The organism is Helicobacter labetoulli (assembly GCF_003670275.1).
GTDB classification, from domain to species: domain Bacteria; phylum Campylobacterota; class Campylobacteria; order Campylobacterales; family Helicobacteraceae; genus Helicobacter_C; species Helicobacter_C labetoulli.
This window is the reverse complement of record NZ_QXJF01000016.1, coordinates 1-51,058: the sequence shown is the minus strand read 5'-3', so window position 1 is coordinate 51,058 and position 51,058 is coordinate 1. Positions and strand designations below refer to the sequence as shown.

Here is a 51,058-nt window from a genome sequence, read left to right as displayed (position 1 = left end):
CCCCCCCCCCCCCCCCCCCCCCCCCCCCCCCCCCCCCCCCCCCCCCCCCCCCCCCCCCCCCCCCCCCCCCCCCCCCAAATACCCCAATAATACGCAATTAAATCCAACTCATTTAGAATCTACTTTTTCCCACACCGCACAACATAGCGAAAGTCTTAGCACAAAATCCACAATTTATCGCTCAAAACAAGGCAAAGCCAAAGTTTCTTTAGTAAATGCAACGCCCCTAGATTTAGATTCTATCGATTCCTTTGTCTTCTACGACAAACCCTTTCTCACCTTTGAACGATTGCTTGAGACCTACTTTGCCACCGCACCAAAGGGCTTTTTAAGCTTTGTAAAGGCGATTCCTGTATGGCTTTCAACAAAGCTTTTCTTAAAAGAAACCATCGCATGAGAGCTAGAATCTTTGTATAAAAAACTCTATCCGCAAAAAAGTAAGCAAGAGATAAAAGCGTTTAAACAAAAAGTGCTAAATAATCTCTACTTTAGCGAACATCATTTAAGCCATTGTAGCTCTGCATTTTTCCCAAGCCCTTTTAGTGATGCTGGGATTCTAACCCTTGATGGCATAGGCGAGTGGGCGACTACTACCATTGCTAAGGGTGTGGATAATCACATTGAGATTTTACAAGAGCTGCATTTCCCGCATTCTCTAGGGCTTTTATACTCTGCTTTTACTTATTATCTAGGCTTTAAGGTTAATTCTGGTGAATATAAAGTAATGGGCCTAGCCCCTTATGGTGAGCCAAAATTTGTGGATATTATTAAAACGCATTTAATTGATATGAAGCCTGATGGGAGCTTTTCACTCAATATGAAGTATTTCTCTTACACCTATGGGCTAAGAATGACAAATGCCAAGTTTGATAGCCTTTTCCACGCGCAACGAAGCCCAGAATCTAAGCTAGAGCAAATCCATATGGATATAGCTGCAAGTCTGCAAGTAGTAACTGAAGAAATAATGATAGCCCTAGTTCGCACCACAGCTAGACTAAGCGGCAGTAGAAATCTCGTCTTAAGTGGTGGTGTCGCACTAAACTGCGTAGGTAATGGCAAGATTTATCAAAAGCTTATCAAAGAAGAAAAGATTTTGGATCATATTTGGATACAGCCTGCAAGTGGGGATGCGGGAAGTGCAGTGGGGTGTGCCTTAGCGTTTTACCATATAGAATGCAAACAGCCTAGAATCCGTGAAGAAAAACAAGCCGAGTGTGAAAAAGCGGATTCTAGCAATGAAACCCAAAATGTAAGTGAGCCAGCAAAGGATTCTAGGAGTTTCACCCAAAACGCAGAAAATGTGTTTTGTAGCCAAGCAGATAGGCGGCAGGATTTTTGTGATAAAAATGGGGCTTTGCAAGGCGAAGTAAGGGAGTTACCTAAAGCGGTAATGACCGAAGCTGAGCTGAAAGCAATCGCCATTTTTAGCCAAAAAGCCAACGCCAAAGATAAGCCCAACAATTCTAAGATTTTGGAACTAGAATCGGGGTTTTTCGAGCCGCACGCGGAGATAAGACTCGATGGTCTATCGCACAAGTGTGGCGATGAAATCCACGATTCTAGCCCAAAAGCTGAATTGCCCCTACAAGATTCTATGCAGGGGAGCTATTTGGGATTGTCTTACTCCAACGACGAAGTCCAAGCCACACTAGACTCCCTAAACGCAATCTATGAAAAGCATAATTTTGATGCGATTAAAACACTTACCGCCGAAACTCTAGCACAAGGCAAAGTTGTAGGTTGGCATCAAGGGCGGTGTGAGTTTGGACCTAGGGCATTGGGAGCTAGATCCATTCTAGGCGATCCACGCAATACCACAATGCAAAAGACAATGAATCTAAAGATTAAATACAGAGAATCTTTCCGCCCATTTGCCCCAAGTGTGCTGGACTTTGCCATCAATGAGTGGTTTGAGTGTGATTATATAAGTCCTTATATGCTGCTTGTAGCCCCTGTGAAAAGGGAGAAATGCTATCCACTTACCAAAGAGCAAAAAGAGCTTTTTGGCATAGAAAAGCTTAATATCGTTCGAAGCGAGATCCCAAGTGTAACGCATATTGATTATTCTGCGAGAATCCAAAGCGTGCATAAGGATACAAATCCGCGTTATTACGCTTTGATAGAAAAGTTTTATAAACTTAGCGGTGTGCCTGTGCTAGTTAATACGAGCTTTAATGTGCGGGGTGAGCCTATGGTGTGCAGCCCTTATGATTCTTATGCGTGTTTTATGGGGACAGAGATGGATATGCTAGTGATTGAAGATTTTATTCTTTATAAAGAGAAACAACCCAAAGAGCATATCGCAAAGTTTAGAGATATTAAAGACAAATATGAGCTTGATTAAGGGGAAAATGATGACAAACAATAGTGATTTACGCGTATTTTTAGGCATTTGGGCGGGGATTTTTGTAGTATTTTTGCTCTCTGGAATCTTATTGCACGACATTTATAGAATATGGGCGGTGATAGGACTTGGGATCGCCCTAGTCTTACAAGTTTATCCTAAAGCTAGTGTGTCGCTTTACATTACACAAGTTAAGCTTGGGAGTGTGATTGGTTGGTGTATTTCTCGTGCAACTTTAGTGGTGCTGTATTTTTGCGTATTTGTGCCTTTGGGGCTAGTCTTTCGCATAATAGGACGCAATGTTTTGGGTGCGAGACTTGACAAAGAAAAGGATAGTTATCTTATCTCTCGTCAAAAGCAACCTGTAAGTATGAAAAATCAATTTTAAAAATTCAAAGGAGATTCTATGTTAAAGAATAAATGGATAAAGTCTATTGTATGGATTATCGGTTCACTTGCTTTTATGGCGATTATATTGAAGGCTGATGGCGTATGTATGCGTGATTTTGGCTTTAGCATTGTGCCTTTTGCGTGGATTGGGGTGTATTTTACTTTGCTTCTATGGCTATTTGCTAGGAACATACAAAAACAAGGTGTAAAACTCATACTTATTTACACAAGTATTGTGCCGATGTGTTTGGTAGCAGGAGAGCTGTATGGATTCTATTTTACCAAGCAAGAAGCAAAAGCAGAATCTTGTAATACAAGTACAAGCGGAAGCTATGGGGTAGATTACCTCACACAAAGCCCAATCACTGGCTATAAGGGCAAACCAAACACTACTGCCACAGCACATAAAATTGACACGAGTGATAATAGCACAATATATAATATTTCATATCAAACTGATGATTTTGGTTGGCGGATCACACCTAGCAGTGATGATTCTAACAATCAATGTGTGCTATTTTTTGGCGATAGCTTTACCATAGGCGAGGGGGTAAATGGCGATGAGACACTACCATTCTATTTTGGCACAGAGCAAAAAGCTAGAATCTACAACTTCGGATTCCACGGCTATGGACCACATCAGGCTTTGGCTTTGTTTTTAAGCGGGGAAGTAGAAAAAATTACACAACATTGTCAAAGCACTATCGCTTTTTATGAGAGTTTGCCCGGACATATTAGAAGAGCTAATGGCTTTTCACAATGGGAGCGGAATAATCACGCACCGCGATTTGCCCTGCGAGATAATAAACTAGAATGGATAAACCGCCCTAGCGATTTTTCTAGCGATTCGTTAAGTCAAAAGATTCTAGCTAAAATTTATAGTAACATAGACAAAAGCCATTTGGTAAAAATCTTGCGTCCAAGCTATGTCTATGACACAATATATAATGATGTGTATTTTGCTATCATTGATAGTTTGCGACAAGAGCTCACCACGCGACTTGACGCACCTTTATATTTTATCTTATGGGACTGGCACAATCTTAGTAGCAATACTGAAAAATTAGAATCTAAAGCTATTGTAACATATCTTAACGCAAGTGGTATGCAATATTTTCTAGCTAGTCAAATGCTCCAAAACTATAAGGAAAACAGGGATTATTACGCACTTCATAAATGTGATTTACACCCAAATGCCCTTGCAAATAAGAAAATAGCCAGATACATTGCCAAAGAAATCAAATGAATCACAAAAACATCTCACACAACAAAAGGAGCAACAATGAATATCATTAAAGAATTATGGGCTTTTTTGAAAGAACGCAAGAAATTTTGGCTTTTTCCTGTGATTATTGTAATGCTATTTTTAGGTGTATTGATTGTCTTGGCAAAAGGCTCAGCTGTCGCACCATTTATTTACACAATTTTCTAGATTCTATTATTTGGCTGGGTTGTTTGAAGCCTAGCCAAACACTCTCACACTTTAAAACATTTTATATACAATCTCTCATTTGCGTAAAAATTAAACTACATATCGTATTTTTATTTTTATGTAAAAAAGTTACACTTTGGAGATTTTTTGTAATATTTTATACATTACATATTGTAATCTTATTTTTTTGTGATAGCATAAACCCAAAATCCATTAGGATTATAAAGGTAATTTTGTGAAAAGGCAAAGCAAGTTTGCTAAAGCAAATGGGTGAGCAAGAAACTCAAAAGCACCGCTTATGTGTAAGCACAGGGGGGCAGACTTGCGAAAAATACAAACGCGAAATTTGTGGAAGTATTTTTGAGTTAAAATCGTGGCTTTCAAGCGAAAAAGCAAGAAGCTTACTTAAGGTAAGTGCCGCCGCTTTTGAGCGTAGAATCCGCGATTTTAGCCAAAAAGACAAACACAAAAAGAAAGGATTAAAAATGGCAAACTTAAAACATAATAACTACACTCAAGACACACTTGCCCTGCACGCAGGATACACTTACGACACGCAACGCACAATGAGTGTGCCAATCTATCAAAACACCGCTTATTGCTTTGAGAGTTTAGAGCAAGCCGCGGCACGATTTGGACTAAAAGAGCTAGGCAATATCTACACAAGACTTACAAATCCCACGACTGATGTGCTAGGTGCGAGACTTGCAGCGGTTGAGGGTGGAATCTTTGGTGTGCCTACTTCAAGTGGCAGTGCGGCGATTTTCTATGCGGTAGCAAATTGTGCGGAAAGTGGAGATAATATCATCTTTACAAATAAAATCTATGGTGGTACGCAAACGCTTTTTACCCACACGCTGAAGCGTTTTGGTATTGAAACTAGGGTATTTGATATTGATAATATTGCTTCATTAGAATCCGTGATAGATTCTAAAACAAAGGCGATTTTTTTTGAAAGCATTTCAAACCCCATTATTTCAATCGCCGATACCACTGCCATTACCGCCATTGCTAAAAAGCATAGAATCATAAGCATTTGTGATAATACCCTGCCTACTGCCTTTTTACACAAGCCTTTTGATTTTGGCGTGGATATTTCCGTACATAGCCTTAGCAAGTATGTCAATGGGCAGGGCAGTGCGTTAGGCGGAGTGGTGATTGAGCGAGAGGGGCTAAATGAACTGCTTAGAGACAATCCCCGCTACCCTGCGTTTAACACGCCTGATGCGAGTTATCACGGGCTTGTTTATACCACACTGCCCCTGCCTTGTTTTAGCATTCGCCTTATCACTGAATGGCTTAGAAATATCGGTGCGACATTATCCCCACAATCAGCGTGGATTCTGCTTCAAGGGCTAGAAACTTTGGAGCTTCGTATTAAAAAGCATAGTCAAAACGCCCTAGAAGTGGCAAGATTCTTAGAATCTCACAGCTTAGTTAAAAGTGTGGCATATCCGGGATTAGAATCTAGCCCATATCACACCCTTTTGAAAAAATATTATGCCAATTCTCAAAGCTCTGGACTTCTTAGCTTTGAAGCACAAAGCTTTGAGGCAGCACAAAAGATTTGCAATAGCACAGAGATTTTTGCTATGGTGGTAAATATAGGCGATTCAAAGTCTTTAATCATTCACCCAGCTTCTACAACGCATTCTCAACTAAGTGAAAAAGAGCTTCAAAGTGGTGGCATTACGCCTTGCACGATTCGTCTAAGCATTGGGCTAGAATCTAGCAAAGATTTGATTGCTGATTTACAACAAGCAATACAGAGATAAAATCGTGCAGTACAGAATCTAAAAGGAGCAAAAATGCCTATTGTTATCCCAGAAGATATTCCAGCCTATTCCTTGCTTAGTCAAAAAGCCTTTATTATGGGGGCAAAAAGGGCAAAACATCAAGATATTAGGACGCTTGAAGTGCTTTTAATCAACCTTATGCCCACAAAGATTGAAACAGAAAATCAGATTCTAAGCCTACTTGCAAACTCGCCCTTGCAGGTGAAAATCACGCTTTTATCCACGCAAAGCTATATCGGCACAAACACGCCAAAAAGCCATTTAGATAGATTCTATGTCAATTTTAGCGATATTAAAGGGCGGCGGTTTGATGGAGCTGTTGTTACAGGTGCGCCCATTGAGCATTTGGAGTTTGAAAATGTAGCGTATTGGAAAGAGATACAAGCGATAATGAGCTATTTAAAAACTCATTGCACAAGCACAATGTATCTATGCTGGGGGGCGATGGCAGGGCTATATCACTTTCATAAGATTGAAAAGGTTATGTTAAATAGCAAAGTTTTTGGTGTGTTTCCCCACAAAATTGTTACGCAAGATTTGCTTTTAAATGGACTAGATTCTGTTGTGAGAATGCCCCATTCAAGGCACGCTGGGATTGATGAAAATGCGGTTAGAAATTCTAGTTTGAAAATCCTATTAGAGAGTGATCTTTGTGGCATTAGTGCATTAAAAGATGAAAAGGACTTTTATATCCTAGCTCACCCAGAATACGCTAAAGACACACTGCGTTTGGAGTATGAGCGAGATATTGCTAGGGGCTTAGAGATAGCAAAACCGCTTGATTATTTTGGAGAAGATGGAGAACCCATACTCTCTTGGAAATCAAGTGCAAGCGTGCTTTTCTCAAATTGGCTTAACTTTTCTGTGTATCAGGATACACCTTTTGTGTTATAATGCCGCCCTTTATTTTGCTTTAAGGTTGGGATTATGGCGATAAAAGTAAAGGAAATTTATGATTTATGTGAGAGTATCTCACCCTTTGATACTCAAGAATCTTGGGATAGGAGCGGTTTAAATCTCGGTAGCTTTGATGATGAGATATTCCATATTGTTGTGTGCCTTGAGCTTACTCTTGATATTGCTAAGAATCTTCAGCCACATACACTTGTTATCACACATCACCCTTTGATTTTTACTCCCCTAACGCAGATTCACACACAGAGCTATCCTAGTAATCTTATCGGCATTTTGCTGCGTAAAAATTGTGCTCTAATAAGTCTGCATACAAATTTTGATAAATCTCATCTTAATGCCTACCTCACACATAAGATTCTGCAATGGAAACATTTTAAGGCTCAAGATTTTTTTATGTATGGGGAGATTGAGCCTACAAGTTTAAAAAGCCTTGCTTTGCAAGTAGGCAAAAAGCTTCAAGCAAAAGCGGTAAGCTACACGCAAGGTGATGATATTTATGAAAATACGCAAGAATCTAGCAGTCTAGATTCCATTAAAGAAGTCTATGTTGTATGTGGGAGTGGCTGCTCCTTACTCTCACTCATTCCACAAAAGCCCCAAACCTGCCTTATAACAGGTGATATTAAGCACCACGATGCGATGATAGCCAAAAGCAATGGATTTAGCCTTATTGATATGGGACATTATGAGAGTGAAAAATATTTTGTAGAAATTTTTGAATCTATTTTGCAAAATGCAGGATATAACGCTATAATTGCCGATTGTAAAAATCCATTCTATTTTTGCTCCATTATAGACTAAAATAGACCAATCCAAACACAAGGGAATCACGATGAATAAACATTTACAAGACCTTATCCAAGTCGCTGCGTATAACATACAAATTGATGAATTAGGACCTAAAATCCAAAAAGTTCGAAGTGAGCTTGATGAGAAAATCAACCAACAAGAGCAGATTCTAAAAAATATTGAAGATCTCAACCAAGAAGCCCACGCTATAAATCTTGAAATCGCTCATCACGATAGAAATATCCAAGATGCCTCGGCAAAATTAGAGCAAATCTCCAAAAAGCAAAAAGAAGTCAAAACAGAAAAAGAAATCCGTGCCTTAGATGTAGAATCCGATATTGCCAAAGAAAATATGACACATTCAAATAGCGAGATTGAGCGACTTGAAGCATTAAGAACCACTAAAGAAGAAGAGAGAAATGCCTATGCCCCACAGCTTGAAGAGCTAAAATCTCTTATCCAAACACTTAAATCTCAAACTCAAAGCCAAGTCCAAGAAATTAAAAAAATGCAACAAGAACTCTTTGACAAAAAAGAAGCATTAAGTGCGAAAATGGATAGCAAGATTACAGGATTTTACGCCAAGATTCGCCGATGGGCAGGGAATACAAGCGTTGTGCCGGTTTTCAAACAAGCTTGTGGCGGCTGCTTTATGAAGCTCAATGATACCATTTACAATGAAATCATTAAAGGCAATGATATTATCAACTGCCCACATTGTGGAAGAATTCTCTATATCAATACACAAAATGAAGCCAAAGTCTCAAGCAAAAAAGAAGAGGCTTAGGCTAGATTCTACTTTTTAGGAATTAGCGTTGAAAGAACACATAAGCAGACAAAAGACAAGCTTTCCTCTTATGTATTTTCTCTCTTGCCTTTTGCTCTATCTTGTGGCTTTGCCACTGCTGCTTGTGAGTGCCTTTCGTGCTAAACATCGCGATTCTATCTCTGCGAGATTTTCTCCCTTCAAAGCACTAAAAAAACTAGAGCAATCCCCCAACTTTTGGTTTCACGCTTGTTCTTATGGTGAAATAAAATCTTTAGAGCCAATACTCAAAGCCCTAGATTCAAAGCCTTGCACTATTCTCATCACCACAATCACACACACAGGCTTTAATGAAGCAAAGCGTCTATATGCAAACAGGCAGGATTCTAGCTTGTGCGTTATGGTGCGTTACCTGCCTTTTGAGATTTTTCTACCCTTTTGGGCTAAATATTACAAAAATCTGCAATGCCTTGTGGTAACCGAAGCGGAATTATGGAAAATGCTTTTTTATGTCGCAAAATCAAGCAATGCTCGCACCCTACTTATTAACGCTAGAATCTCACAACGCTCCCTTGCAAGCTATCAGCGTTTTGGGTGGTTTTATCAAGGTATTTTTGCCTTGATTGATGAAGTCTTAGCACAAAGCCATATTGATAAACAGCGGCTAGAACATCTTGGGGCAAAAAATGTGGAAGCCTTTGGGAATCTCAAGATTCTAAATACCCCAACCCTTAGTGCCACTTATACAAAGCCAAATCGCCCTATCTTTTGTGCGGCAAGCACACATAAGGGCGAAGAAAAGCTGATTTTAGAAAGCTTTAAAGCCCTTTGTGCCAACACACAATCACAAGAAAACCCCCAACAAAATCCCTTGCTTCTTATCGCACCTCGCCACCCAGAGCGATTTAAAGAAGTCTATGAACTCACGCAAAGCTTTTTTCAAACAACATTTTTTTCACAGCATAAGCTTGAATCCACCGCACAAGCCATCGTGATTGACACATTAGGTGAGCTAAACAATCTCTATGCAATCAGTGATGTGGTGATTTTATGCGGAAGCTTTATGCCAAATATCGGCGGACATAATCCCCTTGAACCCGCCTTTTTCCATACAAAACTCATAAGTGGGGAGCATATTTTCAACCAATACGCCCTTTTTGAAGCGGTGCAAGACTATGTGCTAATCCCACCACAAAGCCTACAAGACACACTTTTAAGATGGCAAGAACTCCCCCAAAGCTCTATCAAATCAGATTCAAGCCACAAGCTTAATATCCTTATACAAAAGATAGAATATGCCAACTGATAAAGCCTACAAACTCTTAGCAAAATCTCAACGCATTTCTCATAATCTCGCCAAATCTCTCATTGACAAAGGGCTTGTCTCAAGCAATGGCAAGAAAATAACCATTGCGCGCTTAGAGCTCCCTCTCAATGCGACTTTTGAAGTAGCAAAGATACAAAAGCCAAAAATTATTTTTGAAGACAAGCAGATTCTCGCCCTTGATAAACCTCCCTTTATAGAATCCTATGACCTAAGCGATATGTTTGATGGCTGGAGCCTACTCCACAGACTAGATAAGCAAACAAGCGGAGTGATTTTACTCATACAAGAAAACAGCCCCTTTCATCTTAAAGCCAAAGAGGCTTTTAGAAAACAAGCCGTGTATAAAGAATATATTTGCCTACTACACGGAATCTTAGCAGATTCTATTACCATTAATAAGCCCATATCCACAATAAAAAAGGGCTTTGCCAAGTCTCGCATTGATAAAAATGGGCTGTCCGCTCACACACAGCTAACCCCCCTAAGCATTGTTGGCAAAAAGACACAAGCCCAAGCCATCATCACCACAGGTCGCACTCATCAAATCCGCGTGCATTGCCAAAGTATCAATCACCCCATCGTTGGCGACACTCTCTATGGCAACAAAAACGACAATGCCAAACGCCTTATGCTTCACGCACATAAAATCAGTCTTTTGGGCTATGAGTTTGTTTCCCTACTTCCGCAAGAATTTCACATAGGATAGGCAGAAGGAGCAATCGTGCAGTTTTTCTACTCTCACAGATTCCACTCTTCATACCATTGCCAAGCTTATTTTAGAATCTGCGAGGGCTTAGACATTACGCCCTTTGAGCTTGTGTATGAAAATGGCGGAGACTTTATGGCAAATCTCCACAATATAAAAAAGCAGTTTCTAGCCCAGCTCAACCCAAAAGAGCCTTTTTGCTTTGTGGGCAACTCTTTAGGGGCATTCTATCTTTGGCAGCTTGTGCTTTTTGCCCATAACCTAGAGATACCAACCCCACAAGCAATGATGCTTTTTAACCCCGTTTTAACGCCTCTAACCCAGCTTGAAAAATACATCAACAAACCTCAAATCAACTCCACCACACAAAAAGAATTTACACTCAACCTAGAATCTTGGCAGAGCTATGCCCACGCTTTGAAGCTCCCTCCGCCAAAGGAAGTTAAAATCTGCGTGTGTATCTCTCAAAATGATGAATTAATCAACCCTAGAATCTCACAAGCCTATTGGCAAAACTACGCACAGATTCTACTCTCACAAAGTGGGCATAGCATAGCTGACTTCAGCCCATACAAAAAGCCACTCCACACCTTGCTTAAAAGAATTTAGATTTCATTCTTTTAATACCCTAGAGTCCATAGTTGATAGAAAATGAGAGTCTTATCATTTTTACAAATGTGAGCAAGAACTTACTAGCATTACCATAGGTGAAATCTAATCTTTATTGACTAAATTTTACTCATACTCAATATGTAGCTTTGTTGTGGATTCTAAATATCTTTAAATTAAATGGATAAAAGCTTATCAAGCTCCTTTTGTAAGTCGTGTTTGGATAAAAGTGAGATTTTGGGGAATTGTGTGCGGTTAAAGGTGGCTTGGCGTTTGGCTAATTGACAGGTGTGAAAAAATAGCTCTTGTTGTAAAGATTGAAGGCTTGTGATTTTGCCCTGTAAAAACGCCACACACTCCTTTGGACCGATGGCATTTAAAGGCAGTATGCCCTCTCCATAAGATTCTAAAACCTCTTTTGTCTCTTCTACAATGCCTTGCTCTATCATCTTTTGGCTTCGCTTTAAAATATCTGCCCTTAGCTCATCTCGTGGCTTGTCTAGGGCAAAAATCTCTATGTGCAAAGGAAAGGGTGTAGGCTTATGCGTGGCAAAATACTCGCTAGGCTTTAATTGCGTAGCTTTATAGAGGCTTAGGGCTTTGTGGATTCTGTATGTATCTTGTGGGGCAATCTTGTTAGCATAGTATGTATCAATGCTATGTAAAAACGCATATTGCTCCTTCAACTCTCCTAGAGATTCTAGCCACCCCTCATAGCCTTGCAGATTTGGCATAGGGCTTAAACCTTCTATAATGCTTTTGAGAAAAAAGCTACTGCCCCCCACAATCAGCAAAGGCGTATTTGGCTTAAGCTGCAAAATACACTCGCACAAAAGCGTAAAAAAAAGCATAGCATTGCTTTTTTCACTTGGGCTTAGCACATCTAGTGCGTGGTAGCACACCTGCGTTTTTTCTAAAATCGTGGGTTTGGCGGAAGCTATATCAAAGCCCTTATAAATCCCCAAAGAATCAAGGCTAAAAATCTCACAGCCCTTTTGCAACGCTACGGAATGGGCAAGGGCAGTTTTACCACTCCCGCTTGAGCCGAGAATGGCAATGATTTTTGGCTTAGAATCTAAGGCTTTGTCTGCGAGAGAATGCAGAGCTTGAGTGAAGCGTAGATGTAAAGATTCTGCATTGGGTGGAGAATCTTGAGTTTTAGAATCTTGCGTGTGTTGTGGCACTTTTTAGACTTTTTGCTTTTTAAACTTGTAACGCATAATACGATTCTAAAAACACCTTATTTGCTTCACCATTAAAGCCCCTTAATCCTAACTTTTGCAAGGCAAGTTCAAAGACATTGACAACCCATAGGCTTTGAGATAGTGGGATAAGCCCCATTTGATTAATCCGCACAATACTCGTCTTTAGCCTATCCTGCCCCCCTGCGACATTGAGATTAAATTCTGTCTTTAGAATCTTGCGTAAATTTGCCGCATTGTTTTCATCATAAATGGTATTCATCGCTAGGGCGGGGGATTTGGGGTAGATTTTTAGCCCGATAGATTCTAGGGCTTTTTGCGTGGATAGGCTTCTAGCCTTTGTGTCTTTGTAGATTTGCTCCATTCCTGTTTTTTGTCCGCCATTTTGGGATACAAGCTCAAAATACTTCGCAAGTCCCGTAATAATTGTCGTTGGCGCTGTCCAAGCAGTTGTGTTTTTGACTTGATTTTTTAGCTCGGTTTTAAGATTAAAATAAAAGCCTACATCGCGTTCTTCAATCTTTTGTATCGCTTGGGGTGATAGCCCGATAATGCTTAAGCCCGGTGGCAGCATAAACGCCTTTTGTGAGCCGCCAATAAGGGCGTCAATATGACTTGTATCAATGGCTTCAACGCCCATTGCCGTAATGGCATCAACCACAATAATAATATTTGGATTATACTCCTTAATCGCCTTAGCTATGGCTTCTGCTGGGTGTCGTAAGCCCCCTGCAGATTCACACATTTGCATACAAAAGCAATCAATGTCTTTATCATTTTGCAAAATCTCAAGCACAGATTCTACACTCGCTGGGGTATCCCACTCGTTTATAATCTCTGTGTATGGAATCTTATGAGCCTTGGCGATTTTACCAAAGCGTTCGCCAAACTTCCCGCTATTGATACTTAACATTTTTTTAGCACTAAAAGTTAGCACACAAGCTTCCATAGCCCCGCTGCCGCTACTTGCAAGCATTAGCACTTCTTTCATTCCTAAAAGCTCTAAAAGCCCTTCTCTTGCTTTAGTAAAAATGCTTTCAAACTCTGGAGTTCTATGGTGGAGTGTAGGCTCACTCATCGCTTGACGCAAAGATTCTGGCACGGGGGTAGGACCGGGTGTAAAAAGTAATGGAGTAGATGGCAACATAGCTTTCCTTTTAACTTTGGGATTTGAAATGATGATTATACCCTTAAAGTTATAATTTATGCTTTATGAGTGGTGAGGCAGCCTTGTAATCACGCTTTGCTTTTGTATTTAGAATCTGTGAAAAATACCGCGGGTGCATTCCGCCATTGGGACGCAAGATAGCGATATTTTCCTTTGTGAAACGCTCCCCCTTAGCAATATCTTTTGTAACCCAAATGCTCCGTGCAAACATTCTTCGCTTTTTGAGTGTGCTTTTAGGCACTTGCGGATTCTTTTTGCCAAGGGCTAGGGCTGTGCTACGCACCTGCTCTACCATTGCGTGAAACTCATCTTTATCCATACTAAAGGCACTATCCACACCACCAAGGCTTTTATCAAGGATAAAATGCTTCTCAATCATACTCGCCCCCAAACTTGTAGCAATAATGGGGCAGAGACTACCAAGCGTATGATCTGAAAGTCCAACTTTGATATTGTATTTTTTGAATCTTTGCTTTAAACCTAGCATCGCTTTGATATTTGCTGAATCTAAGGGGGCGGGATACTCACTTATGCAGTGTAAAAGTGTAATGTCCTTACTCCCATATTTATGGCAGAGAGTAAGGGCAGATTCAATCTCTTTGTCCGTAGCAATGCCTGTGGAAAAAATGATAGGTTTTTTGCTCTTAGCAATAGCAGTGATTAGCTCATAGTGCATAATCTCAAAGCTTGCCACCTTATACATAGGGCATTGCAACGATTCTAAAAACTCAACGCCCTCCACAGAAAAAGGTGAGCTAAACACGATTAATCCTAAACTTCGTGCAAGAGTAAAAAGCTCTTTGTGCCACTCATAGGGAGTTTGGGCTTGTTTGTATAAATCATACAGATAGGTATTATCCCATAATGTCCCACCGCTAATGGCAAAATGCGGATTTTTAGAATCTAGCGTAAGGCAGGAGGGCGTGTAGGTTTGCAGCTTTACACCATCAGCACCACTTTTGGCAATAGCAGTGATTGAATCTTTGGCGATTTGCAAATCCTGCTGATGATTGGCACTTAGCTCGGCAATGATAAGTGGGGATTTCATACACACTCCTTATACATTAAGATGACATTGTGATATGTGCTTTTAGAATTTTTTACTTCGCGTATAAAATCGTGCAAAATCCCCTCTTGTGTATAGCCCATTTTTTTATAAAATGCTATGGCTTGGGCATTATGCTCTAATACTTCAAGGTGCAAGGTATGCAAACCTAGCTCGTTAAAGGCATAAGATTCTAAAAATGTTAGAATCTTAGCTCCCTTATATGAAAGAGTAGAATCCACATTTTTGTAGATTCCAATAAAGGCGTGGCGATGGGTGAGATTTATCCTTGTGAGCGAGCCTACACCGATATATTCATTATCTTCTTGTAAGAGCCAATATCGTTTTGTGTTGTCATTTGCAAGGTTTGCTAGAAAGGCATTGTGAGATTCTTGAGTGATACAAGTCGCATACATCCATTTAGCAATGTCTGGGTGATTTCGCATTTGCAAAACGACTTGGGACTGCGTGGGCGTGAGTGTTAGAAAAGATAGAGCATTAAGCTTTATGTGTGCTAAACTCTGCGTGGTGCTATGAGGCTTAACTAGATTCTTAATAAGCCTTAAGAGAGCGGATTCAAGCTTTGAGCCAAGGTTTAGATTTTTAAGATTTTGCTTTAGAATCTTAGGGGGATTCTCCTGCCAAGATTCTAAGGTGCTAAGGGCGGAGGGCAAATCTTTTGCGTGATAAATCACACCCTTTTTCTCCCACTGCTCTATGTGAAATGATTGATTTTGTACAGTTTGCACAATAATACTTGGGACTTTAAGCCTAAGCAATTCAAGCATACTGCCGCCTCCGGCACTTAGAGCATAATCACAAGTGGAAGCCAAGTGTAAAAACTCGCTAGGCGTGAGATTGTGATACATACTAATGAAATTTTCAAGGGGCTTTGGAATGGCGATTTTATGGGGATAGCCACCGCCTAGCACGAGATGAAAATGACACTGCCCCACAGGCACACTCATAAGTAAATCAGCGAGTAAATCAATAAATCTTTGGGAGAGATTACTCAAATCTACACCGCCAAAATTCACGAAGATTTGCTTATTTTGATTGTGGGCTGTGGGCTTGGAATCTTGTGCAGATTCTAATGGTTTAGATTCTATATGTTGGGGCAAAATCATATATTCTTCCCCACACCACAAGTGAGAATACCCCTTAAAATACGACTTAGAATCTGGCGTGGGATTGAGAATGTAGCAATCATTTGGATACACATCACGCAAAGTATCATCAAGGCAAATAAGGGCTTGGCTATGCTGAATTAAACGATGATAAAACCACTCTTGTGCCTCATAGCTATCCACAATGGCAAGTTCAAGCATTTCAGGTTGAGTGGATAACCACTCGTAATTTTTGCATATAAGCTCAATATGCGAAGGTGGAGAATCTAGCAGAGTATGCAAAGGTGGTGGGGTGTAATCGCCGCGATTATGCAAAGTGATGGCGTGGATATAAGGGAGCTTTGTCAATTTTACAAATATGGCGATGAGTTTTAAAGAGCGGTAGAAATGCCCTAGCCCATAGCCCTCCCCACTCTCGCAAAAAATATCAATACGCATTTTATACCTTTGAGATTTATTTTACATAAGATTTTAAGGGTGAGAGTAGCAAAGTTAATTCCATAATTCATTCCAAAATTATATAGGGCTAGAATCTAGCTAGATTCTAAGGCGTGGAGCTGACTTTAAGATTTTGGTATTGATGAATTTGTGTGGCTTGTGGGGATTGAGCGTATTTTATAGGGCAGAGTTGCAGTAGGCTTGGAAATATTGTTTTTCAATGTCATAAAGCTCATAGCGAATCTGCTTAAAAGTGTGAGTGTCGCCTAGATGTGGAGCAAGTTTGGCATATTCCTCCAAAACACGAGCGGATTCTTGAGCGCGTTTAAAATTAGCCATAACAAGGGCGTTGAGATTTTCTCTTAACAGCTCATCTTTGCTGCTTTGTTTAGCAACATCGCCTTGAATATCTCTATAATCAAGTAAGTCTAGTGAAGTGGTGGATTTAAGTCTATGCCGCAGTGTTTTGCACAAGGAAGAGAGTGTTTTATCATTATGAAAGTAGCGGAGCGTATCCTCTATAACGCGGATACCCTCCCTCAAACGATTGAGATTAGCATCTATAACCCTGCCAACCTCCATTTATTCCCCTTAGTCTCTGTTTGATAGACCGATAAGGGCAAGTAGATTCATAAAAATATTGTAGAAATCAAGATAGAGGCTAATTGCCGCATCTACCGGACTTGTGTAAAGCCCACGGATAATATTTTGTGTATCATACGCCACATACATACTAAAGAGAATAACCGCCGCACTTGAAATCAACACTTGAAACATAGAGCTTCCAAGGAAAAGATTCACAAGCGAGCAAACAAATACAACAATCAAAGTGATAAAAAGCATTTTGCCCATACTTGCCAAGTCTTTTCTTGTCCTAATGCCAAAAATACTCATCACACCAAAAACAATTGTCGTCATTGCAAATGCCATAGCCACAGCTCCAGCTCCTGCTTTTGCCGCTACCATAGCCACAAGTGGTGTAGCCACCAAACCTGTAAGTGTTGTGAAAACAAAAAGCATTGCAATATTTAGCCCGGGCTTTGAGCGAGAAAACATAAGCCCAAAAAGAGCTGCGATCTCAGCCACAAAGAGAATCATACGATTTTCAAAAACAAGTTGAAGATTGTAAAAGCCAATCATCGCACCAATAAAGGCAAAAAATAAACTCGCACCAAAGAAAATATAAGTCGTTTTGACAAATTTCACAAGAGCAGTATCCTGTGCCGCTGCATATTCCGCAGTTGCATTGACATTGTTTGTATAATTTCTATCATAAAGTCCCATTTTTATCTCCTTTTTTTAAGATAGAGTGGAATGATACCACATTTTGCTAACAAGGCAAAATTCTCCATTATTACAAAATTGCCACAAGCCCATATTTGCTTAAGAATGGGCTTTGAGAAGCAAGATTCTAATCTTTAAAGAGCTTAGAATCTGGATAGACAAACTTTGTAGGACGCTCAACTTGAATACTTTCTTTTGCGTCTGTGGCATACGCACGGATAGTAATATCATAATTCCCCTGCCCTAGATTCTCTCTTGTGCGGATTGTAACTATCTGCTTGACTTTCTTTCCAGCCTTGACATTAAAGGGAGCTTTTGGCGAGATAATCTCTAAGGACTTAGCGATATCTCCGCCCTTGTTATCAAGGATTTCAAAATACATTTGGTGATCAGCAGAATCCGTGTTGTGGAAAAGCATTGTGTAGTGATTATCCACAATGTGATTCTTTTTAATCTCATACAGCTCGGTGGTGCGGTTAATATCAAGGAGCATACTCTCTTTTTTGCTTCCTACAAAAAGCAATAGCACAAACACAAGAGCTAAAATCACCATATAGCCGATAGTTTTAAACCTAAATACACGCACTTTGCCATTATTATCTAATGATGCGGAGGACTTCCACATTACAAGCGAAGGGCGATTGAGTTTGCCCATTACAGATTCACACGCATCGGCACATTCAAGGCAGTTAATACACTCTAGCTGCATACCTTTTCTAATATCAATATGCGTTGGACACACACGCACACACGCATTACAATTGGTGCATTCATTGTTTGGATCTTGTTTCTTAGGAGCAAGCTCAAACTTCATTCCCTTTGCGTCATACACTGCTCCACCGCGTTTATAGTCATACACCGCCGTAATCGTGTCATCATCAAAAAGCACACTTTGAATCCGGCAATACGGACACATATAAATACAAAAATTTTCCTGTATAAAAGCAATATCAAGAATGAAAAATAGCCCAAAACCAAGCCAGAATCCAAGCAAGATTCTATGATTTAATGGATCGCTCATATAGGCGAAAAAATCACTTGGAGGCGTAAAAAAGAACATCAAATTTGCCGCTGCTACAAGACATAGCACAGAGATAATTAAAAACGCCAAAACAGCCTTAATCTTTGCCCCAAAGGTGCTTAAGTCCATTTTTTCTTGCTTATTTGAGATTCTTTTTCGCAAACCAAAAATCTTTGTCTGCAACAAATCCCTATACAAAATGCGGAAAATCGTCTGCGGACAAGCCCACCCGCACCATATACGCCCCGCAAGTGTCGTCATAAAAAAGATTCCAACAAACATAAGAATCAGCAAAAATGGCATTAAATACAGCTCCTGCATATCAAACACAACACCCATCAAATGAAGCTGCTTATGGTCAAAAGAGAGCAAGAAAAGCTGATTACCATTGATTTGGATAAAAGGAAACACAAGAAGTGCTAAAGTCGCTATGGCATAGACAATATATCGCTTTTTACGATAAGAGTGGGTGTTGTTTTGCATATATTCCTCCTTCAAAATACATCTTTGTTGTTGAATCTCGCATTGTATAACTTTTTTGACTTAAATTAAATTAAAAGCAACATTTTTTTGTAAATTCTCTTAAGAAATTGAAGAAACAAGCTTTTACATTAAAATCTTTAGACTTAATAATATTGTTTAGTTAGCCAACTCCACACTTCCCCATATATGATCAACAAGAAACCAATTCTTTAGGGCTAAAAATTGTTTTGGTGAAAATCGCGATGAATCATTTAAATATTCCTTTGGCATAATGACTATTTTATTTGGATTTTCCATTAGATATGCCGCCCACCAGCTAAATGTTGAATTAGCTATAATAGCATTCTGGCAAGACCGCATAAGCTCCATTTCTTCAACAGCATTACCTTCTGTATTACCCTCTATGAAGTCTATCGTGCAACCACTAAAATCCACATACCGCATTAAATATTCTTTACACCAACGCATATCATTGCTGAAAATAAAAATGTGTGGGTTTGTGATTTTTGATTTGAGAATCTCTAAGGCTTTTTGATAGTATGTTACACCAAGCATAACATAAAGCCCTTCGCTTTGCAGGTAATCCCCTCTTCTTATATGTAAAAACACACTTTTATTTGTGTTTTGAATTTGTTTTTTAAGCATAGCATTATCGTGGTGAAGTGGAGTTGTTAATCTAAAATCATCTTTAAGCAGAGCATACACATCATTACTATACACAAAGGACATATTTATACCATACGGAAAAGCGTAGGGCTTAAACGAACCCTCTCTATAATACTTCATTATGTGATCATCAACTATCCCCTCCTCGCCCCAAACAATATGTGCATAAAGCTCATAAAAAGGTCTATAACTCGCCCTCCTCCTAATTAGCCTAATTGCCTCGTAGCGTAGTTTATTGTAAATGAATTTAAAAGGGAACAACATATCGTGTCTAGTAAGGTATTTTGCAATTTGATTAGAATCTTGGCATAAAGGAATGCTGAGATTAAAATGCTTAATCTCTAAAAGACGAATATTTTTACCCCCCCCCCGCTAGAATCATAACCTGTCGCATCAAGTATAAGTTCATAGCCTTTTTGTTCCATTGCCTTAGCAAAAGCATAACAAAACATTTGATTCCCCAATCCACCAACCATTTTTACAATCATTTTGCATTTCCTTCAAATACTTTCAAATTCTGCAAAGTATATCACAACATTGACTACACAAATGCTATTTTATGCTAGAATCCACGCTATTATTCACAATCACAAGGACACACAATGCTACAAACAATCAATCTTTCAATGCGTTACGCGACAAAAAAGCTCTTTGAAAATGTCAATATCAAGCTAGATTCTGGCAAACGCTATGGGCTTATCGGGGCAAATGGTGCGGGGAAATCCACCTTTTTAAAAATCCTAAGTGGGCAGTATGAGGCAAGCAGTGGCGAAGTGGTGATAGAGAAGGGCTTAAAAATGGGCGTTTTAGGGCAGGATCAATACGCCTTTGAAGAGCTAAGTCTAAAAGATGCGGTGCTACTAGGCAATAAGCGATTATATGATGCCATAAAACGCAAGGAATATCTCTATGAAAATGGCGATTTGAGCGATGATACAATCAATGCCGAGCTAGGTGAGCTAGAGATGATTTGTGCTGAAGAAGATCCGATGTATGAATGCGAAGTGGTGATTGAAAAAATCTTAGAGGATTTAGGCTTTGAATCTAGCACACATAATGAATTGATGAAAACCCTAACCGGTGGGGATAAGTTTAAGATTCTGCTTGCTCAAGTGCTTTTTCCAAAGCCTGATATTTTGCTTTTAGATGAGCCGACAAACAACCTTGACTTGCACTCTATCGCGTGGCTTGAAGATAATCTCAAACGCCACGAAGGCACACTTGTAGTCATCAGCCACGATAGGCATTTTCTCAACAGCGTCTGCACGCATATTTTAGATATGGATTTTGGCTATGTGCGGGAGTTTAGCGGGAATTATGATGATTGGTATATTGCCTCAACGCTTATTGCCAAGCAGCAAGAAATGGAGCGAAACAAAAAGCTTAAAGAAAAAGAGGAGCTAGAATCCTTTATCGCGCGTTTTTCAGCTAATGCGAGTAAAGCCCGTCAAGCCACAAGCCGCCAAAAGCAGCTTGAAAAGCTTAATATTGAATCTCTAGCGGTTAGCTCTAGGCGAGATCCTAGTATAGTCTTTAAGCCCAATCGTGTGATTGGCAACGAAGCCCTAGAATGTGAAAATATCTCAAAAAGCTATGGGGATCTCTGTGTGCTACAAAATGTGAGTTTGAAAATTTTGCCCGGAGATAAAATCGCTATCATCGGGGCAAATGGTGTGGGTAAAAGCACTTTATGTAGGATTTTAGTTGAAGAGTTAAAAGCGGATTCTGGGCTAGTCAAGTGGGGGGCGACAACACAAAGGGGCTACTTCCCACAAAATGTAAGCGAAGAGATAAGTGGGGAAGAGAGCCTGTATGAATGGCTAAGGGGCTTTGATAAGAAAAAAGAAAGTGGCGAGATACGCAACGCACTAGGGCGAATGCTCTTTAGCGGTGAAGAGCAAGAAAAGCCCATAAACGCCCTAAGCGGTGGGGAAAAGCACAGAATGGTGCTAAGTAAGCTTATGCTAGAAGGGGGGAATTTCTTAGTCCTTGATGAGCCTACAAACCACCTTGATTTAGAATCTATTATCGCACTTGGCGAGGCGTTGTATAAATTTAGCGGAAATGTGATTTGTGTAAGCCACGATAGGGAGCTCATTGATGCTTATGCCAATAGAATCATTGAGCTAAAAGCGGATTCTAGCGGTGGTGGAGCAGAAATCATAGACTTCCGCGGCAGCTATGAGGAATATTTAGTATCTAAAGACAACTAGTCAAACACAATCTCTTGATAGAATCTTTTGTCAAAAACCACAGGCTTTGGGTAAAAGATTCTACACCACCACGCCGCATAAAAGTACAAAGGGCAGGTATTCTTTTTCATAGAGATGATAGATATTTTCTTTAGATGTATTGATACTAGGGCGTAAGTCAAGGGTTGTTATTCAATACCTTACTAAACTCTTTAGCAATATGATAACTCATTAAAGGTGGCACTGCATTGCCAATTTGTGCGTAAGCTGCCCCATTACTGCCACAAAAAATAAAATCATCTTCAAAGCTTTGAATCCTAGCACACTCCCTTACGCTCAATCGCCTATGCAAATTAGGGTGAGGGTGGATAACTGCCCCACCACCTCTACTGCCCCTGCCTGTAATAGTTGGGGCTGGCTTATCCCACGCTAAGATTCTATTACCCACATAGCCATTAATATTTATCTTATGCTTACTTCCTGTGTGATTAGCAATATTTTCATCATAATCTAAAGGCAAATCAAAAATCGCCTCCCTTAGCGTTTTTGGTGTTTTGACAATAGGTTTTGGAAACTCTACTTCTTGCTTTATATCAAGTCTTTGCCCGATGATAATAACTCTTTTGCGATTTTGTGCCACACCATAATCACTTGCATTTAAAATAGTATGTTTTAAGATGTAACCGCATTTTTCAAAAGTAGGCAATATTTCATTATAAAAATGCTCCCTAAAAGCTTCTCCACTTTGAATCCCTGCAACATTTTCTACTAAAAAATATTTTGGACTTTTGGCTTTCAGCACTCTTGCATATTCTAAATACAACTTATTGTAATGCGAGTTAAGATTGCGATTTTTACCATTTGCAATGGTAAAACCAAGACAAGGAAACCCACCTATTAAAATATCAGCATTTGGAATCTTATCTGTCTCAAGCGTATAAATATCTTGACATAAAATGTGATTGCCTATATTTTTTTGATAGCTTTCACACGCCTCCTTATCAATATCATTGGCAAAAACAATCTCAAAACCTGCCTGAATAAAACCTAAATCAAGCCCACCACAACCAGAAAAAAGGCTAATCACTTTGACTTTATTCACCTATATGCCTTTATATTGTGCTTCAAATTGTTTAAAAAGTGATTCTAGATTCTGCAAAGCCTTGTTTTTAGAATCCTTATCGCCATTAAAATATCTCACATAGCTTTCGTGCAACAAATAATCAAACTCATCAATAAGCCTCATCACACTTGAATTAAGATAAGAAAAATCAAGGCTTAAAGACATAGAGCATTTGTGTATTAAAATATCCCTATCAATGCGTAATGAATTACCCTCATAGCGATTCACAATACTTAAAAACTTATTTTTATCTTCACTTAAACTATGGAACAAATCTATAAGTTCTTTACCACTTAAAAAATAAAGTTGCATTCTTGTGTCATCTTTAATACTTAATAGCAAATCATCAGCATAAATAAATTCTGCCATTTTATTAAATTTCTCCCTAAAAAGCTCATAGCTTGAAAGTGTCTCAATAAGTGTAAGTAATTTTAAAAATTGCGGTTTGCTTCCTACTCCAGCACCATCGCTTGAAGTGCGTTCGCTTAAATAATTATCCACTTTTAAAGAATCAAAAAGCACCTTTTTTTCAAAACTGCCCATATTGATTTCCTTATTTTTTGCGATTAGTGTCTTAATAGAAAAAGAGTATCCATTTGCAAAAATCACATCAGCCTTTTCTCTGCGATTTGATGCTATATTGTCTTTAACATTGACAAAATAATCACTCACTTCATAACTTAGATTCTTCCTTTGCTTTGTGTCTGCAACCTGTGCATCAAACAAAATCGCTAACAAGTCCTCAAACACTCTAGCACTGGTCTTTCGTTTTGCCACTTCATTTGAGCTAATAAAATGATAAAGATAATTGTAAATATAAAGTGTGTTAAATGTATGTTTATTTTCTTGTAAATACACAAAAAAGCGATAAATATCTGCAATAGATTTTTATTTCCTTCAAAATTCCACATTGACACAAATAACCGCTTATAAACTCAATAGTTTTTAATTCTTTTAACATAGAATCTCCTTAAAGTTTTCATATCCAAATGACATCGTATTGTAACAAGCTACTTTAAACTAGAATACATAAGCCCAAAGTCCCTAGAAACGCTTGAAAAAACACTCCTTAGTCAAAAAGAAAAGACAATCCAACTCAATGAGATTTTGCAAAATCTATAAGACATTTTTACCACTCATTATGCCACTTATGCCCTACACTTTTTAACTCCCCATTTTTATCTCCCACATTTTTTGCTCCCTTAGATTCTAACGCCACTACAACGCAAAATATACTTAAGAATCCTGCATATCATTCCACGCTAAAAACCAAAAATAGGCTTAATTTTTGACTTGATTCGCTATGTGTTACCACAAAATGCTATACTCCCGCCTATGAATATACACACCACTCAAATAAGCCACGAGCTTATACAAAGCATTGCTAGTGTCTCTCTCTCGCTCTTTAGAAAGAACTTTTTTGGAATCTTCCACGGAGCCATTTCTGCACGAGTGAGTAAAAACCGCTTCCTTATCAACAAGCAACACGCCATTTTTGATAATCTCAACACAGATTCTATGATTATGCTCTATCAAAAGCAAGATTATCGCTGGAATGAAGCAAGTCTGCACGCTCCCATTCACGCTGCGATTTATGAGGGATTTTCTGAAGCAAAGTTCATCGCTTATGCGATGCCACCTTACCTTGTGTCTTACTCGCTTAAATACGACAAGCTTGAGCCTAAGGATTATTTTGGGTATAAATTTTTAGCTCCAAGTATTGATATTTTTGACCCTAAAGATTATGAAAGCTGGGCGGAGCGTGCCGATACGGATATACCGAGATATTTTAAGGAGCATTCGCATAGCTTTATGCTGATTAAGGGCTATGGCGTGTATGTCTATGCGCGAGATTTGCATACATTAGCCAAAATTATTGCCTTGATTGAAAATTCTTGTAAGATTCTGCATTACAACGCTGATTTGGGCGAGGTGTTTCAAACAAGCCCAAAATATGACATCTAAGGGATAAACGATGAAAGCCTTTGCTTCAAGTACTTTAAAGATATTTTATAAACTTTGTGAGATTCCGCATTGTAGCTTTCACACGCAGGATATGTTCTCTTTCCTTTGCTCACATCTAGAATCTTACGGCTACACATTGAGTGTAGATTCTGCTTTTAATATTTACGCCAAAAAGGGCAAACCTAGAATCTGCTTGCAAGGGCATTATGATATGGTGTGTGTTGGGGATTCTACCAAACACAAGGGTGTTACACCTATACAAAAAGATGACTTTTTATATGCTAAAGATTCTAGTCTTGGTGCGGATAATGGCATAGCTTTGGCGTGTATGTTAGCCCTGCGAGAATCTAATATTGAGCTACTTTTCACAAACGATGAAGAAGTAGGAATGATAGGGGCAAATAATCTTAGCCTAAAAATAGAATCTCCTTTGCTTTTAAACCTTGATAGCGAGGATATACACGAGATTGTGCTAGGCTGTGCTGGGGGCGTGGATATAGAATGCAGTGTAAATCTTAATGCCTTTTTGCACCCCTTAGATTCTATTTTGCCCTCCTATCCTTATATATACAAAATCACAAGTTCGGGCTTTTTGGGTGGGCATTCGGGGATTGAGATTCACAAAAATAAGGAGAATGCTTTAAGCGAGTTTGGATTCTTTTTATCAACGATTGAAGCTTATATCATCACACTTAATGGCGGGGAGAAACGCAACTCCATACCCGTGGGGCTAGAGGCGATTATTATATGTGATAAAAAGCTAGATTCTATCTTTTATACGCCAAATGGAGCTTGTTTTCATTGTGAGATTCTAGAATCTAGCAATGAAAACAACGCCTATCATAAAGAGGCGATTGTCCCCTTGCTTTGTGGAATCCATAGTGGTGTGTATGCTGGAGATAAACAAGGTGTGCTTTGCTCTTTAAATCTCTCACTCATCGCACAAAAACAAGATAAGCTAGAGATAATCCTAATGGCTCGGGCAAATACTCAAGCCCTGCTTGAGCGGACAATCAAGCGTTTGGAAGTAATGCTACCCCATCTTAATCCACATTGCTCTATGAAAACAAGCGGTTATTACGCTCCTTGGGAAAGGAGTATGCCACAAACGCACAAGGCTTTAGAGCTTTTAAACACGCTGTATGCTCGGCATAATATCACACCTCATCACACTCAAATCCACGCAGGGCTAGAATGCGGGATTCTAAAAAGGCAGATTTTAGCCCACTCAAATATCAAAGACTTTGAGATTCTATCCATTGGTCCTACTATTCACGCCCCACATAGTCGCAATGAATGCCTTGATTTAAAAGATTTTGAGATTTTTTGCGATATTTTGGAAGACTTTATCACAATGTATAAGGACGCATAAATGCAACACATCAAAGCTGGAATCATCGGCATTAGCGGATACACGGGGCTAGAACTTGCTAAAATTTTATTCAACCACCCTGTATTTAAACTTAGCTACTTTGCTAACACACAGGGAGAAAGCACCTTAGAACACACTCATACTATGCTAGATTCACTCCCCTTATCTCATCTTCCTATTCATAAGGCAAATGCACAAGAAGCTTTGGACTGCGAGATGCTATTTCTCGCTTTGCCGCATAAAAGTGCTATGGCGATGACACAAGAGATTCTCACATTAAGCAAGGCAAAAAGCAAACCTATTAAAATCGTAGATTTATCCGCTGATTACCGCTTGAGTGCGGAAAACTATGAGGCAAACTACTGCACTCATATTGATAAAGAGAATCTCAAACACGCCATCTATGGATTAGTAGAATACAACCGCCAATATATACGCAATGCCACACTTGTGGCAAATCCGGGCTGCTACCCCACCGCCACACTTTTGGGATTATTGCCTTTTGTGAGCTATTTGCAAGATTCAAATCCTGTATTTATTGATGCTAAAAGTGGTGTGAGTGGGGCAGGGAAAACTTTGAGCGAAAATACACATTTTTCACACATTAATGAGAATCTTTTTGCCTACTCGCCACTACACCATCGCCACCAAATAGAAATTGCCGAAAAATGCGTTACACTCGGGCAAAAAGAGCTAGACATTCATTTTGTCCCACACTTAAGCCCCATCACTCGCGGTATGCTAGTGAGTATTTTTGCGACTTTAAAAACCCCTTTAAGCACAAAAGAGGTAAGGGGGATTTTAGATTCTATATATGGGAGCGAATCCTTTGTGCGTGTGAGAGAAACGCCTGTGAAAATGAGCAGTGTTATAGGGAGTAATTTTTGCGATATTTTTGTTACTTGCAAAAATAATGGAATCTTCATTAACACCGCTATTGACAACCTACTGCGTGGAGCAAGCTCTCAAGCGGTGCTTAATGCAAATATTATGTGCGGATTAGATGAAACTTTAGGAATCCCGCAAATCCCCTATGGACTATTTTAGCAAAGCGATGAGAGAGGCAAAATCATTTTGGGAGAATGCCCCACAGATACATAAAGATGCGGTTTTTATCGCAGATTCACATTTTATGCCCTTGCACTTACAGCCTTTGCCAAAACAGGGTGAAATTGCCTCAAAAGCCTTGCTTGATTATTTTGCGACACTTTTGCAAAATCCCGCCCAAATGCCCAGCCAAATTTTTCTTATGGGTGATATTGCACATTTACTTTTAGGCGGGGTAGAATCTAGCCTTAAAGCACACAATGAGCTTTTAGATTCTGCGCAAAAACTTTCAGTATATAGCCAAATATGGTGGTTTGAGGGCAATCACGACTTTGGATTAAGCCATTTGCAAAAAAACACAGCTTTTGCCAAAATCCACTTTGTCCCTCGCTCACAGCAACCTCTTGCTTTCTGTTATATTGATGAAAACACTTCACACCTAGAATCTCACGAAGAGTCTAATATGTTTAAATCTAAAAATGTCCTACTCGCTCACGGGGATTTGTTTTTGAATACAAAATATGAGCTATACATCACGCTAATGCAAACAAAAATAATGCGTTTGTTTTTGACTTTGCTTGATTATGTAACTTTTGGTAATCTCTACACTTCTATTGCAAAAAAAGTAAATCATAACGCGATTAGACAAGGCAAAGCAGAGATTGAGAGCTTTGCTACAAGGCGGATTTTTGCCTACAACGCCTATCTGCAAAATGCAATCAAAAAAGCTCAAGCCCTTAAGGGGGAACAAATAGATATGATTATAGAGGGGCATTTTCACATCGGCAAAGCATATAAAGGAGATAGTTTGTATATCTCCTTGCCTTCATTTTATCTTACTAGAAGTATTTTTAGTATAGAATCCGCAACCTTTAATCAACCCAAATCTACAAAGGAGAGCTATTGAAGACAGATAAAGTCGATATTATGCGAATTGCAAGCAACGAAATGGAGCTTGTAGATTTTAGACTCTTTGAAGACAAAAATGGGGAAACCTATGAGGGAGTTTATGGCATTAATGTTGCCAAGGTGAGCGGGATTGTCGCTTACCCTGAAGAAATCTTTGAAACTCCGGGCAGCCCTGATTATATGCTTGGTGTGTTTGATTTGCGTGGGGATATTTTGCCACTTATTGATTTGACAAAATGGATGAATATCAAGCCAAAAGAAGATGCCGTGCGGGATAAAAAAGTCATTGTTACAGAATTTAACAATAAACAGCTTGGTTTTGTTGTGCACGCCACAAGGCGACTAAGACGCGTGAGCTGGGCAGATATAGAATCTGTTATGTTTAGTCTTAGCAATGATGATCAGCGTGGAAAAATCACAGGGACAACGCGTATTGAAGATGGGCGCACTTTGCTTATTTTAGACCTTGAGGGCATTATTGATGACCTTGATTTTCAAATGCCAAATGGTGGTGATAGAGTGGATATTGAGCAATTTAAACCTAAAGATAAGTTTGATGGCAGTGTGCTTATCCTTGATGATAGCTCCATTGCACGCAAACTTCTTTGCAACACACTCAGTGAAATCGGCTTTGATGTGGTTGATGCTATTGATGGAGAGGCGGGGCTAGAGCGTTTGGAGCAACTCTATGAGCGTTGGGGGGAAGATATAGCAAAACATCTTAAACTTATTATTTCAGATGTTGAGATGCCTAAGATGGATGGCTTTCACTTTGCCGCACAGGTTAAAAATGATGCGAGATTTAACAAGATTCCGCTGATTTTTAACTCTTCAATCAGTGATAAATTTGGTGCGAGTAAAGGAAAAGAGATAGGAGCGGAAGCTTATCTTGTTAAATTTGATGCAAAACTATTTTATGATGAAATCACTAGAATTTTATCAAAATAAATAGTAGAATACTTTTTTAAAATTTCGTGCGAGAGGATTCACAATGGACGATATGCAAGAGATAATGGAAGACTTCTTAGTAGAAGCTTTTGAAATGATAGAACAACTAGACCAAGATTTGGTAGAGCTTGAAAATAACCCAGAAGACCTTGATTTATTAAATAGAATCTTTAGAGTGGCTCATACTATTAAAGGATCAAGCTCATTTTTGAACTTTGATATTCTCACTCGTCTTACACACAATATGGAAGATGTGCTAAATAAAGCAAGGCGTGATGAGCTAAAAATCACACCCGATGTTATGGATGTGGTGCTACACTCCATAGACCTAATGAAAGCTCTCCTAGCGGCTATACGCGATAGTGGAACTGATGCCAATAGTGGCATTGAGATTGATGATACTGTCTCACGCTTACAGGCTATCTCAAGTGGTGGCACAGGTGGAGAGAGTGCGGATACCCCAGCTCCGGCAGTCGCTCCTGCACAATCAGCAGCTCCAAGTACTCCGGTTGATAGTAACAATCCTCTTGCTGATGAACCAGAGCTTGATTATTCAAATATGAGTGCAGAGGAAGTTGAAGCTGAGATTGAAAGACTGCTCAAAAAGCGTCAAGAAGCTGATAAACAAGCTCGTGCAGCACAAAAAGCAGGAGGTGCAGCTCCAAGTGTGCAAGCTCCAAAAGCTCCAGATTCTGCAGCTCAAGCCACGCCAAAACCTACTCCTAAACCCGCCCCAAAAGCAGCTCCCAAAAAAGCAGGAGGAGATGAGAAAGCTCCAGCAGCAAGCGTAGAGCAAACCGTGCGTGTTGATGTTAAAAGGCTTGACCATCTTATGAATCTTATTGGTGAACTTGTGCTTGGCAAAAACCGCTTGATTAAAATTTATGGTGATGTAGAAGAGCGTTATGATGGAGAAAAGTTCCTAGAAGATCTTAATCAAGTTGTTGCTTCTATTTCATCGGTTACCACAGATGTGCAGCTTGCCGTTATGAAAACGCGTATGCAGCCTGTTGGTAAAGTGTTTAATAAATTTCCTCGTATGGTGCGTGATCTTTCGCGTGAATTGGGGAAAAATATTGATCTTATCATTACAGGTGAAGAAACAGAGCTTGATAAATCAATCGTTGAAGAAATTGGCGACCCACTTATCCATATTATTCGTAACTCTTGCGACCACGGCATTGAAAAACCAGAAGACCGCTTAGCTTTAGGCAAACCAGAAACAGGAACGGTAACACTCAAAGCTTACAATGAAGGAAACCATATCGTTATTGAAATTGCCGATGATGGTAAGGGGCTAGACACACAAATGCTTAAGCAAAAAGGAATTGAAAAAGGCGTTATCAGCGAAAGAGAAGCAGATACAATGAGCGATAAAGAAGCCTTTGGCATTATCTTTAAGCCCGGATTCTCAACCGCTACTACTATTAGCAATGTCTCTGGACGCGGTGTGGGAATGGATGTTGTAAAAACAAATATAGAAAAACTCAATGGTATCATTGATATAGAATCCGAAAAGGGTGTTGGCACAACACAAAAGCTCAAGATTCCACTTACCCTTGCTATTATTCAAGCTTTACTTGTTGCAGTGCAAGAAGAATATTATGCCATTCCACTATCTTCTGTTATTGAAACGGTGCGTGTAAGTCAAGATGAAATCTATACCGTTGATGGCAAGAGTGTGCTAAGACTCCGCGATGAAGTGCTTTCAATCGTGCGTTTAGCAGACATCTTTAAGGTAGATTCTGTTTTGGAAAACACAAACGAAGTGTATGTTGTTGTCATCGGTTTAGCAGAGCAGAAAATGGGTGTGATTGTGGATTATCTCGTGGGGCAAGAGGAGGTTGTTATCAAATCTCTTGGCTATTATCTCAAAGGCACAGAAGGCATTGCGGGTGCAACCGTGCGTGGTGATGGTAAAATCACGATGATTGTTGATGTTGCGGCGATGATGGAAATGGCAAAAGAAGTAAAAGTCAATATCACAAAACTTGCTGAAGAAAATGCTGTGTCAAAAATCAAAAATTCGCCAAGTGATTATGTTGTTCTTGCTATTGATGATAGCAACACAGATAGAGCAATTATGAAAAAATGCCTTAAAACACTTGGTGTTACAGTGCTTGAAGCAGCAAATGGTTTAGAGGGGCTTGATATTGTCAAAAATGGCGACAAACAGCTTGATGCCGTGCTTGTGGATATTGAAATGCCAAAAATGGACGGCTACACTTTTGCATCTGAGGTGCGAAAATATAATAAATTTAAGAATCTTCCGCTGATTGCCGTTACAAGTAGGAATAGTAAAACAGATAGAATGCGTGGCGTAGAATCTGGTATGACAGAATACATCACCAAACCATACACACCAGAATACTTAGTCAATGTCGTCAAACGCAATATAAATCTCACAATTGAGGGAGAATAAGATGAGTGAAAACAAACTAAAAGAAGTTCTTGAAAAACAACAAAACAAAGGCGTAGGGGAAGCAGCTGCTGTGGAGGAAACGCTCCATATCATAGGCTTTATGGTTGGTAATGAAGAATTTGCGGTGCCAATCCTTAATGTGAAAGAAATCATTAAACCCATTGAATATACGCGTGTCCCTGCCGTGCCTGATTATGTGCTTGGTGTGTTTAATCTCCGCGGAACCGTGCTGCCACTTATTAATATGCGTCTTAAGTTTGGACTTCCAGCTATCAAACAAGATGGCGATACGCGATTTTTGGTTATTAGCCAAAAAGATGAAATGATAGGTTTTATGATTGATAAACTCACAGAAGCGGTGCGAATACCTGAAAGTGATATTGATCCAATTCCTGAATCTTTTAATGAGAATCAAAATCTTTTGCAGGGTATCGGTAAGCGAGAAGACCGATTGATTACTATTCTGCGTGTTGAAAACCTTCTCAAACGCACTTTTTAATGAAAATGCCATTATTAGAAGAAAAGGGTCAATACTTATGAAGCTATTTAGAATTTACGACTACAATGGCGGCTTTGTTCGAGCGAGAATCTTAGGACTTCCCCTTATCAAAAAAGGTTATATTTTAACGCTTCTTTTTATGGGATTGCCCATCGCACAAAGGAAGACATATTTTACACAAGTAACGGGGGGGGGGGATAATATATGATTTTGCCTATCGTATTTTTGGACTCCCATTATTCAAAACCTCAAAATATAAAAAGATAAATCATAACGCCCCGTCACTTCATCATAATTACTTGTTTAATCAAACATTTTTTCAAATGTCAAATGATGCAATTTTTGAAAAAGCACAAAAACTTTGTGAAAATATGGATTTACAAAGCCAAAATATTGTGTATCAAATCATCTCTCGCACAAAAGCAGCCGCTCTTTCACCAACACAGCAAATTTTCCACTTAACCCAGCACGAAAAAAATCAACTTCTTAATATTGAAAATGATTTTTTTGCAAATATATGTGAGCTTACACCTGAAGTTTTTTATTATCAAGGCTATTTTTTACCAACCAAACATTTTGAAATCTCTGTCTTTTGCTATAAACACGGACTAGATACATTCTCATCGCAAACTTTAGCCAAAATTAAGAATCTTGATGTGATTGATGTAGGCGGATTTATCGGCGATAGTGCAATTATCTTTCAAGACTTCACAGATAAAAATATCTATAGTTTTGAAGCTACAAGCCATAATTACAATCTTATGTTACAAACGCTTAAGCTCAACAATGCAAATCGCATTGTGCCGGTAAAAAAAGGCTTGGGAAGCGAACAAACAACAATGACTATAAGTGTTTTTAGCTCTAGCTCTAGCCTTGTCCGCGATAATGCTATATATGGCTGCACACAAAGTGAAGAAATAGAGCTTATCACCCTTGATAGCTATGTTAAAGAGCATAATCTCAAAATCGGGCTTATCAAAGTTGATATTGAAGGTTTTGAAATGGAGTTCTTAAAAGGTGCAAAAGAAACCATTTGCTCTCAAAAACCTACTATGATTCTTAGCATTTATCATCAAGCAGGCGATTTTTTTGATATTAAGCCACTACTAGAATCGTGGAATTTAGGCTACACATTCCGCGTTCATAAACCCATTGACTACAACATTTCCCTTGAAACAACCCTTATGTGCGAGGTTTTAGACTAAGTCTGCTCCATAGATTCCAAACACTCATCAACGCAGTATTTTGGGCGAGATTTTATCTCCTGATACATCTTGCCAATATATTCCCCAATAATACCTAGCCCCAAAAGTTGCATACCGCTTAAAAAACACAACAAAGTGGCCAATGATGTCCAGCCCGGCAAAGCAGAATCTGTAAAAATCTTTACCCACAGCACATATACGCCAAAAGCGATTGAAAGCCCAAAAAGCCCGATTCCCATAGCACTTACAAATCTCAAAGGTGCTATGGAAAAACTTGTAATGCCATTCCACGCAAAAGAAAACATTTTCTTAAGACTATACTTAGAGATTCCAGCATATCGAGGCTTTACATCAAAATACACAATCTCTTGCTTAAAGCCCATATCAAGCACAATTGCACGCAAAAATAAATTCGCCTCCTTGTACGCACATAAGTGCTTGAGTGCTCTATGACTTAGCAAACGATAATCAGCGTGATTTTTGATGATTTTTACACCAAATATATGCATCAATTTATAAAAGAAAAGCACACTATACTTTTTAAACACAGAATCTGTATGCCTATCATTACGCACACCTAGAACAATATCCGCTCCATTTTGAAATTTATCAATAAACTCATCTAACTTTTCTTCATCTTGCTGCAAATCACAATCTATACTCACAGCACAATCACACCTCCCACACGCAAAGTGTAACCCGGCTAAAAGCGCATTTTGATGTCCAAAATTCCGCGAAAGCCTCAAGGCGTATAAATGTGCTTGTGCTTTTTGGCTATGAGATAATAAGGGGGGGGGTGAAACTAGATTCTAGGCTAGAATCTAAGTAAGATTCCATATTTGTGGGCAAAGGCGTGGCATATCGCTCATTAAAACACTTTGTAAGAATCTCCCAAGTGCTATCAGTGCTTCCATCATCTACAAATACCATTCCACTCTCTTTACCAACCACACCACATTCAATCATATGCGAAAGCTTGTTGTTTAGTATTTTGATACTTGCTTCTAGCACTTCTTCTTCATTAAAAGCAGGTATCACAAGAAACATAATTGGCTTATCCATACACTTCCTTTCTATTTTGCTCTCACACAGTCCAGCACAATTCATTCCCATATGCCCTTAAGTCATTGTGCTTAGGCGTAGAGAGGTATAAAGACACATTATATGCTTTTGCCACTTCTTGCATTTGCTCCCATAAAGATTCAAATCTCTCTTTTGCCTTCCCTTGCTCCAATGCGTCTAAATATGTATGCGGAATCTTAAAGCCAAGCCTTGCTTCATTAATGCGATATGCACTCTCCGCACTAAAGATTCCAAACACGCCAAGCAAAAGCTTTGCATTTGTGCCACATCGCTCTTGTAATAAGCAAAAATGCTCCACGCACTTCCTTGCAGATTCTGCCTCAAAAATAGGCTGCGTGATAATCCTGCTTACACCTGCTTGTAGCTTTTTTACTAGCTTTTGCTCCGCATCTTTCTCCCATATCTCAACCACACTGCCACTTATCAGGCTCACTTCACCCAAAATCTCACTTGCTAATGCAATAAGACTAGCTCCATCTAGCCCTCCGCTCTCCCCGCCAATCAAAGCCACAGATTTAAACTCTCCATACTTCACACCTAGAATCTGCGATACAATCTGCATCTTTTCTAGCCCTGCTCCGCTGATTGTAGGCACAAATTGTGGTATATGTTTTAGCCTAGATTCTACATTCATTGTAGAAAATCTCTCACGCAAGACATACGCTCCAAGAAGTGAGCTTACACTCGCCTTGTTGCGAGGATTAGTAGGGATAAGCACAAAATCCACTTCCTGCCCTAGATTCTCCCTTCCGCCTTCAAGCATAGCTATCAATCGCTCCGTGTCTTCATTTATCTCCTGTGGTAAAAACTCAATCCCAAACATTTACACCCCCTAGATTCTGTTTCTTAACTCCTAAATGCTATAATCCTAGCATTTTTTGCCCAAAAGACAATCAATACAAGGATACCAAAATATGAAAAGCATAGAAAACAAACTTGTTGTGTTTGATTTTGATTCTACATTAATGGAGGGCGAGACAATTGACATTCTTGCCAAAGCTCACAATGTCCATAAACAAGTGGAGCAAATCACACATAGAGCAATGAATGGGGAGCTTGACTTTTATGAAAGTCTTAAAAATCGCGTTGCCTTGCTTCAAGGGTTAGATCTACAAAAAGCTCTCAATATAGCCCAAAGTCTCCCCCTTATGCCCGGAGCAAAGCAATGTCTCCAAGCCTTCAAAAATGCCAACTATAAAGCTGTGTGTTTTAGTGGTGGCTTTCATATTGCTACGGATTATTTTGCTAAGATTCTAGGGATTGATGGAAGCTTTGCTAATATCTTACATCATAAAAATGGTGTCCTTACAGGCGAAGTGGGCGGGGAGATGATGTTTAGCGATTCTAAGGGAAAAATGCTTCAAACCTTGCAGAATCTCCTTAATATTACGCCTAGCAATACCATTGTCGTAGGCGATGGAGCAAATGATTTGAGTATGTTTGCTTATGCTGATACGCGTGTGGCATTTTGTGCCAAGGAAGTGTTAAAAAAAGAGGCAAATATTATTATTGAGACAAAAGACCTTGTAGAGATTCCAAAAAAGCTGAATCTGCCTCTATAAGTTCAAACAAAGGAGAAACTATGACAATTTCAATCTTATGCGGTGGCTCTGGGACACGGCTTTTTCCACTCTCTCGTGAGCTTATGCCAAAACAGTTTGCCAATATCTTACCTCAAAATCAAGATGTCTCGCACTCACTTTTCCAAGAGACCCTTTTACGCAACACTTTTCTTACCAAATCCCATAACGCCAAATTTCAGGTCATCACTAATGATAATCACTACTTTATCGCCCAAGAACAAGCCCAAAAATGCGATATTACATTGCAAGATTTTATCTTAGAATCTTATGGGAAGAATACCGCTCCTGCCCTTACATTTGCAGCCCTTTGTGTTTTAGAATCTTACAATCTTAGTAAGATTGCGGATGATATTATCCTAGCCCTACCAAGCGATCATCTTATTAAAAACACGCAAAGCTATCAAGATTCTATCAATCAAGCCATTGAATTAGCCCAAAAAGGCTTTCTTGTAACCTTTGGTATCAAGCCAGATTCTCCCCACACAGGCTATGGCTACATCAAATCAAAAAATCATATTGTGGAAAAGTTTATTGAAAAGCCAAGCCTAGAAGATGCACAGGCATATCTCAAGGCGGGAGACTATTTATGGAATAGCGGTATGTTTTGCTTTCGTGCGGAAGTGTTTTTAAAAGAATTAAAAGAACATAGTCCAGAGATTTATGAGCTATGCAAACTCACCCTTGAAGCCTCAAAGCCAAAGGTAAGCTCACCATTTCTCCGCTTAGATTCTACAATGAGTGAAAAACTGCCAAATATTAGTGTTGATTATGCCCTTATGGAGAAAAGTCAAAAGGTAGCTTGTGTAGCTGGAGACTTTGCGTGGAATGATGTGGGGAGCTTTGAATCTCTAAGCCTTGAATATCCCACAGATGAAGCACATAATGCAAGTAAAAATGCCTTTGTTGGCAGAGATTGTGAAAATAACTTTATTCTTGCTGATAAGCAGGTGGTGGGCATTGGATTAAAAGATTTAATGATTATAGATGAAAATGATTGCCTCTTAGTAGCAAAAAAAGGCTATTCCCAGCAAGTCAAAGACATTGTGGCTGTACTCAAAAAACAAAATCCAGAGCTTACAAAAGTCCATAGGAGCGCACATCGCCCGTGGGGAAGCTACACTATTTTGCTAGAATCTGAAAATTATAAAATTAAACAAATTATTGTCAAGCCCAAAGGTCGCCTAAGTCTGCAAAAGCACCATCATCGCAATGAACATTGGATTGTAGTGAGTGGCTCGGCGATTGTAACTATTGGCGAGAAAGAAAGCTTTTTAAAAGCTAATCAATCTACTTATATTCCTATGGGTGAAGTGCATAGGCTAGAAAATCCCGGTATCTTACCTCTTGTGTTAATTGAAGTGCAAATGGGAGAGTATTTAGGGGAAGATGATATTGTGCGTTTGAGTGATGATTACAAGCGAAGCTAATGTGCTAAAATCTCAAAAAATAGGGCAAACATTTTTTAAATCTTTACTTTTAACGCTACTTTATGCCTTGCTCCTTAGCACTAAGAGCTATGCCAAAGCCTTTGAGCCTATGCTTTTAAGTGAATTTGAAAAAACACGAGCAGATTCTCAATGGCTTGTGAGTGAAAAGTTTGATGGCGTGCGAGGGCTGTGGAATGGACAAAAGATGTATTTTCGCAGCGGAAAAATAATGGAGTTGCCAAATGAATTTGTCAAAGATTTTCCGCCTTTTGCCCTTGATGGTGAATTATATAGCCCAAAGTTGCATTTTTCTCAAATTATATCTATCCTTAAAAATCCACAAAAACAAGATGAGATTTTAAAGCTAAGATTCTATGTCTTTGATATGCCTAACTCTCCCGAAACCTCACTTATCCAAAGGCTTGATGAGCTCAAATCCTATCTTCAATCTAAGCCAAATGCATATATTGAGATAATCCCTCAAAAACTTATGCGAGGGCGAGATTCTATTGACAAAGAGCTTCAATCCGTTGTGAATAATGGCGGAGAGGGGCTTGTTTTGCGACATCCAAATATGCCCTATCAAGCAAAGCGAAGCAAGTATGATTTTAAGCTTAAAACAAGGCAAGATGCGGAATGTAAAGTCATAGGACACACGCAAGGCAAGGGCAAATATGATTCTATGCTAGGAGCAATTATTTGCGAATATAATGGCAAAAGCTTTAAAATAGGTAGCGGCTTAAGCGATACGCTAAGGCAGAATCCGCCGCCCATTGGCACAACAATTAGCTTTAAGTTTCAGGGGCTTACCCACAATGGCATTCCACGCTTCCCAACCTTTTGGCGACTAAAACAGGAGGAATAACTAAGTCTATTTAACCATCAAAAACAAGCAGCAATAAGTTTTGGGTAAAATTTATATTAAAGCAAGTTTTATTTGGGTAGAATCCGCAGTTTTTATATAATCACAATTCAAATTAAAGGAAGCTCTATGGAACAAACACTCTCAATCATTAAGCCAGATGCGGTAAAAAAGGGCGTTATTGGTAAAATTATAGACAGATTTGAAAGCAATAACCTCCGCATTGCAGCTATTAAAAAGATTCAGCTCACACAATGCGATGCACAAAGCTTTTATGCCATTCACAAAGATCGCCCATTTTTTAAAGACTTAGTGGAATTTATGATAAGTGGTCCTGTGGTGGTTATGGTGCTTGAAGGGCAGAATGCTGTTGCTAAAAATCGTGAGCTTATGGGTGCGACAAATCCAAAAGAGGCGGCTACTGGGACAATTAGAGCTGACTTTGCTGATAGCATTGATGCAAATGCGGTGCATGGTAGCGATAGTCTTGAAAATGCCAAAAATGAAATTGCATTCTTTTTTGGCACAAGAGAGATTTGCTAGTTAGAGACTTACTCATTGAAAATTGCATTTAGAAAAATTGCTAATGCCCCCAAGGATATTGCCTTAGAGATTGATGGCGTGTCCTTACAAGGGCAACTTGAAAGGGTGGATTCTCAAATCGTATGCTTAAAGGGCAAGATTCTAGGAGATATTGAGCTTATATGCGATAATAGTGGGGAGGAATACATACATCATCTTGACACACCTTTGGTTTTGTATATTGCAGATGGTATCTGGGATTCACAAAGCCAAAGCAGGAAGCTTGATAGCTTTGAAGTTATAGAGTTTTTTGATGGCTTTATTGATTTACATTATATTTTGGAAAGTGAGATTGAATCTATACGAAGCGATTATCACACCAAAGATTCAAAGGAGTAAAAATGGCAGTCCCTAAGAGACGCGTAAGCAAAACAAGAGCAGCAAAAAGACGCACACACTACAAAGCGGCACTTGCAAAGCCTATTAAAGATAAAGATGGAAGCTGGAAAATGCCTCATCATATCAACACTTTCACAGGCAACTACAAATAATCCATTGACGCAAGGAGCGTAAATGCTAAAGATAGCCATTGATGTTATGGGTGCGGATAATGGGGTAACTCCCATTGTTGAAGGCGTTATACAGGCATTGAAAATGCGGGATTTTCACGCCATTATTGTTGGTGATGAAAAGCAAATTGCCCCACTCATTCCTAGCAGTGTGGCAAATCGCGTTGAAATTGTGCATTGTGTGGATTATATCAAAATGGAAGAATCCGCCTCAAGTGCCAACAAACGCAGTGGAACTTCAATTTATAAAGCAATAGAGCTAGTCAAAAATGGTGAAGCAGATGCTGTTGTCTCGCCCGGACATAGTGGAGCGACAATGAGTCTTGCAACACTTAAGATTGGGCGCATTAAAGGTGTGTCTCGCCCAGCTATTTGCACCACTATGCCAAATATCACAGATAAACCTAGCATTATCCTTGATGCAGGGGCAAATACGGATTGTAAGCCTGAATATCTTGTGGATTTTGCCATTATGGGATATGAGTATGCTAAAAATGTTGTGAATCTTGAAAATCCACGCGTTGGGCTTTTGAGCAATGGTGAAGAGGATAATAAAGGCAATGAGCTGACAAAAGCAACATTTAAGTTGCTACAAAAATTCCCATTTTTCAAGGGCAATGTTGAAGGGCGAGATATTTTTAATGGCAGTGTTGATGTGATTGTATGCGATGGATTCAGTGGGAATCTCGTTCTCAAAGCAAGTGAGGGTGTAGCCTTTGCCATAACATCTGTGCTGAAAAAAGAAATAAAATCTTGCATTTGCTCTATGTTTGGAGCATTATTTCTACGAGGTGTTTTCAAACGATTAAAGAAAAAAATGGATCATAGTGAATATGGTGGTGCGCCACTGCTTGGAGTGCAAAAGGTGGTAATCATTAGCCACGGAAGCTCCAATGTTAGAGCGATTGAGTGTGCGATATACCAAGCTCTACACGCCATAGAATCTAATATTTGCTCTAAGCTTACACACACCTTTGCCAACAAGCCAAATCCACAGGATTCAAACTAGCCCACAAAGGATTGCCTATGATATACGCCACGCTCAAGTCTATTGCTTCTTATGTTCCGCCAACTTGTGTTGCAAACGCGGATTTTGAAAAGTTCCTTGATACGAGCGATGAGTGGATTACAAAACGCACAGGCATTAAAACACGATATTTTGCCCTGCCCTCACAAAGCACAAGTGATTTAGCTTATGAGGCTGGAAAAAAGGCGATGGAAAGAGCGGGGGTGAGTGCAGATGATATTGATGCACTCATTGTGGCAACGCTTAGTCCAGATTATCTTACAATGCCTAGCACAGCGTGTATCACTTCTTACAAACTTGGTATTGAAAATAAACCCGCATTTGATATTAGCTCTGCTTGTAGTGGCTTTATCTACTTACTTTCTCTTGCCAAATCTTTTATTGAATCTCGCACATACAAACGCATTCTTGTCATTGGAGCCGAAAAAGTAAGCTCCGTGCTTGATTTTAGCGATAGAAGCACTTGTGTGCTTTTTGGCGATGGGGCTGGAGCGTGTGTTATAGAAGCCACAGAGGATAAAAACGCAGCGATTTTAGATGTCCATACAAGTGCCAATGGCAAACATCAAGACTTTCTTTGCACACCTAGAATACAAAGTGTTTCACAAAGCATTTTTAGCGACAAACTAGAATCTAGTAAGTCTTTCTGCCTACACGATTCTACTTATTTGCAAATGAAAGGCAATGAAACTTTTAAACTCGCGGTTAAAACGCTTGTTAGCGATGTGAATACAATTCTTGCACACAATACTTTGCAACCAAAAGATATAACATACTTCATTCCCCATCAGGCAAATCTCCGTATTATCAACGCTGTTGGCGAGCATCTAAGCTTTGATGAAAAGCAAATTGTTATCAGTGTGCAAAAATATGGCAACACTTCAGCGGCTTCTATCCCAATGGCGATGAATGATTTATATGAGGCAAATAAACTTAAATATGGTGATCTTATGCTTCTTGATGCTTTTGGTGGTGGGCTGACTTGGGGGTCGGCTCTTGTGCATTTTGGTGGAGAATCCTAAATTATTTTTTCATTAAGATTCTATGCTACCATACACGCCCACACGAATTATTTTACACTAGGAATCTACAATGAAAGAAGCCTCTTTTTTTATTGATAAAATGACTTGTCAGGCTTGTTCTAGCGGTATTGAAAGGAGCTTAAAACGCAAAGCATTTTGCCACGATATTCAAGTCCATCTTTTAAGCAAAAAGGCACATATTGTCTATGATGAAAGCCAAATAAGCCTTGAGCAAATTTTTGCCTTTATCCACAAAATGGGCTATGAGCCATATCTTGAATCTCATCTACATAATCGCATAGCCCCACGAGATTCTAAGCCAAAAACTCTAGCAAACCTTAACTCACTTATAGAATCTTTTGACACTCGTTTTTTGTCTAGAAAACGGAAACTTTTAATAAGCTCCATAGTTTGCATACTTGTTGTCATACTTTCGTGGGGAGAGATGTTTGGCATAGCCACGCTGCCTTCTATGTGGCATTTTGGTGTTTTGCTGTTCCTTAGTCTTGTGGTTGTGCATATGGGGCGGGATTTTTATATCCGTGGATTCAAAGCCCTTTTTGCTAAAAATCCAAATATGGATTCACTTATCGCCATAGGCACAACAAGTGCGTTTTTGTATAGTCTGAAAGGGGCTTTTATGCCACACGCCCATTTGTATTTTGATAGCGTATGTGTGATTATCACGCTTGTGCTTGTGGGTAAAAGCATTGAGGAACGCTCTAAAACCGAAGCTTTGCAAAGTGCGTCCCTACTTTTACACATCAATCAAAAAATGGTGCAAAAAGTCCTTACAGAATCTGCTCCAAGTCTATCCCAAGCACAGATTCAAAGTCTCCCCACACAAGAAATCAAACAAAATGATATACTTAAAATCCTGCCCGGTGAGATGATTATGGTAGATGGCATTGTGATTGAAGGAAGCTCACATATTGATAAAGCAGCAATCAATGGCGAATCTCTGCCTATTCTTGCTCAAAAAGATGATGTTGTGCTTTCAGGTAGTATTAACCTTGATAGCGTTTTATATATTGAAACTATAAAAAGTGCCAAGGATTCTACACTTCATAAAATCTTAGAGCTTATTCAAAAAGCACAAGAAAGCAAAGCACCCATTGCCTCACTTACGGATAAAATCGCTGGAATCTTTGTGCCACTTGTGATTTTTCTAGCCCTTTGTGCTGGGGCGTTTTGGTGGGGAATGCGGGATTTTGAATTTGCTTTAAGCATTTTTGTAGCTACACTTGTCATCTCCTGCCCTTGTGCCTTGGGACTTGCCACGCCAATGGCAATACTTCACGCTCAAGCTATTGCACACAAAATGGGTGTGTTTTTTAAAGATTCTAAAGCATTTCAAACTTTGAGCGAAATTACACATATTGTGTTTGATAAAACAGGCACGCTAACACAAGGGCTTGAGATTAAAACAATCAAAAACCTTTCTTCCCACACAGAGCAAGAAGTCTTTAATCTTGCCTACACATTAGAATCTACAAGTGTTCATCCTATAAGCAGTGCCTTTGCATCTCACGCTTTGGCTCATAATGCGACACTCTACCCGATTGCAGATTCACAAAACATCATAGGCAAAGGCATAAAAGGCACAATACAAGATTGTGAGTATGTTATCGGCAATATTGATATTTTACCCCCACATTTGGCAAATTCTACCCATATACAAGATGATAAAGTTACACTCTTTCTTGCTACAAATGATGAGATTCTTGCCTTATTTTCACTGCAAGATAAGCTTAAAATTGATGCAAAAACGACCCTAGAGCTTTTTAAAAAGCACAACATTAGCTCAAGTATCATTAGTGGAGATAATGCCTCAAACACAAAATCAATCGCTCATTTGCTTGGCATTACAGAATCGTATGCAAATGCCCTCCCAGAAGACAAAATGCAACTTTTAAAAGACAAATCAAAACAAAATAAGATTCTAATGGTTGGTGATGGTATGAATGATGCTCCTGCCCTTGCTTACGCACACGCTTCTATGGCGTTTGCCTCTTCTTATGATATTGCCACGCAAAGTGCGGATATTATTAACTATAATGAAAATACGATAAGTATTTACAACGCTTATGCCCTCGCAAAAGCAAGTATTGTTAATATAAAGCAGAATCTTGTTTTTGCTTTTTGCTATAATATCGCTTTTATTCCTTTGGCAATGGGTGTGCTTGGGGGATTTGATATTTTTTTACACCCTATGTTTTGTGCCTTTGCTATGAGCTTATCAAGCCTTAGTGTAGTGGCAAACGCAGCGAGGCTTAAAAAATTTAAACTTATAAAATCTAAGGAGCAAAAATGAGAGTAGAACTTAGCGTTAGCGGAATGCGTTGTAATAAATGTGTGGATAAGATTGAAAAATTTATAGGCGAAATTGATGGCATTAGCCTTATTGATGTAGATTTGCAAGATTCTAAAGTTCAAAATTCTAAAGTTATAGTAGAGTTTGAATCTCCAGCCACGCAAGAGCTTATCACAGAAGCCATTCTTGATGCAGGGTTTGAAGTTGAATAAGTAAGGAATTTTTGAATTTTATGCGAACAATTTTTGATTTTTTTAGAAAATATCTTCCCTATATCAAAGGGCATACATTTTCTTTTGTCATTGCTATTGGTGCTTCTCTTGTGGTGGCTGCTTGCACAGCGGGAATTGCCTATCTTATTGAGCCACTTTTAGATACCTTGCAGGGTAAAACGCCACGAGCTACGCCATTTTTTAGCTTTGAAGAATTAGCACAAGATGGCAAAATGGCATTGGCTATGATGCTTATGATTATTGGTGTGTATTTTGGTAAATCTATGGGGACATATATCCAAACATATTTTATGAATCTTATAGGGCAGGACATTGTCCGTCAGCTCCGCGATAGAATGCTAGAGCATATGCTTAGTTTGGAAATGGCATTTTTCAATAAAATGCGTGGAGGGGAGCTTATCGCTAGAATCACAAATGACATTGGGCTTATCCGTTCAGCTGTATCAAACTACATCACAGAATTTGTGCGTGAGGGCATAAGTATTATTGGGCTTGTTGTGATTGTGATTTATCAAAGTCCAAAATATGCGCTCATTGGGCTTGTTGTTATGCCCCTTGCCATCATACCTCTTAGCTTGATTATCAAAAAACTTAAGAAATATTCACGCAATATACAGGAGAAAAATGCTGATATTACTTCAAAACTCAATGAAATTTTTAATAATGTAGAAGTCATCAAAGCAAGCAATGGTGAAAAACTAGAATATGAAAACTTCAAATCGCAGAATCTGCACTTTCTTAAAATCAGTATGAAAGCTGTGCGTGTGGGTGAGCTTAGCACGCCGCTTATGGAGCTTTTGGGTGCGATTATGCTAGGCTGTGTGCTGTATATGGCAATTGTTGATATTTCACAAGGAAAGCTAAGTGCGGCACAATTCTCATCATTTGTGGGAGCGTTATTTCTTATTTACACGCCTTTTAAACGCCTTATCAATCTCTATACACAAATGCAAACTGCCATTGTCGCAAGTGATAGAATCTTTGAAATCCTTAATCAAAAACAGCAAATAAAAGATGGGGATTTGGTGCTACAAGCTCCGATTCATAGTATTGATTTTAGCAATGTGCATTTTCACTACAATGAAGAAACCCACGCCCTAAAAGGTGTGAATCTAAACTTTAGAAAAAATAAAATCACTGCCCTTGTGGGAAAAAGTGGTAGTGGCAAAAGCTCGGTTATCAATCTTATTTTGCGACTTTATGAAGCAAATGAAGGGCGTATCACGCTTAATAATCGTGATATTAAAGACTATACACAAAAAAGCGTCCGTGATAATATGGCAGTAGTAACACAGAGAATCTTTATATTCCACGATAGCATTCTTCATAATATAGCCTATGGAAGCCAAATAGATGAACAAAAAGCTATTGAAGCACTCAAATACGCACACGCTTGGGATTTTGTAAGCCAAATGCCAGATGGGATACATACAATCCTTGATGAGTTTGGCACAAATCTTAGCGGAGGGCAACGCCAGAGAATCGCCATTGCTAGGGCGATTTATAAGAATCCTGAAGTTTTAATTTTTGATGAGGCGACTTCTGCACTTGATTCACAAACTGAAGAGGCAATAAAAGAGAGTATAGAACAACTAAGGCAGGATAAAATCATTATTATCATTGCTCACCGTCCAAGCACCATAGAGCTTGCTGATGAAGTATTCCATCTTAAAGAGGGCAAAATCATCAAGCGGCAAGAATCTTAAAATATTTTACAGCTAGGATAAAGCGAGATTCTTAAATTGGAATAAAAAAACTTTAATCTTTAATACTCTATAATACGGCTCAGCCTTTTTGAGAAGCCACCATTTCTTAGCGTATCAAAGCCTAGTGGTGGTGTAAGCTTGATAGGTCAAACTACACATAGGAGGATCCATGCGAGAGGATAAAGTGATTGAGAGTTACACGGGTGTAACGCCTCAAAGAAAGAGAAGTAAAGTCCCAGCTAGACTTGATTTTTGGCAAAGTGCAACAGGGCTATTTTTGGGGCTATTTATGTTAGCTCACTTGCTCTTTGTTTCAAGTATTTTGATTAGCAAAGAGGCGATGTATAAGGTTACAAAGTTCTTTGAAGGGAGTTTTATTTTTGGTGAAGCAGGAGAGCCAAGGATTGTTTCAGCGATTGTTGTGATTGTCATCATCGCCCTTGTTGTTCACGCGTTTTTGGCGATGAGAAAATTTCCCATTAACTACAAACAATTCTTGGCACTTCGCGTCCATAAAGACTTGATGAAGCACGGAGATACGACATATTGGGCAATTCAAGCTGTTACAGGCTTTGCTATTTTCTTCCTTGCTATGCCACATGTTTTCATTATGCTTACCCAGCCAGAAAACATCGGTCCTAGTGCGTCTTCATACAGATTCTATCATCAAGACTTCTATATCCTTTATGCACTTTTGCTTTTTGCTGTGGAATTTCACGGATCTATCGGGCTTTATAGGCTTTGCATTAAGTGGGGTTGGTTTGAAGGCTTAGGTATTAAGACTTTAAGAGCCATTAAACTCGCACTCACAGCCTTTTGTCTTGTGCTTGGTATCGCATCTTATATTGCCTATATGCAAATTGGACACGGACTAGATTCTAATAAAAGCATACAAGAATACAGAATGCTAGATGAACATACACAAGGAAAAGGAGCGTAAATGAAAGTAGTATATAGTGATGCTTTGATTATTGGGGGCGGATTGGCAGGGCTTAGGGCTTCTATTGCAGCAAAAGAGGCAGGATTAAACACTATTGTGCTAAGTCTTGTTCCAGTGAAAAGAAGCCACTCAGCAGCAGCTCAAGGCGGTATGCAAGCAAGTCTTGGAAACTCTGTTAAGAGTGATGGCGATAATGAGGATTTACACTTTGCCGACACAGTGAAAGGAAGCGATTGGGGTTGTGATCAAGATGTGGCAAGAATGTTTGTAACAACCGCTCCAAAAGCGATTAGAGAATTGGCAGGATTTGGTGTGCCTTGGACTAGAATCCAAAAAGGCGATCGTCCAGCAGTTATTAATGGTGAAAAAGTAACAATCACAGAAGATGATTTCCGCCACGGCTATATTCATTCACGCGACTTTGGTGGCACAAAAAAATGGAGAACTTGCTACACTGCTGATGCGACGGGGCATACTATGCTTTATGCGGTAGCAAATGAAGCCTATAAGCTTGGCGTAGATATTCAAGATAGAAAAGAGGCTATTTCTATCATTCATCAAGATGGCAAATGCTATGGTGCGGTTGTGCGTGATTTGGTAACAGGTGAGCTTATCACTTATGTATCTAAAGGCACATTACTTGCCACAGGTGGTTATGGCAGAGTGTATAGAAATACGACAAATGCGGTAATTTGCGAGGGTATTGGTGCGGCTATTGCAATGGAAACAGGTGTTGCAAAGCTTGGTAATATGGAAGCTGTGCAGTTTCACCCAACGCCACTTGTGCCTAGCGGAATCTTGCTTACAGAAGGTTGTAGGGGTGATGGTGGAATCTTGCGTGATGTTGATGGCTATCGCTTTATGCCAGATTATGAACCAGAGAAAAAAGAACTTGCAAGCCGCGATGTTGTGTCTCGTAGAATGCTTGAACATATCCGCAATGGCAAAGGTGTAAAATCACCTTATGGCGATCACTTGTGGCTTGATATTTCAATCCTTGGACGCGCTCACGTTGAGCGAAACTTGCGTGATGTGCAAGATATTTGTAAAACATTTGCAGGGATTGACCCTGCTACACCGGGAGTTTGGGCTCCTGTGCGACCAATGCAACACTATTCTATGGGTGGCGTCCGCACAAATTATCAGGGCGAAACTTACCTTAAAGGCTTGTTTGCAGCGGGTGAAGTGGCGTGTTGGGATTTACACGGATTCAATAGGCTTGGTGGAAACTCTGTCAGTGAAGCGGTAGTTTCAGGTATGATTATCGGTGGATATTTTACAGAATACTGCCAAGGAGCAAATCTTGATGTGCAAACTACTACATTAGAAAAATTTGTCAAAAAAGAGGAAGAATATCTTGCAGCATTGCTTAATAGCACGGGCAATGAAGATGTCTATGAGCTTAAAAATGCGATGAAAGATATTATGGATAATGATGTGGGAATCTTCCGCGATGGTGATGGACTAAGAGAAGCAGTTGATAAGCTTGAAGAGCTTTATAAACGCAGTAAAAATATCCGTGTGCAAAATAAAAAGCTTCATAGCAATCCAGAGCTTGAAGACGCTTATCGCACACCAAAAATGCTTAAGATTGCATTGTGCGTAGCAAAAGGTGCGCTTGATAGGACAGAATCTCGTGGAGCACACACACGCGAAGACTACCCAAAACGCGATGATGCAAATTGGCTTAAACGCACACTTACAAGCTGGGAAGATCCAAACCAAACATTACCAACGGTAACTTATGAAGATTTGGATATTATGAAAATGGAGATTGCTCCGGGATTCCGCGGATATGGTGCTAAGGGTATGATTATAGAACATCCAAATAGTGCTATAAGACAAGCTGAGATTGATAAAATCACACAAGAGATTCAGGCTAAAGGTGGCGATAGATATGCCCTACAAGAAGCTCTTATGCCTTTCAATCTCCAGCCACAATACAAAGCAAGAAATCAACGACTAGGAGATAAGTAATGAGTGCAACACAACAAAAAGGAAGGACATTAACTATTAGGGCGTTGAAGTTTGACCCACAAAGTGCGGTTTCTAAACCTCATTTTAGGGAATATCAAGTGGAGGAAGCTCACTCTATGACGGTTTTTATCGCCCTTGGTATGATTAGAGAGCAACAAGACCCAGATTTGAGCTTTGACTTTGTATGTCGTGCTGGAATCTGCGGAAGTTGTGCGATGATGATTAATGGACGACCGCGTCTTGCGTGCAAAACACTCACACAAGACTTCCCTGATGGCGTTATCACACTTATGCCACTCCCTGCATTTAAGCTTATTAAAGATTTGAGTGTAAATACAGGCGATTGGTTTGCAGGAATGACAAAGCGAGTTGAAAGCTGGATTCACACACAACACAAGCCTGATATTTCAAAGCTTGAAATGCCGATAGAACCTGAAGTGGCTGATGAAGTTTTTGAGCTTGATAGATGTATTGAGTGTGGTTGCTGCATTGCAAGCTGTGCTACAAAAGTTATGCGTGATGAGTTTGTGGGTGCTGCGGGAATGAATAGAATCGTGCGATTTATGATTGACCCACACGATGAACGCACCGATGAAGATTATTATGAGCTTGTAGGGAATGATGATGGTGTGTTTGGCTGTATGAGCCTTATTGCTTGCCACGACACTTGCCCTAAAGAGCTTCCACTCCAAAGTAAAATCGCCTACTTACGCCGAAAAATGGTAAGTGTAGGTATGAAATAATCTCCTTCTATCCTCCCAAAATATGGAGGGAGGATAGATTCTAGAGAAGGTTTATGCAGTTTATTCAATCTATTTTCTTTTCATCAACAAATTTCGCCCTTATCGCATTTGTGTGTCTTTTTATCTTTGCTGGTTGCTCCTCTATTGTAGCCTCTACCAAAGATATTAAAAATTCAACAACCTTGCAGTCAAATCCTATACCAACTTTTGACCCATTGCAAACACAACTTGCCAAAGCCTACAAAGAGCAACTTGGTAAGAATCCAAATCTCACAGCAGCTGTGCTTGTAAGCGATGGAATAGATGCGTTTTTAAATCGTGCTTATTTAGCTAGGAACGCCCAAAAAACATTGATTTTGCAAACTTATATCTACAAGAATGACATTGCTTCACGCATTCTTATGCACGAGGTGTGGTTGGCTGCCCAAAGAGGCGTGATTGTCAAAATGCTTATTGATGATAATGGGCTAGATTCTGACTTATCAGACATTATTGCTTTAGATTCACACCCAAATATTGAGGTAAAGATTTTTAACCCCTACAAAAATCGCTCACGCATTTTACGCTACCCAGAAATGGTATTTGACTTTAACCGCATTAATCATCGTATGCACAATAAGCTTTTTATTGCCGATGATATAGCGCTTATCATCGGCGGACGCAATATCGCGGATAATTATTTTGACCAAAATAATAATGTCAATTTTGTAGATACAGATGTGCTATTTGTCGGCAAGGTTGCCAAAGATGCGCGGGATAATTTTTACACATATTGGAATTTTCACCGCTCAATCCCTGTTGATCTTCTTCCACTCAAATCACCTCTTAAAAAATTCAAAGCCTCTATTGAAAAGCTCAAAGCCAATCCAGAATGGGAGCATTACGATCGTGAGATAACCGCTCTTAGTCAAAAATATGACAGAAAAGATTTTCAAGTTCATTGGGGCAATGCTAACTTTATTACCGATAATCCGCACAAGATTGAAGATTCTTCGCTGCCAAGTCCCATTGCCAACGCACTGGGTGAAATTCTTAATCACACATATAAAAATCTCTATATCTCCGCAGCTTACCTTGTGCCAAGCAAAGAGGGAATGAAACGCTTTGCGAAACTTGCTAATGATAATGTGGATATACATATTTTGACAAACTCTCTTGCCTCCACAGATTCTCTTGTCGTGTATGCGGCGTGGGAGCGATACCGCTCTAAGCTCATCAAAATGGGAGCAAAAGTCTATGAATATCAATACCACGGCAAGGGCAAGTCCAAATTGCGTGATAAAATGTCAAAGTCTAAAGCCTCTTTGCATAGTAAAAGTATCGTTTTTGATGATAAAATCGCGTGGATAGGCAGCTTCAATCTTGACCCGCGTTCAGCAAATCTCAATACAGAATCTGTGGTTGTTTTTGATAATCCAGAGTTTGCTAAAGTCTTAAAAGATGATTTGGTAGAAGATATGCAAAGTGCGTGGAGAGTGTATTTAGATGGCAATAAGACATGCTGGGAGGGAGAGCATAATGGTGCAACAGAGATTCTTAAACACCCACCAGATACGGGTATATGGACAAGATTCTTAAAAACACTCTCTAAAATGCTTCCTGAAGACCAAATCTAGCTTTAATTTTTAAAATCTCAAAGATACCAAGATTCTAAAAATGATGATTTTGCAACTTTTACTATCACTTTTCTTAACTTTCACTTACTTTTTTCGCCATTTTTCTTGAATTTAAGCTGTTTTTTTTTGTTTAGAATGCCTACTTTACTTTTCTACAATAAGGAGTTTTTGAATGAAAAAATTACTTTTCATTGCCGGAATCAGTATGGCTGTTTTAGCTAATATAGGATTAGCTGATGAGTTA

Annotated in this window: 50 protein-coding genes and 1 pseudogene; 37 read left to right on the top strand and 14 right to left on the bottom strand. The window is 39.3% G+C overall.

Annotated elements, in window-relative coordinates:
* Positions 1–172: 172 nt before the first annotated feature.
* The 12 genes and pseudogenes from EBF12_RS12350 to EBF12_RS08880 form a co-directional block, all read left to right on the top strand.
* Positions 173–1,096: pseudogene (locus tag EBF12_RS12350) on the top strand (carbamoyltransferase N-terminal domain-containing protein); the annotation flags it as partial.
* Between the two features lie 294 nt (positions 1,097–1,390).
* Complete coding sequence (locus tag EBF12_RS12345) at positions 1,391–2,344, top strand: carbamoyltransferase C-terminal domain-containing protein (RefSeq protein ID WP_415579684.1); 954 nt, start codon at positions 1,391–1,393, stop codon at positions 2,342–2,344.
* Between the two features lie 10 nt (positions 2,345–2,354).
* Positions 2,355–2,732, top strand: coding sequence for a hypothetical protein (locus EBF12_RS08920; protein ID WP_121727336.1), 378 nt, complete (start codon positions 2,355–2,357; stop codon positions 2,730–2,732).
* Between the two features lie 18 nt (positions 2,733–2,750).
* Positions 2,751–3,980, top strand: coding sequence for a hypothetical protein (locus EBF12_RS08915; RefSeq protein ID WP_244196487.1), 1,230 nt, complete (start codon positions 2,751–2,753; stop codon positions 3,978–3,980).
* A 36-nt stretch (positions 3,981–4,016) separates the two neighbouring features.
* On the top strand, positions 4,017–4,166 hold the full coding sequence (locus EBF12_RS11305; RefSeq protein WP_002957261.1) for a DUF5989 family protein: 150 nt from the start codon (positions 4,017–4,019) through the stop codon (positions 4,164–4,166).
* A gap of 485 nt (positions 4,167–4,651) precedes the next feature.
* The gene (locus EBF12_RS08910) at positions 4,652–5,941 is read left to right on the top strand and encodes an O-acetylhomoserine aminocarboxypropyltransferase/cysteine synthase family protein (RefSeq protein ID WP_121727342.1); all 1,290 of its coding nucleotides are present in this window, start codon (positions 4,652–4,654) and stop codon (positions 5,939–5,941) included.
* 33 nt (positions 5,942–5,974) lie between these two features.
* Positions 5,975–6,856: a homoserine O-succinyltransferase gene (locus tag EBF12_RS08905; RefSeq protein ID WP_121727335.1), complete on the top strand. Its 882-nt coding sequence runs from the start codon at positions 5,975–5,977 to the stop codon at positions 6,854–6,856.
* A gap of 33 nt (positions 6,857–6,889) precedes the next feature.
* Positions 6,890–7,678, top strand: a complete 789-nt coding sequence (locus tag EBF12_RS08900) for a Nif3-like dinuclear metal center hexameric protein (protein ID WP_121727334.1) — start codon at positions 6,890–6,892, stop codon at positions 7,676–7,678.
* Between the two features lie 31 nt (positions 7,679–7,709).
* Positions 7,710–8,453 carry a zinc ribbon domain-containing protein gene (locus EBF12_RS08895; protein WP_121727333.1) on the top strand — a complete coding sequence of 248 codons (744 nt, stop codon included), beginning with the start codon at positions 7,710–7,712 and terminating at the stop codon, positions 8,451–8,453.
* Positions 8,454–8,481: 28 nt separating this feature from the next.
* The gene (gene waaA / locus EBF12_RS08890; protein ID WP_244196486.1) at positions 8,482–9,738 is read left to right on the top strand and encodes a lipid IV(A) 3-deoxy-D-manno-octulosonic acid transferase; all 1,257 of its coding nucleotides are present in this window, start codon (positions 8,482–8,484) and stop codon (positions 9,736–9,738) included.
* Entirely contained in the window at positions 9,728–10,465 is a 738-nt protein-coding gene (locus tag EBF12_RS08885) for a pseudouridine synthase family protein (RefSeq protein ID WP_121727332.1), read from the top strand. The genes waaA and EBF12_RS08885 overlap by 11 nt, the downstream gene beginning before the upstream one ends.
* Before the next feature lie 15 nt (positions 10,466–10,480).
* The gene (locus EBF12_RS08880) at positions 10,481–11,074 is read left to right on the top strand and encodes a YqiA/YcfP family alpha/beta fold hydrolase (RefSeq protein ID WP_121727331.1); all 594 of its coding nucleotides are present in this window, start codon (positions 10,481–10,483) and stop codon (positions 11,072–11,074) included.
* A 176-nt stretch (positions 11,075–11,250) separates the two neighbouring features.
* On the opposite strand, the gene miaA is transcribed toward EBF12_RS08880, so the two are convergent.
* The 9 genes from miaA to EBF12_RS11300 all read right to left on the bottom strand — a co-directional run bounded on the left by miaA (position 11,251) and on the right by EBF12_RS11300 (position 19,996).
* A complete protein-coding gene (gene miaA, locus EBF12_RS08875) occupies positions 11,251–12,258 on the bottom strand; it encodes a tRNA (adenosine(37)-N6)-dimethylallyltransferase MiaA (protein WP_121727330.1) in 1,008 nt (335 codons plus the stop codon).
* Positions 12,259–12,277: 19 nt separating this feature from the next.
* Positions 12,278–13,423 (bottom strand): pyridoxal-phosphate-dependent aminotransferase family protein, encoded by a 1,146-nt coding sequence (locus EBF12_RS08870; RefSeq protein ID WP_121727329.1) that lies wholly within the window; start codon positions 13,421–13,423, stop codon positions 12,278–12,280.
* A 49-nt stretch (positions 13,424–13,472) separates the two neighbouring features.
* Complete coding sequence (gene pseI, locus EBF12_RS08865) at positions 13,473–14,492, bottom strand: pseudaminic acid synthase (protein ID WP_121727328.1); 1,020 nt, start codon at positions 14,490–14,492, stop codon at positions 13,473–13,475.
* Positions 14,489–16,054 (bottom strand): UDP-4-amino-4,6-dideoxy-N-acetyl-beta-L-altrosamine N-acetyltransferase, encoded by a 1,566-nt coding sequence (gene pseH, locus EBF12_RS08860; protein ID WP_121727327.1) that lies wholly within the window; start codon positions 16,052–16,054, stop codon positions 14,489–14,491. The genes pseI and pseH overlap by 4 nt, the downstream gene beginning before the upstream one ends.
* A 177-nt stretch (positions 16,055–16,231) precedes the next feature.
* Positions 16,232–16,636, bottom strand: a complete 405-nt coding sequence (locus EBF12_RS08855) for a thiamine-phosphate pyrophosphorylase (RefSeq protein WP_121727326.1) — start codon at positions 16,634–16,636, stop codon at positions 16,232–16,234.
* 9 nt (positions 16,637–16,645) lie between these two features.
* A complete protein-coding gene (locus tag EBF12_RS08850; protein WP_121727325.1) occupies positions 16,646–17,338 on the bottom strand; it encodes a Bax inhibitor-1/YccA family protein in 693 nt (230 codons plus the stop codon).
* A gap of 127 nt (positions 17,339–17,465) precedes the next feature.
* Positions 17,466–18,842 carry a cytochrome c oxidase accessory protein CcoG gene (ccoG, locus tag EBF12_RS08845; RefSeq protein WP_121727324.1) on the bottom strand — a complete coding sequence of 459 codons (1,377 nt, stop codon included), beginning with the start codon at positions 18,840–18,842 and terminating at the stop codon, positions 17,466–17,468.
* Positions 18,843–18,998: 156 nt separating this feature from the next.
* Positions 18,999–19,628 carry an alpha-1,2-fucosyltransferase gene (locus EBF12_RS08840; protein ID WP_121727323.1) on the bottom strand — a complete coding sequence of 210 codons (630 nt, stop codon included), beginning with the start codon at positions 19,626–19,628 and terminating at the stop codon, positions 18,999–19,001.
* 221 nt (positions 19,629–19,849) lie between these two features.
* Positions 19,850–19,996 carry a hypothetical protein gene (locus tag EBF12_RS11300; RefSeq protein WP_167444800.1) on the bottom strand — a complete coding sequence of 49 codons (147 nt, stop codon included), beginning with the start codon at positions 19,994–19,996 and terminating at the stop codon, positions 19,850–19,852.
* A 114-nt stretch (positions 19,997–20,110) separates the two neighbouring features.
* On the opposite strand from EBF12_RS11300, the gene EBF12_RS08835 reads away from it, so the two are divergent.
* A complete protein-coding gene (locus EBF12_RS08835; RefSeq protein ID WP_121727322.1) occupies positions 20,111–21,721 on the top strand; it encodes an ABC-F family ATP-binding cassette domain-containing protein in 1,611 nt (536 codons plus the stop codon).
* A gap of 157 nt (positions 21,722–21,878) precedes the next feature.
* On the opposite strand, the gene EBF12_RS08830 is transcribed toward EBF12_RS08835, so the two are convergent.
* Together EBF12_RS08830 and EBF12_RS08825 are read right to left on the bottom strand one after the other, a co-directional pair.
* Positions 21,879–22,802: a DNA cytosine methyltransferase gene (locus EBF12_RS08830; RefSeq protein WP_121727321.1), complete on the bottom strand. Its 924-nt coding sequence runs from the start codon at positions 22,800–22,802 to the stop codon at positions 21,879–21,881.
* Positions 22,803–23,681 carry a hypothetical protein gene (locus tag EBF12_RS08825; RefSeq protein ID WP_244196485.1) on the bottom strand — a complete coding sequence of 293 codons (879 nt, stop codon included), beginning with the start codon at positions 23,679–23,681 and terminating at the stop codon, positions 22,803–22,805.
* A 477-nt stretch (positions 23,682–24,158) separates the two neighbouring features.
* Between EBF12_RS08825 and EBF12_RS08815 the strand changes: the two genes are divergently transcribed.
* The 9 genes from EBF12_RS08815 to EBF12_RS08780 all read left to right on the top strand — a co-directional run bounded on the left by EBF12_RS08815 (position 24,159) and on the right by EBF12_RS08780 (position 33,190).
* Positions 24,159–24,788 (top strand): class II aldolase and adducin N-terminal domain-containing protein, encoded by a 630-nt coding sequence (locus EBF12_RS08815; protein WP_121727340.1) that lies wholly within the window; start codon positions 24,159–24,161, stop codon positions 24,786–24,788.
* A 10-nt stretch (positions 24,789–24,798) separates the two neighbouring features.
* The gene (locus EBF12_RS08810; protein WP_121727320.1) at positions 24,799–26,160 is read left to right on the top strand and encodes a M20/M25/M40 family metallo-hydrolase; all 1,362 of its coding nucleotides are present in this window, start codon (positions 24,799–24,801) and stop codon (positions 26,158–26,160) included.
* On the top strand, positions 26,161–27,207 hold the full coding sequence (gene argC, locus EBF12_RS08805) for an N-acetyl-gamma-glutamyl-phosphate reductase (protein WP_121727319.1): 1,047 nt from the start codon (positions 26,161–26,163) through the stop codon (positions 27,205–27,207).
* Between the two features lie 7 nt (positions 27,208–27,214).
* Positions 27,215–28,114, top strand: coding sequence for a metallophosphoesterase (locus EBF12_RS08800; protein WP_121727339.1), 900 nt, complete (start codon positions 27,215–27,217; stop codon positions 28,112–28,114).
* 20 nt (positions 28,115–28,134) lie between these two features.
* Positions 28,135–29,064: a chemotaxis protein CheV gene (locus tag EBF12_RS08795; protein ID WP_208630977.1), complete on the top strand. Its 930-nt coding sequence runs from the start codon at positions 28,135–28,137 to the stop codon at positions 29,062–29,064.
* A gap of 43 nt (positions 29,065–29,107) precedes the next feature.
* Positions 29,108–31,486: a chemotaxis protein CheW gene (locus tag EBF12_RS08790; RefSeq protein WP_121727317.1), complete on the top strand. Its 2,379-nt coding sequence runs from the start codon at positions 29,108–29,110 to the stop codon at positions 31,484–31,486.
* A 1-nt stretch (position 31,487) separates the two neighbouring features.
* A complete protein-coding gene (locus EBF12_RS08785; RefSeq protein ID WP_121727316.1) occupies positions 31,488–31,985 on the top strand; it encodes a chemotaxis protein CheW in 498 nt (165 codons plus the stop codon).
* Between the two features lie 37 nt (positions 31,986–32,022).
* Positions 32,023–32,193 (top strand): hypothetical protein, encoded by a 171-nt coding sequence (locus EBF12_RS11295; protein ID WP_167444799.1) that lies wholly within the window; start codon positions 32,023–32,025, stop codon positions 32,191–32,193.
* Positions 32,194–32,308: 115 nt separating this feature from the next.
* Positions 32,309–33,190: an FkbM family methyltransferase gene (locus EBF12_RS08780; RefSeq protein ID WP_244196484.1), complete on the top strand. Its 882-nt coding sequence runs from the start codon at positions 32,309–32,311 to the stop codon at positions 33,188–33,190.
* Here EBF12_RS08780 and EBF12_RS08775 read toward each other — a convergent pair.
* From EBF12_RS08775 to EBF12_RS08770, 3 genes are read right to left on the bottom strand one after another with little or no spacing between them, the layout of a single operon-like run.
* Complete coding sequence (locus tag EBF12_RS08775) at positions 33,187–33,936, bottom strand: glycosyltransferase (RefSeq protein WP_279629429.1); 750 nt, start codon at positions 33,934–33,936, stop codon at positions 33,187–33,189. The genes EBF12_RS08780 and EBF12_RS08775 overlap by 4 nt on opposite strands.
* A gap of 28 nt (positions 33,937–33,964) precedes the next feature.
* The gene (locus tag EBF12_RS12235; RefSeq protein ID WP_279629428.1) at positions 33,965–34,252 is read right to left on the bottom strand and encodes a glycosyltransferase; all 288 of its coding nucleotides are present in this window, start codon (positions 34,250–34,252) and stop codon (positions 33,965–33,967) included.
* Positions 34,253–34,274: 22 nt separating this feature from the next.
* Positions 34,275–35,096 (bottom strand): methylenetetrahydrofolate reductase, encoded by an 822-nt coding sequence (locus tag EBF12_RS08770; RefSeq protein ID WP_121727315.1) that lies wholly within the window; start codon positions 35,094–35,096, stop codon positions 34,275–34,277.
* A gap of 91 nt (positions 35,097–35,187) precedes the next feature.
* Here EBF12_RS08770 and serB point away from each other — a divergent pair, with 91 nt between their 5' ends.
* The 15 genes from serB to EBF12_RS08695 all read left to right on the top strand — a co-directional run bounded on the left by serB (position 35,188) and on the right by EBF12_RS08695 (position 50,814).
* Positions 35,188–35,835, top strand: a complete 648-nt coding sequence (gene serB, locus EBF12_RS08765; protein ID WP_121727314.1) for a phosphoserine phosphatase SerB — start codon at positions 35,188–35,190, stop codon at positions 35,833–35,835.
* A 20-nt stretch (positions 35,836–35,855) separates the two neighbouring features.
* A complete protein-coding gene (locus tag EBF12_RS08760; protein WP_121727313.1) occupies positions 35,856–37,283 on the top strand; it encodes a mannose-1-phosphate guanylyltransferase/mannose-6-phosphate isomerase in 1,428 nt (475 codons plus the stop codon).
* Positions 37,264–38,148 (top strand): DNA ligase, encoded by an 885-nt coding sequence (locus EBF12_RS08755; RefSeq protein WP_121727312.1) that lies wholly within the window; start codon positions 37,264–37,266, stop codon positions 38,146–38,148. The genes EBF12_RS08760 and EBF12_RS08755 overlap by 20 nt, the downstream gene beginning before the upstream one ends.
* Before the next feature lie 126 nt (positions 38,149–38,274).
* Positions 38,275–38,688 carry a nucleoside-diphosphate kinase gene (ndk, locus tag EBF12_RS08750; protein WP_121727311.1) on the top strand — a complete coding sequence of 138 codons (414 nt, stop codon included), beginning with the start codon at positions 38,275–38,277 and terminating at the stop codon, positions 38,686–38,688.
* A 15-nt stretch (positions 38,689–38,703) separates the two neighbouring features.
* Entirely contained in the window at positions 38,704–39,066 is a 363-nt protein-coding gene (locus EBF12_RS08745; protein WP_121727310.1) for a DUF177 domain-containing protein, read from the top strand.
* Positions 39,067–39,068: 2 nt separating this feature from the next.
* Entirely contained in the window at positions 39,069–39,218 is a 150-nt protein-coding gene (gene rpmF, locus EBF12_RS08740) for a 50S ribosomal protein L32 (RefSeq protein WP_121727309.1), read from the top strand.
* 22 nt (positions 39,219–39,240) lie between these two features.
* Positions 39,241–40,245, top strand: a complete 1,005-nt coding sequence (plsX, locus tag EBF12_RS08735) for a phosphate acyltransferase PlsX (protein WP_121727308.1) — start codon at positions 39,241–39,243, stop codon at positions 40,243–40,245.
* Between the two features lie 17 nt (positions 40,246–40,262).
* The gene (locus tag EBF12_RS08730) at positions 40,263–41,285 is read left to right on the top strand and encodes a beta-ketoacyl-ACP synthase III (protein ID WP_121727307.1); all 1,023 of its coding nucleotides are present in this window, start codon (positions 40,263–40,265) and stop codon (positions 41,283–41,285) included.
* Between the two features lie 70 nt (positions 41,286–41,355).
* Positions 41,356–43,599, top strand: a complete 2,244-nt coding sequence (locus tag EBF12_RS08725; RefSeq protein ID WP_121727306.1) for a heavy metal translocating P-type ATPase — start codon at positions 41,356–41,358, stop codon at positions 43,597–43,599.
* On the top strand, positions 43,596–43,811 hold the full coding sequence (locus EBF12_RS08720; RefSeq protein WP_121727305.1) for a copper ion binding protein: 216 nt from the start codon (positions 43,596–43,598) through the stop codon (positions 43,809–43,811). The genes EBF12_RS08725 and EBF12_RS08720 overlap by 4 nt, the downstream gene beginning before the upstream one ends.
* Positions 43,812–43,831: 20 nt before the next feature.
* Complete coding sequence (locus tag EBF12_RS08715; RefSeq protein WP_121727337.1) at positions 43,832–45,538, top strand: ABC transporter ATP-binding protein; 1,707 nt, start codon at positions 43,832–43,834, stop codon at positions 45,536–45,538.
* A gap of 169 nt (positions 45,539–45,707) precedes the next feature.
* Positions 45,708–46,478, top strand: a complete 771-nt coding sequence (locus EBF12_RS08710) for a fumarate reductase cytochrome b subunit (protein ID WP_121727304.1) — start codon at positions 45,708–45,710, stop codon at positions 46,476–46,478.
* The gene (locus tag EBF12_RS08705) at positions 46,479–48,455 is read left to right on the top strand and encodes a fumarate reductase flavoprotein subunit (protein WP_121727303.1); all 1,977 of its coding nucleotides are present in this window, start codon (positions 46,479–46,481) and stop codon (positions 48,453–48,455) included.
* A complete protein-coding gene (locus EBF12_RS08700) occupies positions 48,455–49,198 on the top strand; it encodes a fumarate reductase iron-sulfur subunit (RefSeq protein WP_104743452.1) in 744 nt (247 codons plus the stop codon). The genes EBF12_RS08705 and EBF12_RS08700 overlap by 1 nt, the downstream gene beginning before the upstream one ends.
* 53 nt (positions 49,199–49,251) lie before the next feature.
* A complete protein-coding gene (locus EBF12_RS08695) occupies positions 49,252–50,814 on the top strand; it encodes a phospholipase D family protein (protein WP_121727302.1) in 1,563 nt (520 codons plus the stop codon).
* Positions 50,815–51,058 lie beyond the last annotated feature (244 nt).

What these genes read in the sequence shown, in the direction of transcription:
- EBF12_RS12345 (WP_415579684.1), top strand. Translation starts at nt 1,391, where the DNA reads ATGACCGAAGCTGAGCTGAAAGCAATCGCCATTTTTAGCCAAAAAGCC.
- EBF12_RS08920 (WP_121727336.1), top strand. Translation starts at nt 2,355, where the DNA reads ATGACAAACAATAGTGATTTACGCGTATTTTTAGGCATTTGGGCGGGG.
- EBF12_RS08915 (WP_244196487.1), top strand. Translation starts at nt 2,751, where the DNA reads ATGTTAAAGAATAAATGGATAAAGTCTATTGTATGGATTATCGGTTCA.
- EBF12_RS11305 (WP_002957261.1), top strand. Translation starts at nt 4,017, where the DNA reads ATGAATATCATTAAAGAATTATGGGCTTTTTTGAAAGAACGCAAGAAA.
- EBF12_RS08910 (WP_121727342.1), top strand. Translation starts at nt 4,652, where the DNA reads ATGGCAAACTTAAAACATAATAACTACACTCAAGACACACTTGCCCTG.
- EBF12_RS08905 (WP_121727335.1), top strand. Translation starts at nt 5,975, where the DNA reads ATGCCTATTGTTATCCCAGAAGATATTCCAGCCTATTCCTTGCTTAGT.
- EBF12_RS08900 (WP_121727334.1), top strand. Translation starts at nt 6,890, where the DNA reads ATGGCGATAAAAGTAAAGGAAATTTATGATTTATGTGAGAGTATCTCA.
- EBF12_RS08895 (WP_121727333.1), top strand. Translation starts at nt 7,710, where the DNA reads ATGAATAAACATTTACAAGACCTTATCCAAGTCGCTGCGTATAACATA.
- EBF12_RS08885 (WP_121727332.1), top strand. Translation starts at nt 9,728, where the DNA reads ATGCCAACTGATAAAGCCTACAAACTCTTAGCAAAATCTCAACGCATT.
- EBF12_RS08870 (WP_121727329.1), bottom strand. Translation starts at nt 13,423, where the DNA reads ATGTTGCCATCTACTCCATTACTTTTTACACCCGGTCCTACCCCCGTG.
- pseI (WP_121727328.1), bottom strand. Translation starts at nt 14,492, where the DNA reads ATGAAATCCCCACTTATCATTGCCGAGCTAAGTGCCAATCATCAGCAG.
- pseH (WP_121727327.1), bottom strand. Translation starts at nt 16,054, where the DNA reads ATGCGTATTGATATTTTTTGCGAGAGTGGGGAGGGCTATGGGCTAGGG.
- EBF12_RS08855 (WP_121727326.1), bottom strand. Translation starts at nt 16,636, where the DNA reads ATGGAGGTTGGCAGGGTTATAGATGCTAATCTCAATCGTTTGAGGGAG.
- EBF12_RS08850 (WP_121727325.1), bottom strand. Translation starts at nt 17,338, where the DNA reads ATGGGACTTTATGATAGAAATTATACAAACAATGTCAATGCAACTGCG.
- ccoG (WP_121727324.1), bottom strand. Translation starts at nt 18,842, where the DNA reads ATGCAAAACAACACCCACTCTTATCGTAAAAAGCGATATATTGTCTAT.
- EBF12_RS08840 (WP_121727323.1), bottom strand. Translation starts at nt 19,628, where the DNA reads ATGAAGTATTATAGAGAGGGTTCGTTTAAGCCCTACGCTTTTCCGTAT.
- EBF12_RS11300 (WP_167444800.1), bottom strand. Translation starts at nt 19,996, where the DNA reads ATGATTGTAAAAATGGTTGGTGGATTGGGGAATCAAATGTTTTGTTAT.
- EBF12_RS08835 (WP_121727322.1), top strand. Translation starts at nt 20,111, where the DNA reads ATGCTACAAACAATCAATCTTTCAATGCGTTACGCGACAAAAAAGCTC.
- EBF12_RS08815 (WP_121727340.1), top strand. Translation starts at nt 24,159, where the DNA reads ATGAATATACACACCACTCAAATAAGCCACGAGCTTATACAAAGCATT.
- EBF12_RS08810 (WP_121727320.1), top strand. Translation starts at nt 24,799, where the DNA reads ATGAAAGCCTTTGCTTCAAGTACTTTAAAGATATTTTATAAACTTTGT.
- argC (WP_121727319.1), top strand. Translation starts at nt 26,161, where the DNA reads ATGCAACACATCAAAGCTGGAATCATCGGCATTAGCGGATACACGGGG.
- EBF12_RS08800 (WP_121727339.1), top strand. Translation starts at nt 27,215, where the DNA reads ATGAGAGAGGCAAAATCATTTTGGGAGAATGCCCCACAGATACATAAA.
- EBF12_RS08795 (WP_208630977.1), top strand. Translation starts at nt 28,135, where the DNA reads ATGCGAATTGCAAGCAACGAAATGGAGCTTGTAGATTTTAGACTCTTT.
- EBF12_RS08790 (WP_121727317.1), top strand. Translation starts at nt 29,108, where the DNA reads ATGGACGATATGCAAGAGATAATGGAAGACTTCTTAGTAGAAGCTTTT.
- EBF12_RS08785 (WP_121727316.1), top strand. Translation starts at nt 31,488, where the DNA reads ATGAGTGAAAACAAACTAAAAGAAGTTCTTGAAAAACAACAAAACAAA.
- EBF12_RS11295 (WP_167444799.1), top strand. Translation starts at nt 32,023, where the DNA reads ATGAAGCTATTTAGAATTTACGACTACAATGGCGGCTTTGTTCGAGCG.
- EBF12_RS08780 (WP_244196484.1), top strand. Translation starts at nt 32,309, where the DNA reads ATGTCAAATGATGCAATTTTTGAAAAAGCACAAAAACTTTGTGAAAAT.
- EBF12_RS12235 (WP_279629428.1), bottom strand. Translation starts at nt 34,252, where the DNA reads ATGGATAAGCCAATTATGTTTCTTGTGATACCTGCTTTTAATGAAGAA.
- EBF12_RS08770 (WP_121727315.1), bottom strand. Translation starts at nt 35,096, where the DNA reads ATGTTTGGGATTGAGTTTTTACCACAGGAGATAAATGAAGACACGGAG.
- serB (WP_121727314.1), top strand. Translation starts at nt 35,188, where the DNA reads ATGAAAAGCATAGAAAACAAACTTGTTGTGTTTGATTTTGATTCTACA.
- EBF12_RS08760 (WP_121727313.1), top strand. Translation starts at nt 35,856, where the DNA reads ATGACAATTTCAATCTTATGCGGTGGCTCTGGGACACGGCTTTTTCCA.
- EBF12_RS08755 (WP_121727312.1), top strand. Translation starts at nt 37,264, where the DNA reads ATGATTACAAGCGAAGCTAATGTGCTAAAATCTCAAAAAATAGGGCAA.
- ndk (WP_121727311.1), top strand. Translation starts at nt 38,275, where the DNA reads ATGGAACAAACACTCTCAATCATTAAGCCAGATGCGGTAAAAAAGGGC.
- rpmF (WP_121727309.1), top strand. Translation starts at nt 39,069, where the DNA reads ATGGCAGTCCCTAAGAGACGCGTAAGCAAAACAAGAGCAGCAAAAAGA.
- plsX (WP_121727308.1), top strand. Translation starts at nt 39,241, where the DNA reads ATGCTAAAGATAGCCATTGATGTTATGGGTGCGGATAATGGGGTAACT.
- EBF12_RS08730 (WP_121727307.1), top strand. Translation starts at nt 40,263, where the DNA reads ATGATATACGCCACGCTCAAGTCTATTGCTTCTTATGTTCCGCCAACT.
- EBF12_RS08725 (WP_121727306.1), top strand. Translation starts at nt 41,356, where the DNA reads ATGAAAGAAGCCTCTTTTTTTATTGATAAAATGACTTGTCAGGCTTGT.
- EBF12_RS08720 (WP_121727305.1), top strand. Translation starts at nt 43,596, where the DNA reads ATGAGAGTAGAACTTAGCGTTAGCGGAATGCGTTGTAATAAATGTGTG.
- EBF12_RS08715 (WP_121727337.1), top strand. Translation starts at nt 43,832, where the DNA reads ATGCGAACAATTTTTGATTTTTTTAGAAAATATCTTCCCTATATCAAA.
- EBF12_RS08710 (WP_121727304.1), top strand. Translation starts at nt 45,708, where the DNA reads ATGCGAGAGGATAAAGTGATTGAGAGTTACACGGGTGTAACGCCTCAA.
- EBF12_RS08705 (WP_121727303.1), top strand. Translation starts at nt 46,479, where the DNA reads ATGAAAGTAGTATATAGTGATGCTTTGATTATTGGGGGCGGATTGGCA.
- EBF12_RS08700 (WP_104743452.1), top strand. Translation starts at nt 48,455, where the DNA reads ATGAGTGCAACACAACAAAAAGGAAGGACATTAACTATTAGGGCGTTG.
- EBF12_RS08695 (WP_121727302.1), top strand. Translation starts at nt 49,252, where the DNA reads ATGCAGTTTATTCAATCTATTTTCTTTTCATCAACAAATTTCGCCCTT.